General features: G+C 64.3%; 50 protein-coding genes, 1 tRNA gene and 1 pseudogene (1 of these 52 cut by a window edge). 30 read left to right on the forward strand and 22 right to left on the reverse strand.

Annotated elements, in window-relative coordinates; all coding sequences use genetic code 11:
• Positions 1-569 precede the first annotated feature (569 nt).
• Positions 570-2210, reverse strand: coding sequence for a recombinase family protein (locus I6F09_RS14855; RefSeq protein ID WP_225188389.1), 1641 nt, complete (start codon positions 2208-2210; stop codon positions 570-572).
• A 1206-nt stretch (positions 2211-3416) separates the two neighbouring features.
• On the opposite strand from I6F09_RS14855, the gene I6F09_RS14860 reads away from it, so the two are divergent.
• Positions 3417-4667: a site-specific integrase gene (locus I6F09_RS14860; RefSeq protein WP_225142382.1), complete on the forward strand. Its 1251-nt coding sequence runs from the start codon at positions 3417-3419 to the stop codon at positions 4665-4667.
• Positions 4668-4684: 17 nt separating this feature from the next.
• Here I6F09_RS14860 and I6F09_RS14865 read toward each other — a convergent pair.
• Positions 4685-4760, reverse strand: a tRNA-Ile gene (locus I6F09_RS14865).
• A 337-nt stretch (positions 4761-5097) separates the two neighbouring features.
• A complete protein-coding gene (locus I6F09_RS14870; protein ID WP_225188390.1) occupies positions 5098-6072 on the reverse strand; it encodes a tripartite tricarboxylate transporter substrate binding protein in 975 nt (324 codons plus the stop codon).
• A 107-nt stretch (positions 6073-6179) separates the two neighbouring features.
• Between I6F09_RS14870 and I6F09_RS14875 the strand changes: the two genes are divergently transcribed.
• Entirely contained in the window at positions 6180-7142 is a 963-nt protein-coding gene (locus I6F09_RS14875; RefSeq protein WP_225188391.1) for a TAXI family TRAP transporter solute-binding subunit, read from the forward strand.
• A 188-nt stretch (positions 7143-7330) separates the two neighbouring features.
• Here I6F09_RS14875 and I6F09_RS14880 read toward each other — a convergent pair whose 3' ends face one another.
• Positions 7331-8545, reverse strand: coding sequence for an ABC transporter substrate-binding protein (locus tag I6F09_RS14880; protein ID WP_036011443.1), 1215 nt, complete (start codon positions 8543-8545; stop codon positions 7331-7333).
• A 101-nt stretch (positions 8546-8646) separates the two neighbouring features.
• A complete protein-coding gene (locus I6F09_RS14885) occupies positions 8647-9540 on the reverse strand; it encodes a helix-turn-helix transcriptional regulator (RefSeq protein ID WP_036011436.1) in 894 nt (297 codons plus the stop codon).
• A 282-nt stretch (positions 9541-9822) separates the two neighbouring features.
• Here I6F09_RS14885 and I6F09_RS14890 point away from each other — a divergent pair, with 282 nt between their 5' ends.
• The 3 genes from I6F09_RS14890 to I6F09_RS14900 are packed head-to-tail and all read left to right on the forward strand — an operon-like array spanning position 9823 to position 13780.
• Positions 9823-10650, forward strand: coding sequence for a substrate-binding domain-containing protein (locus tag I6F09_RS14890; RefSeq protein ID WP_036026620.1), 828 nt, complete (start codon positions 9823-9825; stop codon positions 10648-10650).
• Positions 10651-10710: 60 nt separating this feature from the next.
• Positions 10711-11817, forward strand: coding sequence for a molybdopterin-binding protein (locus I6F09_RS14895; RefSeq protein ID WP_036026618.1), 1107 nt, complete (start codon positions 10711-10713; stop codon positions 11815-11817).
• A 13-nt stretch (positions 11818-11830) separates the two neighbouring features.
• Positions 11831-13780, forward strand: a complete 1950-nt coding sequence (locus I6F09_RS14900; RefSeq protein ID WP_225188392.1) for a molybdopterin biosynthesis protein — start codon at positions 11831-11833, stop codon at positions 13778-13780.
• A 41-nt stretch (positions 13781-13821) separates the two neighbouring features.
• On the opposite strand, the gene I6F09_RS14905 is transcribed toward I6F09_RS14900, so the two are convergent.
• On the reverse strand, positions 13822-14052 hold the full coding sequence (locus tag I6F09_RS14905; RefSeq protein WP_225188393.1) for a hypothetical protein: 231 nt from the start codon (positions 14050-14052) through the stop codon (positions 13822-13824).
• Between the two features lie 110 nt (positions 14053-14162).
• On the opposite strand from I6F09_RS14905, the gene I6F09_RS14910 reads away from it, so the two are divergent.
• Positions 14163-14462, forward strand: a complete 300-nt coding sequence (locus tag I6F09_RS14910) for a hypothetical protein (RefSeq protein ID WP_109145958.1) — start codon at positions 14163-14165, stop codon at positions 14460-14462.
• 5 nt (positions 14463-14467) lie between these two features.
• On the opposite strand, the gene mobA is transcribed toward I6F09_RS14910, so the two are convergent.
• Complete coding sequence (mobA, locus tag I6F09_RS14915) at positions 14468-15124, reverse strand: molybdenum cofactor guanylyltransferase MobA (protein ID WP_225188394.1); 657 nt, start codon at positions 15122-15124, stop codon at positions 14468-14470.
• On the reverse strand, positions 15105-15995 hold the full coding sequence (gene fdhD, locus I6F09_RS14920) for a formate dehydrogenase accessory sulfurtransferase FdhD (RefSeq protein ID WP_036011418.1): 891 nt from the start codon (positions 15993-15995) through the stop codon (positions 15105-15107). Before fdhD ends, mobA begins: the two co-directional genes overlap by 20 nt.
• Positions 15996-16201: 206 nt before the next feature.
• On the opposite strand from fdhD, the gene mobB reads away from it, so the two are divergent.
• The 14 genes from mobB (at position 16202) to tcuB (ending at position 31678) form a co-directional block, all read left to right on the forward strand.
• On the forward strand, positions 16202-16729 hold the full coding sequence (mobB, locus tag I6F09_RS14925; protein WP_225139053.1) for a molybdopterin-guanine dinucleotide biosynthesis protein B: 528 nt from the start codon (positions 16202-16204) through the stop codon (positions 16727-16729).
• A 9-nt stretch (positions 16730-16738) separates the two neighbouring features.
• Complete coding sequence (gene glp / locus I6F09_RS14930; protein ID WP_225139052.1) at positions 16739-17995, forward strand: gephyrin-like molybdotransferase Glp; 1257 nt, start codon at positions 16739-16741, stop codon at positions 17993-17995.
• Positions 17996-18042: 47 nt separating this feature from the next.
• A complete protein-coding gene (locus I6F09_RS14935) occupies positions 18043-18276 on the forward strand; it encodes a sulfurtransferase TusA family protein (RefSeq protein WP_036011410.1) in 234 nt (77 codons plus the stop codon).
• A 269-nt stretch (positions 18277-18545) separates the two neighbouring features.
• Positions 18546-20252, forward strand: a complete 1707-nt coding sequence (locus I6F09_RS14940) for an NADH-ubiquinone oxidoreductase-F iron-sulfur binding region domain-containing protein (protein WP_225188395.1) — start codon at positions 18546-18548, stop codon at positions 20250-20252.
• Positions 20249-23017, forward strand: coding sequence for a formate dehydrogenase subunit alpha (gene fdhF / locus I6F09_RS14945; protein ID WP_225188396.1), 2769 nt, complete (start codon positions 20249-20251; stop codon positions 23015-23017). Before I6F09_RS14940 ends, fdhF begins: the two co-directional genes overlap by 4 nt.
• A 136-nt stretch (positions 23018-23153) precedes the next feature.
• Positions 23154-23627 (forward strand): Cys-tRNA(Pro) deacylase, encoded by a 474-nt coding sequence (ybaK, locus tag I6F09_RS14950; protein WP_036011401.1) that lies wholly within the window; start codon positions 23154-23156, stop codon positions 23625-23627.
• Between the two features lie 18 nt (positions 23628-23645).
• Complete coding sequence (locus I6F09_RS14955; protein ID WP_225112326.1) at positions 23646-24731, forward strand: HupE/UreJ family protein; 1086 nt, start codon at positions 23646-23648, stop codon at positions 24729-24731.
• 161 nt (positions 24732-24892) lie between these two features.
• The gene (locus I6F09_RS14960) at positions 24893-25336 is read left to right on the forward strand and encodes a hypothetical protein (RefSeq protein WP_036011397.1); all 444 of its coding nucleotides are present in this window, start codon (positions 24893-24895) and stop codon (positions 25334-25336) included.
• Positions 25333-26190 (forward strand): alpha/beta hydrolase, encoded by an 858-nt coding sequence (locus I6F09_RS14965; protein WP_109145110.1) that lies wholly within the window; start codon positions 25333-25335, stop codon positions 26188-26190. Before I6F09_RS14960 ends, I6F09_RS14965 begins: the two co-directional genes overlap by 4 nt.
• A 16-nt stretch (positions 26191-26206) precedes the next feature.
• A complete protein-coding gene (locus I6F09_RS14970) occupies positions 26207-27403 on the forward strand; it encodes an ABC transporter substrate-binding protein (RefSeq protein WP_225188397.1) in 1197 nt (398 codons plus the stop codon).
• A 62-nt stretch (positions 27404-27465) separates the two neighbouring features.
• Entirely contained in the window at positions 27466-28347 is an 882-nt protein-coding gene (locus tag I6F09_RS14975; RefSeq protein WP_225142406.1) for an NAD(P)-dependent oxidoreductase, read from the forward strand.
• Positions 28348-28355: 8 nt separating this feature from the next.
• Positions 28356-29111, forward strand: coding sequence for an IclR family transcriptional regulator (locus tag I6F09_RS14980; protein ID WP_036011383.1), 756 nt, complete (start codon positions 28356-28358; stop codon positions 29109-29111).
• Positions 29112-29199: 88 nt separating this feature from the next.
• The gene (gene tcuA, locus I6F09_RS14985) at positions 29200-30591 is read left to right on the forward strand and encodes an FAD-dependent tricarballylate dehydrogenase TcuA (protein ID WP_225142408.1); all 1392 of its coding nucleotides are present in this window, start codon (positions 29200-29202) and stop codon (positions 30589-30591) included.
• Positions 30578-31678, forward strand: coding sequence for a tricarballylate utilization 4Fe-4S protein TcuB (gene tcuB / locus I6F09_RS14990; RefSeq protein ID WP_225142411.1), 1101 nt, complete (start codon positions 30578-30580; stop codon positions 31676-31678). Before tcuA ends, tcuB begins: the two co-directional genes overlap by 14 nt.
• 26 nt (positions 31679-31704) lie before the next feature.
• On the opposite strand, the gene I6F09_RS14995 is transcribed toward tcuB, so the two are convergent.
• Both I6F09_RS14995 and I6F09_RS37705 read right to left on the reverse strand, forming a co-directional pair.
• Positions 31705-35109: an acyl-[ACP]--phospholipid O-acyltransferase gene (locus I6F09_RS14995; RefSeq protein ID WP_225142413.1), complete on the reverse strand. Its 3405-nt coding sequence runs from the start codon at positions 35107-35109 to the stop codon at positions 31705-31707.
• A 342-nt stretch (positions 35110-35451) separates the two neighbouring features.
• Positions 35452-35718 carry a hypothetical protein gene (locus I6F09_RS37705; RefSeq protein WP_074448103.1) on the reverse strand — a complete coding sequence of 89 codons (267 nt, stop codon included), beginning with the start codon at positions 35716-35718 and terminating at the stop codon, positions 35452-35454.
• A gap of 51 nt (positions 35719-35769) precedes the next feature.
• Here I6F09_RS37705 and I6F09_RS15000 point away from each other — a divergent pair, with 51 nt between their 5' ends.
• Positions 35770-36390, forward strand: a complete 621-nt coding sequence (locus I6F09_RS15000; protein ID WP_193375193.1) for a TetR/AcrR family transcriptional regulator — start codon at positions 35770-35772, stop codon at positions 36388-36390.
• 8 nt (positions 36391-36398) lie between these two features.
• Here the strand turns inward: I6F09_RS15000 and I6F09_RS15005 are convergent, their stop codons facing one another.
• The 3 genes from I6F09_RS15005 to I6F09_RS15015 all read right to left on the reverse strand — a co-directional run bounded on the left by I6F09_RS15005 (position 36399) and on the right by I6F09_RS15015 (position 40374).
• The gene (locus tag I6F09_RS15005; RefSeq protein ID WP_225139044.1) at positions 36399-37712 is read right to left on the reverse strand and encodes a GGDEF domain-containing protein; all 1314 of its coding nucleotides are present in this window, start codon (positions 37710-37712) and stop codon (positions 36399-36401) included.
• A 328-nt stretch (positions 37713-38040) separates the two neighbouring features.
• The gene (gene pncB / locus I6F09_RS15010; RefSeq protein ID WP_036011351.1) at positions 38041-39345 is read right to left on the reverse strand and encodes a nicotinate phosphoribosyltransferase; all 1305 of its coding nucleotides are present in this window, start codon (positions 39343-39345) and stop codon (positions 38041-38043) included.
• 99 nt (positions 39346-39444) lie between these two features.
• Positions 39445-40374: a LysR family transcriptional regulator gene (locus I6F09_RS15015; protein WP_036026598.1), complete on the reverse strand. Its 930-nt coding sequence runs from the start codon at positions 40372-40374 to the stop codon at positions 39445-39447.
• A 90-nt stretch (positions 40375-40464) separates the two neighbouring features.
• On the opposite strand from I6F09_RS15015, the gene pcaH reads away from it, so the two are divergent.
• Entirely contained in the window at positions 40465-41253 is a 789-nt protein-coding gene (gene pcaH / locus I6F09_RS15020; RefSeq protein ID WP_225142416.1) for a protocatechuate 3,4-dioxygenase subunit beta, read from the forward strand.
• A gap of 5 nt (positions 41254-41258) precedes the next feature.
• On the forward strand, positions 41259-41885 hold the full coding sequence (gene pcaG / locus I6F09_RS15025) for a protocatechuate 3,4-dioxygenase subunit alpha (protein ID WP_225188398.1): 627 nt from the start codon (positions 41259-41261) through the stop codon (positions 41883-41885).
• A 23-nt stretch (positions 41886-41908) separates the two neighbouring features.
• On the opposite strand, the gene I6F09_RS15030 is transcribed toward pcaG, so the two are convergent.
• Entirely contained in the window at positions 41909-42520 is a 612-nt protein-coding gene (locus I6F09_RS15030; protein WP_085969121.1) for an NYN domain-containing protein, read from the reverse strand.
• Between the two features lie 345 nt (positions 42521-42865).
• A complete protein-coding gene (locus I6F09_RS15035; RefSeq protein ID WP_109145101.1) occupies positions 42866-43771 on the reverse strand; it encodes a helix-turn-helix domain-containing protein in 906 nt (301 codons plus the stop codon).
• A gap of 50 nt (positions 43772-43821) precedes the next feature.
• On the opposite strand from I6F09_RS15035, the gene pobA reads away from it, so the two are divergent.
• Complete coding sequence (gene pobA / locus I6F09_RS15040; RefSeq protein ID WP_225188399.1) at positions 43822-44994, forward strand: 4-hydroxybenzoate 3-monooxygenase; 1173 nt, start codon at positions 43822-43824, stop codon at positions 44992-44994.
• A 49-nt stretch (positions 44995-45043) separates the two neighbouring features.
• On the opposite strand, the gene I6F09_RS15045 is transcribed toward pobA, so the two are convergent.
• The 3 genes and pseudogenes from I6F09_RS15045 to I6F09_RS15055 form a co-directional block, all read right to left on the reverse strand.
• On the reverse strand, positions 45044-47194 hold the full coding sequence (locus I6F09_RS15045; protein WP_225188400.1) for an adenylate/guanylate cyclase domain-containing protein: 2151 nt from the start codon (positions 47192-47194) through the stop codon (positions 45044-45046).
• Between the two features lie 20 nt (positions 47195-47214).
• Positions 47215-47886: a hypothetical protein gene (locus I6F09_RS15050; RefSeq protein ID WP_036035538.1), complete on the reverse strand. Its 672-nt coding sequence runs from the start codon at positions 47884-47886 to the stop codon at positions 47215-47217.
• A gap of 184 nt (positions 47887-48070) precedes the next feature.
• A pseudogene (locus I6F09_RS15055) lies at positions 48071-48325 on the reverse strand (two-component system response regulator); the annotation flags it as partial.
• A 193-nt stretch (positions 48326-48518) separates the two neighbouring features.
• Here I6F09_RS15055 and I6F09_RS15060 point away from each other — a divergent pair.
• From I6F09_RS15060 to I6F09_RS15070, 3 genes are all read left to right on the forward strand, one after another.
• On the forward strand, positions 48519-48962 hold the full coding sequence (locus tag I6F09_RS15060) for a hypothetical protein (protein ID WP_036011297.1): 444 nt from the start codon (positions 48519-48521) through the stop codon (positions 48960-48962).
• A 158-nt stretch (positions 48963-49120) separates the two neighbouring features.
• Positions 49121-49405 (forward strand): hypothetical protein, encoded by a 285-nt coding sequence (locus tag I6F09_RS15065; RefSeq protein WP_036011293.1) that lies wholly within the window; start codon positions 49121-49123, stop codon positions 49403-49405.
• A gap of 134 nt (positions 49406-49539) precedes the next feature.
• On the forward strand, positions 49540-49986 hold the full coding sequence (locus I6F09_RS15070) for a CHRD domain-containing protein (RefSeq protein WP_036026578.1): 447 nt from the start codon (positions 49540-49542) through the stop codon (positions 49984-49986).
• A gap of 44 nt (positions 49987-50030) precedes the next feature.
• Here I6F09_RS15070 and I6F09_RS15075 read toward each other — a convergent pair whose 3' ends face one another.
• From I6F09_RS15075 to I6F09_RS15085, 3 genes are all read right to left on the reverse strand, one after another.
• Positions 50031-50396, reverse strand: coding sequence for an antibiotic resistance protein VanZ (locus tag I6F09_RS15075; protein ID WP_036011287.1), 366 nt, complete (start codon positions 50394-50396; stop codon positions 50031-50033).
• A gap of 90 nt (positions 50397-50486) precedes the next feature.
• The gene (locus I6F09_RS15080; protein ID WP_225188401.1) at positions 50487-52025 is read right to left on the reverse strand and encodes an EAL domain-containing protein; all 1539 of its coding nucleotides are present in this window, start codon (positions 52023-52025) and stop codon (positions 50487-50489) included.
• A gap of 632 nt (positions 52026-52657) precedes the next feature.
• Complete coding sequence (locus tag I6F09_RS15085) at positions 52658-52831, reverse strand: hypothetical protein (protein WP_167361675.1); 174 nt, start codon at positions 52829-52831, stop codon at positions 52658-52660.
• Positions 52832-53866: 1035 nt separating this feature from the next.
• Here I6F09_RS15085 and I6F09_RS15090 point away from each other — a divergent pair.
• The 3 genes from I6F09_RS15090 to I6F09_RS15100 all read left to right on the forward strand — a co-directional run bounded on the left by I6F09_RS15090 (position 53867) and on the right by I6F09_RS15100 (position 55057).
• Positions 53867-54157: a hypothetical protein gene (locus I6F09_RS15090; protein ID WP_036011277.1), complete on the forward strand. Its 291-nt coding sequence runs from the start codon at positions 53867-53869 to the stop codon at positions 54155-54157.
• A gap of 41 nt (positions 54158-54198) precedes the next feature.
• Entirely contained in the window at positions 54199-54615 is a 417-nt protein-coding gene (locus I6F09_RS15095) for a hypothetical protein (protein WP_036011274.1), read from the forward strand.
• A gap of 163 nt (positions 54616-54778) precedes the next feature.
• Positions 54779-55057: a hypothetical protein gene (locus I6F09_RS15100; protein ID WP_225112340.1), complete on the forward strand. Its 279-nt coding sequence runs from the start codon at positions 54779-54781 to the stop codon at positions 55055-55057.
• Positions 55058-55072: 15 nt separating this feature from the next.
• Here I6F09_RS15100 and I6F09_RS15105 read toward each other — a convergent pair whose 3' ends face one another.
• Positions 55073-56169 carry the 3' portion of a hypothetical protein gene (locus I6F09_RS15105; RefSeq protein WP_225188402.1) on the reverse strand. Its footprint extends 115 nt past the window's final position, so only the last 1097 of its 1212 coding nucleotides appear in the window; its start codon lies off the right edge, out of view — the gene reads right to left on this strand; it ends in the stop codon at positions 55073-55075.

Here is a 56169-nt window from a genome sequence, read left to right on the forward strand (position 1 = left end):
GCGCGGGCCTCCTTTCCAAGCGTACCAGTAGGTCTTCGATGTACCGTCAGCGAGCTTTTTATGGACCAGTTGATCCCTTTCAGCCGCACTCGCATTCTGGGAAGCCTTCCATGCGTCGTATGGAGTTAGTTGAGCTTCAATCTTAGGCTGTAAACCAGATAGCCGGTCAAGGGCCGCGTCAATAGCTTTTCTATCCCATTTGCGTGGTTCCGGGAATCGGTCTAGGCATGATTCCGCGTCGAACCCATTCGGTGAACGCCGAAAGCGACTCGCAGCCAGCGTAAGCCGCAGCTTGTTTTTTTAGAGATGCCACGCGGCTCGGTCACCCTGTGCTCCACTGCTGTGAATGGCGCCGGATTGCGAGCAAACCCGAAAATACGGCTGAACAAAGAGCGTCGGATCGGCTGTCGTATGTTCAGCCAGCCTGGCGTGGAAATCGGTCAGGGCATGATCACGGACTTGGAGTGGAACATGATGCGGCACGCGGCAAGAGCGAAGGCGCTCGAAATCTGGACAAGCTTCTAAAGATTAAGAAGCACTGCTTTGCGGAGTTTTGTGCCTGCGTCTGATCAGCGCCGCGTGCGGGCGTTCTTGGTGTTGAGCTGCTTTGGTCTCGATCGCTTGTCCTGTGGTGCTGGCGCACAACGGTCTTTAAGTGTTACTAGCTTGGCGATCGCTCGAGCCAAAGCGTCAGGGGTATCGAAGCGAGCGATTCCACGGCGAACGCGAGCCCTCTCAGAAAAGTTTATGGTTTGTTTCGCTTTCCCGTCGGCCGACAGCAGCACGTAATCGAGCACTGACTCGTTATGCTCAGACAGCCTGATGGCGGCGATCCAGCCCTGAGGCAGGCGTGCCCTGCGCTTGATCGACCAATACGGCGCTCGATTTTGCCTTCCGCAGCAGAGGGCTGATCGAATTGAGATGTTGACCGATCCACGCACGCGCAAGTAATCGGTCCGGTTGCTAGAGATGATGCGACCACCAGCTTTCCTGATGGCCATGGCGATGTGAGAGCCGAGCTTGGCCTCTTGCTCTGCCCAGCGCGGGCGCGACTCGAGAAATGCATAGTTTCGCTTGGGAGTGTAGCCGATTAAGCGATACACGTTCATCATGCTGCCGAAGTGAGTTTGATAGGTGGAAGCGCAGGGAAGGCCGACCGTGCTGGCTATGATAGCAGAGCTCAGGCGCCCTTCCTTGAGCAGCGTTTTGCGTAGACGGGCAAGCATCTCCTCTTCAGTGATATCGACACGCCGTTCCTCAATGATCTTGTTTACTTTCAGGAAGACTTCGCGTTCGATGATCGGCTCGATACATCTCTCGCTGGTGATCCAAAGCTCGGGAGGATTGCAGGTGCAGGTCCGCCGCAGCTTGCGTGATCGGCGGTTGAAGGTCAGGTTTCCAATGTAGTTCTCGTTTCTAAGCACCATGTTAACCGCTGCGCGCGTCCACCGAACTCCCGTGCTCGTGAGTATGGCCCTCCGGTTTAGCTCCCGGGCGATAATCGCTTCCGACTTTATCTGCAGAAAGCGCTCGAAGATCCACTTCACCACGGCTACTTCCTCGGGAATGCCGGGGCGCACTCGGACGTGATCAGTCATGAGGTATTTTTGGTCACCGTTCTTCAGCACGCCTCGCGACCGCTGACTCTGATCGACAAGTTCTCGCAAGAGAGCATAACCAGGGCGACCTCCAAGCTTGAAGCCAAGTCGGGCGAACCGGCACTGCGCAGCGTGAACCTTCGCCGAAAGCTCACGACTGTACTCGGCCGCCATTACGCGCTTGATGTTTTTGATGATGCTGGAGAGCACGCTGCCGTCATTATCAAACTGCTCAGCACAATACACGATGTTGATGCCTGCCTGTTTGCACACGAATTCGTAATACGCGCTCTCATCGACGTCCTGAAAGCGGCCCCACCGGCTTACGTCATAGACCAGAATATGACCGAAATCGGCTGCTCCTGTTTGGACATCCTTGATGAGCTGTATAAGACCGGCCCTGTTCTTGATGAGCAGGCCGCTCTCTCCCTCATCGCGATAGGTTCGTACAATGGTCAGGCTATGGGCGTGCGCGTATGCTGCAATCACAGCAGCCTGATTCTGAATCGAGTATTGCTGCCGTTGTGTCGACATGCGGACATATTGTGCCGCTCTCATGCCGAGCTGCGATCGTACCGGATGAGCCTTATAGATCTCGAGCGCGTTGGCCATCATTCTCGCTCCCGAAAGTTACACCGGAGCAAATCAAACATCTATGCGACGCTTGCAGCAATAATTACATCAATTGAAGAAAATAGTCCCGCCATCGCCGCCGGTATCGACGCAGTTGGGCGACCACCTCTCTTCGCAGCTCGCGTGCTAAGGAGCTCGTTCAAGGAGCATCTACAACGCCCAGCGGCGGAGGGCGCGATCCGGGAAAAGTATGTCTTCGGTGCGCCGTATAGTTAGCGCATTGGCGGTCTTATACTATGGCTGTATCAATCCTTCTCTGTAATCCGGAATAGATGGGAAGTGCATGTCTCGATCACTGCTCGGATAGGGTTTGAAAAAGCTGGTGCCAATGCCTGCTTTCTTCCAGCTCTGCTAGCAGATCACCGGCGGCTCCTCTGATCAGCCTCGTCTATTCTGGATGGCGCTTACGAGATAGACGCCTCACACCGCGCGTTGCAGGTGCGAGTGTTGGTATTATTCGGTCGCGCTAGCTCGGGTCCAAGCGTGGATCATCGAGGGCGCGACCAAGTAAGGCAAGCATTTCGACTCACGCCTCACTACATTGAGACTGAGATTGAGGGCGCGCCTGGACGACAAACCATGGCATTGGTTTCTTAGCGGTGAGAAGGCCGAAACCAGACATTCCGTCGCGTCATCGCGATAGAGGCGGGCCGTCTGCTCAACCAAATGCCGATGGTGTCGTCAGGCAAACGACTCTTCTTTTCGGCAGAGCCTCCCATGTTTTAACGCGCTGAATTCGAGTGCGGAACCTGGCCTTTCGAGCAGCCTGCAGCCTCCTACCATGAGTGGCCGAATGGGAAAGACCCATTCCCACCGGAGCAGGTAATCGATGCTTGGAGCGCTTACCATCCAACGCGACTCTCGCTGATCCCGTCCAGGTACTTGCGCGATTGCACGATTAGCATGCCCGATCGTTCGATGAGCGAAGTGATGGCTTCATTTCGAGGCAGTCGTTTGCAAGGCTCGCCACACCGCACACGGTTACAGGTCCGAAAGGATCGAGCGCAACCTGAAATTACACCTGGTACTTCTGTTCGCCTTGCTGATGCCGTGAAGATCGCATTTCATTTAGGGGAATGACGGTCGCGGGTTTGCGTCGCGAGCGCGATCGGAGTCAATTGATTATTGAGAAGATTGCCGGCAAAGATTTACAACGCTGGCTCATATAGAACGGATGAGAGAGCTATGCCGCGAAGAAGCAAGGGCGCCCGACTTCAGCTCAAGGCTGCCCGCCGAAACAAGAGCGGAAAGATCACTCACCAGGCAACCTGGATCATCAGAGACAACGGCCGGGATGTCAGCACAGGCTGCGCTGCAGATGAGATTGCGGCCGCGGAGGAAAAGCTAAGAGACTACATAAGCTCTAAACATACCCCGAAGCGACGAATTCGCCACATAGACGATATCCCTATCGCGGATGTCCTCTCGATTTATATGGACGCGCAGCTGGACAAGCTTCGCGGTCGTTTCAAGGTCGATAGCGAGAGCGAAGATACGATTCCCGATATCCGCAAGTTGAAGAAGCGGATCGAACGGTTGAACGAGTGGTGGGGAGCAAAAATGCTGGGCGAGGTAAATGGGGAGGCATGTCGCTCGTACGCCAAGAAGCGCGGCAAGAGGGGAGGCGCGCGCCGAGACCTTGAAGACCTCCGCGCTGCCATTGGTCACCATACAGCAGAAGGATATCATCGGGAAATCGTGAAGGTGTCCCTGCCGGAGAAGGGCCAACCGCGAGACAAGTGGCTGACGCGCAGCGATGCGGCCAAATTGGTTTGGACCTGCTGGCGCTATAACGAAATGCAAAAAGGCTCGCGCCGTCCGATGGACGACGTGAAGGTCCCGACAAGCAAGCGTCCCCTTCGCCATCTTGCTCGGTTCATTTTGTTGGGCATCTACAGCGGAACCCGTGCGGGAGCCATTGCAGCCGCGTCTCCCATTCCGGCGATCGGTCGCTCCTATGTCGACCTGGAGCGCGGCCGCTACTACCGTCTGAAACAGGGCAGCTCCAAAACCAACAAGCGGCAACCGACAGTACCGATCCCCGTCCGCTTGCTTGCTCATCTACGGCGCTGGCACCGGATTGATCCAGAAGCGAAGCATTTCGTCGAGTACAACGGAAGGCCCATCACCTCGGTCAAAACGGCGTTCAAGAGTGCTGTGAGGCTTGCAGGGCTTGGTCCGGGCATCTCGCCTCACACTCTGCGACACACCGCGGCTACTTGGCTGATGCAGAGAGGGGCAGATCCTTGGCAGGCGGCAGGCTATCTCGGAATGTCGCTTGAGGTTCTGCTCAACACGTATGGCCATCACCATCCCGACTATTTGTCCGACGCCGTCGAGAAAATCGCCAAGCGCGATCCCGCCGGCGAACCAAAAGCGGTCGTATCTGGTGCGGTTTCTGGTGCGGTGATTCCGATCAGACGAAACGGGGCCTGATAAGTGGCTGATTCTATTGGTGGGCCCGGCAGGACTCGAACCTGCAACCAGACCGTTATGAGCGGCCGGCTCTAACCATTGAGCTACAGGCCCCGCCGCGAGGCGGCCGCAGGTAGCGCGGCCGGCAACGGTGCGCGGTCCGTTTACAGGGCCTGAGGCGGGGGTGCAATGCTGGCGCTGGTGGATGGGGAACGCCGGCACGGCATCATTGATAAATTTCGAATAACCGAAATTGGCGATGATGCCTGTATAACCCTGTTTTGCCCGACGAAGCAAACCGCGTTTTCGCAGGTTTTTTCGACGTGGGGCGGTAACCCATTGAAATCACTGGCCTCGTCTACTGTGCATGGGGTTGTTTTCGCAATTTGTTTGAGGGGGCCTGTTGGCCCCCTCGAACATGTGCGGCTGCGCTCGGCGGCACGGCCGCTGCCTAGTCCACCGAGACCCCGGCGAACTCGACCACCTTGCGCCACTTCGCGGTCTCGTCCGCGACCAGCTTGCCGAACTCGGCCGGCGTCATCGGCTTGGGGATGCCGCCAGTCTCGGCGAGCTTTGCCACCAGCTTCGGGTCCTTCAGCGCTTCGCCGACGGCTTTGTTGAGGATCTCGATCACCTCAGGCGGAGTGCCCTTCGGCGCGGAGATGCCGTAGAAGCCAACCGATTCGAAGCCCGGCACGGTCTCGGCGATCGCGGGCACGTCGGGCACGCTCGGCCAGCGCTGCGGCGAGGTCACGCCGAGCGCGCGGACGTTGCCGCCCTTCACCTGCTCCATCGCCGAGGGCAGATTGTCGAAGATCAGCTGCACCTTGTTGGAGATGATGTCGGGGAAGGCGACGGCCGAGCCGCGATAGGGCACGTGCAACATGTCGCACTTCGTCATCACCTTGAACAGCTCGGCCGACATGTGCACCGAGGTGCCGTTGCCGGAGGAGGCATAGGAGATCTTGCCGGGATTGGCCTTGCAATAATCGATGAACTCCTGAACCGATTTCGGCGGAAACGAGTTGGAGACGACCAGCATGTTGGTGAGCTGCATGATGCTCGCAACCGGGGTGGTGTCGCGCAAAAAGTCGAACGGCAGCTTCTTGTAGAGCGAGGTCGAGATCGCGTTGTTGGGCGCGACGAACAGCAGCGTGTAGCCGTCCGGCGGGGCGTTGATCGCAGCGGCAGCTGCGATGTTGCCGCCGGAGCCGGTGCGGTTCTCGACGATGAATTGCTGGCCGAGCCGCTCCGACAGCCACTGCGCCATGATCCGCGCTACGATGTCGACCGGGCCGCCGGGGGAAAAGCCGATCAGCCAGTGTACGGGACGATCGGGATAGGCTGCGGCGGCGGGAGGGGTGGCGCTGAAAAGACCCAACAGGACTGCGAGCCCGAAAACACCGTGACGCAAAATTCGCAACATGACACCTCCCATTGTTCTATTGTCGTTGCGCGGCATGCTTTCATAAAAACCGGCGGCTGCCTACATCGCCGCAAGTCGGTGTTGACGCAGGCCCGTCAGGGGCGACCATGAGATTCGCGATGATCCTTCTCGGTGCGGCGCTGCTCGCCAGCCCCGCCGCCGCCCAGACCGGAGGCACGGCCATTCCGACCGCGACGATCAGCTTGGGAACAGCGACGCCCGGCGGCGGCTTCCCGCTCTATGGCAACGCCTTCGCGGAGGTGATGAACGCGGCCGATCCGCATCTCACCATCGCCCCGCGCAACACCAAGGGCAGCAACGAGAATATCCCGCTCTTGGAGAAGGGTGAGCTCGATCTCGCACTGGTTGCGGGCGAGCCGGCCTACGAGGCTTTCGCCGGCATCGGCCGTGCGAAGGTAGCGCTGAAGATCCTCACCGCGATCTATTCCAACCCCGGCATGTTCGTGGTGCGCGCCGACAGCCCGTACACGACCATCCGCGATCTCGTCGGCCAGCCCGTCGCGTTCGGTGCCAGGGGCTCCGGCCTGCCGATCCTGGCGCGCTATGTGCTCGATGGTCTCGGCCTCAAGCAGGACGAGGACTTCAAGGCTGTTTATCTCGACCGCGCCGGCGACGGCCCCGCGATGGTCGAGGACGGCCGCGTCGCCGCGCTCTGGGGCGCCGGCATCGGCTGGCCCGGCTTTGCTGCCGTCGCTTCGAGCGCATCGGGCGCGCGCTTCATCGCGCCGAGTGCGGACGAGATCGCGCGCATCCGCGCCAAGCATGCGTTCCTGAAGCCGCTGTCCGTGCCGGCCGGCTCCTACCCGAAGCAGACCGAGCCGATCGCCTCGCTCGGTTCCTGGAGCTTCATCCTCACGCGCGACGATCTGCCCGACGACGTCGCCTACCGCCTCGCCAAGACGCTGCACGGCAATGAGGCGACGTTCTGCAATAAGCTCGCCCAGGCCTGCGAGACCACCGCCGCGAACACGGTCGCGGCCGCGCCGAGGCCGGAGCTGATTCATCCGGGCGTGATGAAGTATTTTCGCGAGATAGGGGTGGTGAAGTAGCTCTCTTACTTGCCTTCTCCCCTTGTGGGAGAAGGTGGCGCGAAGCGCCGGATGAGGGGTTGTCTCCGCGCATTCAAATGAGACTTGGGCTCGCGGTGAGAACCCCTCACCTGGCTTCGCTTCGCGAATCCACCCTCTCCCACAAGGGGAGAGGGTACACCGTCATCGCGGCCTCATATTCGCCAATCTCACTTCTTCACCAGCGGGCAGGCCGGGTCCGGCGGGCCGAACGCCTTGTCGCCGGAAATGGTCGTGAGGATCTTGTAATAGTCCCACGGATATTTGCTCTCCTCCGGCGTCTTCACCTGCACCAGCCAGAGGTCGTGCACCATCAGATTGTCCTCGCGAAGCTTGCCGTTGCGGGCGAAGAAATCCTCGATCGGCTTCTCGCGCATCTTGGCCGCCACTTTCAGCGGATCGTCGCTGCCGGTCTCCTTGATGGCGTTGAGATAGTGCATCACGCTGGAATAGACGCCGGCCTGCCACATCGACGGCATCCGGTTCATCTTGGCGAAATAGCGCTTCGACCATTCGCGCGTCTTGTCGTCCATGTCCCAGTAGAACGAGGTGGTCAGCAGCAGGCCTTGCGCCGCCTGTAGGCCGATGCCGTGGATGTCGGTGATCAGCGCCAGCAGCGCCGCCATCTGCTGGCCGCCCTTGAACACGCCGAACTCGGCGCCGGTCTTGATCTCATTCATGTTGTTGGGGGGACCGGCGGCAATGCCGATGATCTTGGCCTTGGAGGCCTGCGCCTGCAGCACGAAGGAGGAGAGATCGGGCGTCGCCAGCGGCGGCCGCACCGAGCCCAGCACCTTGCCGCCATTGGCGGTGACGACGGCGGAAGCGTCGCGCTCCAGCGAATGGCCGAAGGCGTAATCGTCGGTGATGAAGAACCAGCTGTCGCCGCCGCGCTTGACCACCGCATCCGCAGTGCCGACCGCGAGCGCGCGGGTGTCGAACACCCATTGGATGGCATAAGCCGAGCAGAACTTGCCGTGGAAGTCCGCGGTGCCGGTGGAGTGGGTGATGAACAGCCGCTTCTTCTCGTTGGCGATGGTCTGCACCGCGAGCCCGACCGCCGAGACGGGCACGTCCACGATCAGATCGACCTGCTCGACGTCGAACCAGCGCCGCGCCAGCGAAGCGCCGATGTCGGCCTTGAGTTGGTGGTCGCCGATCACGACGCTGATCGGCTTGCCGAGCACCTTGCCGCCGAAATCGTCGATCGCCATTTGCGCCGCGGTCACCGAGCCCTGGCCGGTCGGCGCCGAGGCCGGGCCGTTCATGTCGGTGAGCACGCCGATCTTGACGACGTCGTCGGAAACCTGCGCCGACGCCGCGCCGGACAGCAGGGTCGCCAGCAAGGCGGCCGCGACCGGCACTCCAAATCTGATTGGGTTCACGCTCGTCCTCCCTGATCCGGCTCATTGGCCGGTGTTGCTTGTCCGGGTATGGCCCGGTCGAATTGGTTTCTTTTGCAACTATTGGGGGGCTGGCGTCAATGTCAGGCTGCGAAGCGGATCTGTCCTGCGGGGGAGGGATCGTAGCCGGTCAGCTCCTCCGCGCGCTGGCGCAGCCGCCGCTCGTTCAGGAAGCGAAGCAAGGCCTGCATCGCGGGGCGGAAATAGCTGCGCTGCCGCATCGCGAGGTCGAAATTCTCCCAGACCAGCGGCACGAAATCGAGACCGGCCGAGCGCGCCGCGGCGCGCGTCGCGATGCCGCAATCGGCCTGGCCGGCGCGAACCAGCTCGGCCAGATCCGGGCCGGTCAGCGCCGGCGTCTCGATCCGGCGCAAGTCCCGCATCGAGGCGCCGGCGCGCTTGAGCAGCACGTCGAGCAGCATCTGCGCGCCCGTGCCCTGTTGCCGCATCGCCATCCGGGCCCCGGCTGCGAGCACGTCGGTCAGGCTGTGCAGGTGCTTGGGATTGCCGTGCGGCAGCAGGAGACCCTCTTCGCGGCGCACGAACGCGATCAGCACCGCATCATGCAGGTCCGGCGTGGTCCGCAGCGCTTCGATGCTGGCATCGCTAGAGAAATTGTCGCCGGCGTCGAGCGCGTGGAAGTGCACCGCCGCAGCCATCACCTCATTGCGCTGCAAGCGCTCGAGCCCGCGCGCGCTGCCCTCGCTCATCGATCCGAGCCCGGAGCCGGACTCGCGCAGGCTCCAATCGAGCAGTTCGTCGTGGCTGCCGCCCACGACCGGCGGCGGCTCGGCGATCAACATGCCGGCCGGGCGCGCGAGGCCCGACAGGACCCAGAGGTCGAGCTCGTGCCGTGGGAACAGCCATTTCCCCGTCACCTTGCTGCAGGGGATCGCACCGGTGGTGACGAGCTCGTAAAGCTTGCGTTCGCCGAGCCGAAGGTAATCGGCGGCTTCGCTGGTGGTCAGGAATTCCATCCTGCATTCCTATGCAAATTCTTGCTTCTTTTTGACGTCCGACGCAGGTGGAATTCTGCATTTCAGATATTTGTCGCAGGGAACCATGCCCGATCATCTCGCTGCTTTGCAACACATCCGCACGCGCGATCTCTGCTTTGGTGAACGATCCTAAAGAGATCGCGCGCCCGGTGCGCCGCGATGAAGTTGCCGAAATTTCCCGGCCGGCAGCGCGAAAACGCGTCACGAGTGCGGCGCAATCGATCATCATCATGACGGCGTCAAACCTGAGGGAACCCGATCATGGGCCGCCTGTCCGTTGCACTTGCGCTTCTCTGCGGCCTTGCCGCAGGCGTTGCGGCTTCGGCCGCGGAGGACCGCAGCATTGTCCTCGCTTCGACGACGGCGACGCAGGAATCCGGGCTGCTCGACTATCTGCTGCCGATCTTCCGCGACAAGACCGGCATCGACGTCACCGTGATCGCGCGGCGCGCCGACGAAGTGCTCGATGGGGCGCGGCGGGGTGAGGTCGACGTCGTGCTGATGCACGCGCGGCCTCAGGAGGAGAAGTTCGTCGCCGACGGCTTTGGCGTGAAGCGATACGACGTGATGTACAGCGACTATGTGCTGATCGGGCCGAAGAGCGATCCCGCGGGCGTAAAGGGCAAGGACATCGCGACGGCGCTGAAGGCGATCGAAGCCAAAGGCGCGCCGTTCGTGACGCGTGGCGATCGGTCGGGCACTCATGCCGCGGAGCTCGCGCTTTGGATCGTTGCCGGCATCGACATCGCGAGCGCCAAGGGCGCCTGGTATCGCGAGGCCGGGCCCGGCATGGCCGCATCGCTCGGGGCCGCGCGCGCGGCCAATGCCTATGTGCTTGCGGATCGCGGCAGCTGGATCGCGTTCAGCGATCGCGGCGATCTCGACATCGTCGTCGAAGGCGACCGGCGGCTGCTCAACCAATATGGTGTGATGCTGGTGAACCCTGCGAAGTTCCCGAACGTGAAGAAGGACCTCGCGCAGACCTTCGTCGATTGGCTGACATCGCCGGAGGGGCAGACGGCGATTGCCGGCTACAAGGTGGACGGGCAGCAATTGTTCTTCCCCAATTCGGACAGGTCGGGCGGCTGAGGGGTGAGGCCGGCACCGCCGGCGGTTGCCAAACCGGACGATGCATGGTCCTCATGGCGCATGACCCAGCGCCTGCCGCCTTCGCTCACGCCGCTCGACACCGCGCTCGCCGCGCTGCTGCGGGGCGTTGATCCCGTCGCGCCGATGGAGGTGCCGCTGGCGGACGCAATCGGCTGCATCGCGGCGGGTGCGCCGCTGCTTGCCGCCTATCCTTCCCGGGATGTTGCGGCCGTAGATGGTTGGGCGCTATCTGCCAACGATCTCGTCGGGGCGTCCGCTTACTCGCCCGTGCCGCTGGCAATGGCTCCTGCATGGGTCGAGGCGGGCGAGGCGATGCCGGCGGGATGCGACTGCGTGCTCGATGCCGACGCCGTGGAGACGTCGGGGCCGCTTGCCCAGGTGCTCGCAGAGGGCGCGCCGGGGCAGGGTGTCAGGCGCGCAGGCAGCGACATCACCGCGCGTAGGGCCGTGGGGGACGCCGGCCATCCCATCCGTGCGGCGGACCTGTTGCTGGCGCGTGCGGCGGGCGGGGACAAACTCGCCGTGAGGCGGCCGCGGCTGCGCATAGTCAATGTGCCGGGTGGGACGGTCGCGGCGCAGACGATTGCCGGGATCGCGCACACAGCGGGACTGGATGTGGAAACGCGTCCAGCGCGTGCGCGCGATGCAGCGTCGATTGCCGATGCGCTCGATGCGTCCTCCTGCGATGTCCTGCTGACCATCGGCGGCAGCGGCGTCGGCCGCCAGGACGCCGCCATCGCCGCCCTCGCCCGGCGCGGCGAGGTGATGGCGCACGGCCTTGCGCTGCAGCCGGGACGCACCGCTGCGGTCGGACGGCTGGGACGGGTTCCCGTCGTCGCCTTGCCCGGCTCGCCCGATTCCGCGCTTGCAGCTTGGCTTGCACTCGCGCTGCCGCTCGCGGACCGTTTGTCGGCGCGTCGGCCGCGTCGAAAAGTGTCGCTGCCGCTTGCGCGAAAGATCGCCTCCAGCGTCGGCATCACGGAGATCGCTTTGCTGGCTGAGGAACATCGTGCCTGGATGCCGCTTGCCGTGGGCGAATGGCCGCTTCAGGCCATCGCCCGTGCGGACGCATGGCTGCTCATTTCCGCCAGCGACGAGGGATTTGCGGCAGGTACGCCGATCGATGCGTATCTGATGCGGGCGTGATAAGGGTTCTGGCATGACGATGATCCCGAAATCACCGGACCGCAGCGCGCTCGAGCAGGAGCAGTTCCTCAAGATCCTGTCGCGCGAAGAGGCCTTGGCGCGCTTCGAGGCGGCCTTGTTCCCGCGCGCGCTTCGAACTGAAACGCGCAAGCTCGCAGCCGCGCTGGGCGCTGCCCTCGCCGAAGATATCACGGCAACGATCGACGTGCCGCCGTTCGACCGCTCCAATGTCGACGGCTTTGCCGTGCGCTCCGCCGACCTTGCGGCGGCCGGCGAGGGCGCGCCCGTGCGCCTCGCGCTGAATGGCGAGACCGTTCATTGCGGGACCGCGCCGACGCTGCAGGTGGCGGCCGGAACCGCAACGGCGATCGCCACCGGCGGTCCGTTGCCGCGCGGCGCCGATGCCGTGGTCATGGTCGAGCACACCCAGCCGGCCGGCCAGGATGCGATCGATGTCCGTCGCGCCGTGTCGCCGGGGCAATTCGTCTCGTATGCCGGGTCCGACATTGCGCGCGGCGAGGCGCTGCTGCGCGCCAGCACCATCATCGGCTCGCGCGAGATCGGCATGCTGGCAGCTTGCGGCATCGCCGAGGTGGGTGTCGCGCGCAGGCCGCGGGTTGCCGTGATCTCCACCGGCGATGAGCTGGTTCAGCCCGGCGAGGTGCTCGGGCCCGCCGAGATCTACGATACCAATGGCGCCATCGTCGCCGCCGCGGTCGACGAAAACGGTGGCGAGGCCGTCTTCCTCGGCGCTGTTCCGGACGACGAAGCCAGGCTCGAAGCCGCCATGCGCAACGCGCTTGCGGAAGCCGACATGCTGGTGCTCTCGGGCGGCACGTCGAAAGGCGCGGGCGATCTCTCTCATCGCATCATCAGCCGGCTCGGCGCACCCGGCATCATCGCGCATGGCGTCGCGCTCAAGCCCGGCAAGCCGTTGTGTCTTGCGGTGTGCGACGGCAAGCCTGTCGTGATCCTGCCGGGTTTTCCGACTTCGGCGATGTTCACCTTCCACGACATGATCGTGCCGGTGCTGCGCAGGATGGCCGGATTGCCGCCGCGCTCCGATGCCAAGGTGAACGCGACCGTGCCGGTACGCATCGCTTCCGAGCTCGGCCGCACCGAATTCGTCATGGTCTCGCTGGTTGAGGGCAGGGAGGGCCTCATCGCCTATCCCTCCGGCAAGGGGTCTGGTGCGATCACGTCCTTTGCTCAGGCAGACGGCTTTCTGCGCATCGATGCACTTGCCGACCAGATGCCGGCTGGCACCGAAACCGAGGTGACGCTGTTCACGCCGCATGTGCGCGTGCCGGATCTCGTCATCGTCGGCAGCCATTGCACCGGCCTTGATCTCGTCACCGCACAGCTGGCGCATGCTGGTCTCACCGTGCGCTCGATCGCGGTCGGCAGCCTCGGCGGGCTTGCAGCAGCCAAACGTGGCGAATGCGATCTCGCGCCGATCCACCTGTTCGACGATAGAAGCGAGACCTACAACACGCCCTATCTCGTCGAAGGTCTCGAGCTCGTGCCAGGCTGGCGGCGGATGCAGGGCATCGTCTTCCGCAAGGACGACAAACGTTTCGAAGGTCTTGGTGCAAAGGACGCCGTTGCGGCGGCGCTCGCTGATCCCGCCTGCATCATGGTCAACCGCAACCAGGGCGCCGGCACGCGCATCCTGATCGACCGGCTGCTCGGCGGCGCGCGTCCGGAAGGCTACTGGAACCAGCCGCGTTCGCACAATGCGGTAGCGGCGGCCGTGGCGCAGCACCGCGCCGACTGGGGCATGACCATCGCGCCGGTCGCCCACGCCGTCGGCCTCGGTTTCATTCCGCTCGCGGAAGAGCATTATGACTTCGCGCTGGTGAGTGCGCGAAAGCAACGGCCGGCAGTGCAGGCGTTTCTCGACGCACTCGGCTCGAACGAGGTACGCGCGTCGCTCGCGCGAGCGGGCTTCCGGCCCGCATAGACGAGGGACCACGACGCGTTCGAGCCATGAGAGGTCTACGGCTACGATGCCTGGTCGGTACGGCTGGCGGCCTGAGCGGCCTGCTCTCGCTTGCGCTCACGATCCTCGGCCTCGGCAAGCGCGCGCCGCGCGGCGGGTGGCAGCGGCTTTGGATCCGGCGGCACCTCGACGATGTCAGGCTTGCTCAGCTGCCTCGTGCGATCGATCGTCTCGGAGAGATCGAAGACGAAGTCGACGAATTCGAAGATCGTATTCAAGAGAGCGGCGGCCATGGCTTCGTCCGGGGAATGTCCAGACCTGTGGTCGCTCCCGCTCCAGGTCCGGTTCAAGACGTCATGAACTTGGCGGGGCGCCGCAGCGACCAAGGAACATGAGCCAGGTCATGACTGCATCGACGCCCCTCAATTTCCGCAAGATCGCTGCTCTCGTCGCGGCGGCCGGAACGCTGTTCTGGCTCTACACCTTCCATTACATCGCGAATGTCCCGCCCGGAGACGGCAGCGGCTTTCAATGGCTCGCGGTGTTTCCGCTGGGCATGGTCTTCGGGGCGTTCTTCCTGCCGGCCTGGGTGCTGGTTGCGATCGGCCGTTTGCCGCGCTTCACCACTGCCGTCGGCATTTGCGGCCTGATCGCCTTCGCGATCATCTGGGCGCAGCTCCTCAACGAGTTTCCGAAATCATAGAGTCGCTAAGACGCGTCATCCAGCGCCGCCAGCCGCTCGGCCTCGGCGATGTCCTCGACCGTGTTGGCATTGAAGAACGGATCGAGCGGCTCGATCGGCCACGTCACCGTCGCAAGCGGATAGCGCGCGGTCCAGCGGTCGATCTTGCGGAGGTCTTCGACCACGAGCGCGTGGCGCAGCTCCTCGCGCAAGGCGACGCGCCACAGGCCGATCACCGGATGCGACTGCTCGCCTGAGGCTGCGACCGCAAGCTGCGCATTCTCACGCGCGCGCGCCTCATGCAGCTGCGCGACGAGGTCGCGCGGCAGGAACGGGCAATCGCCGGCGGCGCTGAGCACCCATTCGATTTCCGGCCGGTTCGCCGCGGTCCAGTCGAGCGCCGCGAGGATGCCGGCGAGGGGACCCGGGAAGCCGGGCACGTCGTCGGCGACGACCTGCAAGCCGTACGCGGCAAAGCGGCCGGGATCGCCGTTGGCATTGAGAATCAGTCCGCTGCACTGGGACGCAAGGCGCGCGATCACGCGTTCCAGAATGGTGCGGCCGCCGATGGTGCGCATCGGCTTGTCGCCGCCGCCCATGCGCCGCGCGAGCCCACCGGCGAGCAGCACGCCGAGAGTCGGCGGAACACGCGCCGCGGAAATGTCAGTCGTCACCGCCTTCACCCTTGCGCTTGTGCTTGGCCGATTCCTCTTCGACATAAGCGAGGTTCTGGTCGTAGACGATGCGCTCTTCGCCTGCGAGCGCGATGAAGCGTTTGCCGCGGGTGCGCCCGACCAGCGTCAGGCCGACCTGCCTTGCCAGATCGACACCCCAGGCGGTGAAGCCGGAGCGCGACACCAGGATCGGAATGCCCATTCGGACGGTCTTGATCACCATCTCCGAGGTGAGGCGCCCCGTGGTGTAGAGGATCTTGTCGGACGCGTCGACGCCGTGGCGGTACATCCAGCCCGCGATCTTGTCGACGGCGTTGTGGCGGCCGACATCCTCGGTGTAGCAGAGCGGGGTCCCTTCCTTGCACAGCACACAGCCGTGGATCGCGCCGGCCTCCAGATAAAGCGAGGGCATGGTGTTGATGGTCTGCGTCATCTGGTAGAGCCAGGAGGTGCGCAGCTCTGCCTTAGGCAGCGCGACGCTCTCGACCGCCTCCAAGAGGTCGCCGAAGGCGGTGCCCTGCGCGCAGCCGGAGGTCTGCGTGCGCTTCTTCAGCTTGGCTTCGAAATTGGTGTGGTGTGAGGTGCGCACGACGACCACCTGGAGGTCATCGTCGTACTCGACCTCGGTGACCACGTCGTTATATTTCAGCATGTTCTGGTTCAGCAGATAGCCGAGCGCCAGATATTCCGGGTAGTCGCCGATCGTCATCATGGTGACGATCTCCTGCGCGTTCAAATAGAGCGTCAGCGGCCGCTCCATCGGCACCTTGATTTCGACCCTGGCGCCGGTCTGGTCCGTACCGGTCACGCTCTGGGTCAGGCGCGGGTCATCCGGATTGGGGACGATCAGGGGCACCGGGGCTTTGTCGATCTTCATCATGGCGGCGAGGTTAGCATGACATTCGGATCAAGCCGATATAAGCATGGCGGGGAGAGAGCGAAATGCCTCGGCTCGTCATTGCGAGCGCAGCGAAGCAATCCAGAGTCTTTCCGCGGCGGCAGTCTGGATTGCTTCGCTGCGCTCGCAATGACGCGGAGGGGCCGCGGTTCCACAAGGGACCTGATCGTCACGGACACGGAGCTGGAATGAAAGTCATCGGCCTTGCAGGCTGGAGCGGTGCGGGCAAGACAACGCTATTGACGCGGCTGATCCCGCATTTCGACGCGCAGGGCCTGCGCGTCTCCGTGATCAAGCATGCGCATCACCAGTTCGACGTCGACGTGCCCGGCAAGGATTCCTGGCGCCATCGCGAGGCCGGCGCGGCGGAGGTTCTGGTGGCCTCGTCGAAACGCTGGGCGCTGATGCATGAGCTGCGCGGGGCGGCGGAGCCGCGGCTGCCGGAGCTGCTCGACAAGCTCTCCGCGGTCGATCTCGTCGTGGTCGAGGGATTCAAGCGCGAGCCGCACCGCAAGATCGAGGTGCATCGTGCCGCCAACGGCAAGCCGCTGCTGTTTCCGGACGATCCCGGAATTGCCGGGATTGCGACCGACGTCGCGATTGACACGAGGCTGCCGACTGTCCATCTCGACGATATCGAAGGCGCGGCGGCATTGATGATACGGGCGGCGATGCCGGTCGAGGAAGCGGTAGCAAGAAGCGCAGCGACACGCTGACGAGGCACCATGGCGCAACTGTCGGACGATTGCTTTGCCTTCGGCGGCCCGATGATGTCGGTCGACGAAGCCGTCGGCCTCATCACGACGCGCGTCAACGCCATCGTCGATCTCGAGACGGTGGCGCTGGTCGATGCCGACGGGCGCGTGCTCGCGCGCGATCTGGCCGCGCCTTTGCCGCTGCCGCCGTTCACCAACTCCGCCGTCGACGGTTACGCCGTGCGCAACGCCGACCTTCCGGCAAGCGCAGAGCAGGCCTTCCCGCTTGACGGCCGCATCCAGGCCGGCGGCCTTGCGCAAGCGCCGATCAAGCCCGGCCACACCGCGCGCATCTTCACCGGCGCCCCGATGCCGCCGGATGCGGAGACGGTCTTCATGCAGGAGGACGTCCGCATCGATGCTTCAGGCAGGATCGTGCTGCCGCCGGGGCTGAAGCCCGGCGCAAATGTGCGGCCCGCAGGCGAGGACATTCCCCAAGGTCAGGTCGCGCTGCGCGCCGGCCAGCGCCTGCGGCCGCAGCACGTCGCCCTTGCCGCCGCGTTCGGCCTGACAAGGCTCGACGTCGTCAGGCGCATCCGTGTCGCCGTGTTCTCGACCGGCGACGAGCTCGCCTCGCCCGGCGAGCCGCGCGCCGCCTCGCAATTGTTCGATTCCAACCGCTTCATGCTGATGGCGATGCTGCGGCGGCTCGGCTGCGAGGTCAGCGATCTCGGCATTCTGCGCGATGAGCGAGCGTCGCTGGCGCGCGGCCTGAAGCAGGTCGCAGGCGGCCATGACCTGATCCTCACCACCGGCGGCGTCTCGACCGGCGAGGAGGATCACGTCAAGGCGGCGGTGGAGAGCATCGGCTCGCTGGTGCTGTGGCGGATGGCGATCAAGCCCGGCCGTCCCGTGGCGATGGGCATCATCGGCGGCACACCGTTGATCGGACTGCCCGGCAATCCCGTCGCGAGCTTCGTGACATTCGTCCATGTGGTGCGACCGACGGCGTTGGCGCTGTCGGGCGCCTTGCCGGAGCCGCTCTTGGCGATCCCGCTGCGCGCGGCGTTCACCTACAAGAAGAAGGCCGGCCGGCGTGAATATGTGCGCGCCTCGCTGCGGCGCGCGCAGGACGGCGGGCTCGAGGCGATCAAGTTCCCGCGCGAAGGCGCCGGGCTCCTATCCTCGCTGGTCGAGACCGATGGCCTCGTCGAGCTCGGCGAGGACATTACGAATGTCGAGCCGGGGCAGGACGTGGGCTTCCTGCCCTACGCCAGCCTGATCTGATGCCTCCTAACGTTGACGCAGCCGCTCCGCCTCGCCATGGTGCGGCCATGACCAGGACGACACTCGATCTCACCGGGTTGAAATGCCCGTTGCCGGCCCTCAAGACGCGGAAGGCGCTCAAGCCGCTCAAGGCAGGGGACCAGCTCGAAGTTCACTGCACCGATCCGCTCTCTGTGATCGATATTCCCAATCTGATCCGCGAGACCGGCGACAAGGTCGAGATCACCGAGCGCAACGAGGCGCGCATCGTGTTCCTGGTCGAAAAGAGCGACGCCCCGTAGAAAGGGAAATGTTCACTGCGGCGGCCCTTGCGCTCCCGCCGCGCCTCAAGCGACGTCGATAGGACTTCGCTATCGCAGCATGAGACGCCTTTATTGATCTCCCGGCCAATTCGGGCTTGGCTCGGCCTTGCTCAAGAACGCAGGGCCGGTGCTGGGCTCTGTTGAGCCGTGCAGCGTAACCACTTCCGCGAGCGTGATAATTTTCTTGGCATCTGGCATGCCAGAGGATAGAAGTGGAGTTCTGATAAGGACGAGATCGAGACGAAGCGATGAGCCACGAGGACGTGCACAAGATCCGCTCCTTCGAGCATCCCGGTGAGGGACGCCGACGCGCCAAGGCGACCCCCAAGGGGCGGCAGGTCGATCCCACGGCCGCGCACGAGATCGAGCTGTTGCTCGGCGACAGGCCGCGGCGGCGCGATCTGTTGATCGAATATCTGCACCTGATCCAGGACAAGTATCACCAGATCTCGGCGGCGCATCTGGCCGCACTCGCCGACGAGATGAAGCTCGCCTTCGCCGAGGTGTTCGAGACGGCGACCTTCTACGCGCATTTCGACGTGGTGAAGGAAGGCGAGCCCGACATTCCCCCGCTGACGATCCGCGTCTGCGATTCGCTCACCTGCGCGATGCTTGGCGGCGAGAACCTGCTCGAAGATCTGCAGAGCGCGTCAGGTCCCGGCATCCGCGTCGTGCGCGCGCCGTGCGTCGGCCGCTGCGACACGGCGCCGGCCGCCGAGGTCGGGCACAATTTCGTCGACCACGCGACCGTCGCCGATGTGATGGCGGCGGCAAAGGCCGGCGATACTCATACGCATCTGCCCAAATATACCGAGTACGATGCCTACGTCGCGGGTGGCGGCTACAAGCTGCTCAATCGTCTGCGCTCCGGCGAATTGTCGAAGGACGATCTCCTGAAAGCGCTCGACGACGCTTCGCTGCGCGGCCTTGGCGGCGCCGGCTTCCCCACCGGGCGCAAATGGCGCGCCGTGCTCGGCGAGCCCGGACCGCGGCTGATGGCGATCAACGGCGACGAGGGCGAGCCCGGCACGTTCAAGGACCGCTATTATCTCGAAACAGATCCGCATCGCTTCATCGAGGGCATGTTGATCGGCGCCCACGTGGTGCAGGCGAGCGACGTCTACATCTATCTGCGCGACGAATATCCGGCCTCGCGCGAGATCCTCCAGCGCGAGATCGCCAAGCTTCCGCCGGGCGGCCCGACGCTGCATCTGCGGCGCGGCGCCGGCGCTTACATCTGCGGCGAGGAATCCTCGCTGCTGGAGAGCATCGAGGGCAAGCGCGGCCTGCCCCGGCACAAGCCGCCTTACCCGTTCCAGGTCGGCCTGTTCGGCCTGCCGACGTTGATCAACAATATCGAGACGCTGTGGTGGGTGCGCGACATCGTCGAGAAGGGCGCCGATTGGTGGAAGGGCCATGGCCGCCACGAGCGTCACGGCCTGCGCAGCTTCTCGGTCTCGGGCCGCGTCAAGAATCCCGGCATGAAGCTCGCGCCCGCGGGCATCACCGTGCGCGAGCTGATCGAGGAATATTGCGGCGGCATGGCCGACGGCCACCAGTTCTACGCCTATCTGCCGGGCGGTGCGTCCGGCGGCATTTTGCCTGCAGCGATGGACGACATCCCGCTCGATTTCGGCACGCTGGAGAAATACGGCTGCTTCATCGGCTCGGCTGCGATCGTGATCCTGTCGCACAAGGACAGCGTGCGGTCGGCCGCACTGAACCTGATGAAGTTCTTCGAGGACGAGAGCTGCGGCCAGTGCACGCCGTGCCGCGTCGGTACTCAAAAGGCGGCGCTGCTGATGCAAAGGCCGGTCTGGAATCGTGCCTTGCTGGAAGAATTGAGCCAGGCGATGCGCGATGCCTCGATCTGCGGGCTCGGACAGGCGGCATCGAATCCGCTGTCTTCCGTGATCAAATATTTCCCTGACGAGTTCAAGGAAGCCGCCGAATGACCAAGATCACGTTCGAACTCGACGGCAAGCAGGTCGAGGCCAAGCCCGGCGAGACCATCTGGCAGGTCGCAAAGCGCCAGGGCCGCGACATTCCGCACCTCTGCTATTCGCCGGCGCCGGACTATCGCCCCGACGGCAATTGCCGCGCCTGCATGGTCGAGATCGAGGGCGAGCGCGTGCTCGCCGCGTCCTGCAAGCGCACGCCGTCGGTCGGCATGAAGGTGAAGACCGAGAGCGCCCGCGCGACTGCTGCGCAGAAGATGGTGATGGAGCTGCTGGTCGCAGACCAGCCGGCGCGCGAAACCAGCCACGACCCGGAGTCGAAGTTCTGGCACTGGGCCGAGACGACAGGCGTCACCGAGAGCCGCTTTCCCGCCGCCGAGCGCTGGGCGACCGATGCCAGCCATCCGGCGATGCGCGTCAATCTCGATGCCTGCATCCAGTGCGGCCTGTGCGTGCGCGCCTGCCGTGAGGTCCAGGTCAACGACGTCATCGGCATGGCCTATCGCAATGCCGGCGCCAAGATCGTGTTCGACTTCGACGACCCCATGGGCGAGTCCACCTGCGTTGCCTGCGGCGAATGCGTGCAGGCCTGCCCGACCGGCGCCTTGATGCCGGCCGTGATGCTCGACGACAAGCAGACGCGCGTCACCTATGCCGACAAGAAGGTCGATTCGCTCTGCCCGTTCTGCGGCGTCGGCTGCCAGGTCACCTATGAGGTCAAGGACGAGAAGGTGATCTATGCGGAAGGCCGCGACGGCCCCGCCAATCACAATCGTCTCTGCGTGAAGGGCCGCTTCGGCTTCGACTACATCCACCATCCGCATCGCCTGACGAAGCCGCTGGTGCGGTTGCCGAACGCGAAGAAGGATGCGAACGATCAGGTCGATCCGGCCAATCCGTTCACGCATTTCCGCGAGGCGAGCTGGGAGGAAGCGCTCGACATCGCCGCCAAGGGCCTCGTCAAGATCCGCGACGAGAAGGGCGTGAAGGCGCTGGCCGGCTTCGGCTCGGCCAAGGGCTCGAACGAAGAGGCCTATCTGTTCCAGAAGCTGGTGCGCACCGGCTTCGGCTCCAACAACGTCGATCACTGCACGCGCCTCTGCCACGCTTCGTCGGTCGCGGCGCTGTTCGAAGGCCTCAGCTCGGGCGCGGTGTCGGCACCGTTCTCTGCCGCCATGGACGCCGAGGTCATCATCGTGATCGGCGCCAATCCGACTGTGAACCATCCGGTTGCGGCGACCTTCATCAAGAACGCGGTCAAGCAGAACGGCGCAAAACTGTTCGTTATGGATCCGCGCCGGCAGTCGCTGTCGCGGCATGCGACCAAGCATCTGCAGTTCAAGCCCGGCTCCGACGTCGCCATGCTGAACGCGATGATCAACACGATCATCACTGAGGGCCTGACCGACGACCAGTACATTGCCGGCTACACCGAGGGTTTCGAGGACCTCAAGGAGAAGATCAAGGAGTTCACGCCGGAGAAGATGGAGCCGATCTGCGGCGTCCCGGCGCAGACCTTGCGCGAGGTGGCGCGCACCTATGCGCGCGCGAAATCGTCGATCATCTTCTGGGGTATGGGCATCAGCCAGCACGTCCATGGCACCGACAATGCGCGCTGCCTGATTGCGCTCGCGCTGATCACCGGCCAGGTCGGCCGTCCCGGCACCGGCCTGCATCCGCTGCGTGGCCAGAACAACGTGCAGGGCGCCTCCGATGCCGGCCTGATCCCGATGTTCCTGCCGGACTACCAGCCGGTGGGGCGCGATGATCTGCGCGGCAGCTTCGAAAAGCTCTGGCAGCAGGATCTCGACCCCGTCCGCGGCCTGACCGTGGTCGAGATCATGAACGCGATCCATGCCGGCGAGATCACGGGCATGTATATCGAGGGCGAGAATCCCGCGATGTCCGATCCCGATCTGCAGCACGCGCGCCATGCGCTCGCGATGCTCGATCATCTCGTGGTGCAGGATCTCTTTGTTACCGAGACCGCGTTCCATGCCGACGTGATCCTGCCGGCCTCGGCCTTCGCCGAGAAGGACGGCTCCTTCACCAACACCGATCGCCGCGTGCAGCTGGCGCGTCAGGTGATCAAGCCGCCCGGCGATGCGCGGCAGGATCTCTGGATCATTCAGGAGATCGGCAAGCGCATGGGCCTGCCGTGGAATTATGCCGGTCCCGGCGAGGTCTTCACCGAGATGGCGGAGCTGATGCCGTCGCTGAAGAACATCACCTGGGAGCGGCTGGTGCGCGAGGGCGCAGTCACTTATCCTGTCGACGATCCGAACAAGCCCGGCAACGAGATCATCTTCACCACGGGCTTCCCGACCGCGAGCGGCCGCGGCAAGATCATGCCGGCCAAGGTCATCCCGCCGGACGAGATTCCCGACGACGAATATCCGATGGTGCTCTCGACCGGCCGCGTGCTGGAGCACTGGCACACCGGCTCGATGACGCGCCGCGCCCAGGTGCTCGACCAGATCGAGCCCGAGGCGGTCGCGTTCATGTCGCCAAAGGACATGCGCAAGAAGAAGCTGGTGCCCGGCGATTTCATTCGCCTGGAGACCCGCCGTGGCGCCGTCGAGGTCAAGGTCCGCTCCGACCGCGACGTGCCGGAGAACATGGTGTTCATGCCGTTCTGCTACGCCGAGGCGGCGGCGAACCTGCTCACCAACCCGGCGCTGGACCCGTTCGGCAAGATCCCGGAGTTCAAGTTCTGCGCAGCCCGGGCCGAGCGCGCCGAGATGCGTGACGCGGCGGAGTAGGGGACGTCATGGGTGGGGCGCATGGTGCCCACACCGTCATTGCGAGCGAAGCGAAGCAATCTAGACTGCCTCCGCGGCAAGATTCTGGATTGCTTCGTCGCTTCGCTCCTCGCAATGACGGTGCTACATGTGACGCATGTCCAAAGTCACCCCCGCGACACGCGCACTCACGGCCGCCGGTGTTGCCTTCACCGTGCACACCTACGACTATGATCCCGACGCCGAGAGCATCGGGCTGCAGGCGGCGGCCGCGCTCGGCGAGGAGCCGGCGCGCGTCCTGAAGACGCTGATGGCGCTGGTCGACGGCAAGCCGGTGTGCGTGGTCGTGCCGTCCGACCAGGAGGTCTCGATGAAGAAGCTGGCGGCGGCGGCGAGCGGCAAGTCGGCGCAGATGATGAAGCCGCCCGAGGCCGAGCGCGTCACCGGCTACAAGGTCGGCGGCATCAGCCCGTTCGGGCAGCGCAAGCCTGTGCGCACCGTGATCGAGCAGAGCGCGCTTGCGCATGATCTCGTCTATCTCAATGGAGGCCAGCGCGGCTTGCAGGTCCGGCTGAAGCCGGCCGATGCGCGGGACGTCCTGAAGGCCGTGGTGGCGGATGTGCTGGCGTGAGCGCGATGGAGCGGGATCATGAGGCGGCTGCTTCTGGCGGGGTTCTGGGTGCTGCTCGGCATCGCTTTTCCGGCAGAGGCACATGAGGTCAATCTCGTCACCGCGCGCGTGGGGCTGAGCCCTGATCGCTCGGTGAGCGTCGAGCTCGGGTTGAAGGGCAGCGATGTCGATCGCCTGATCGGTACGAAGATCTATGATCCGAGACGGGACGCGGTCGATCCTGTCGCGGTCGAAGCGGCCAAGCCCGCGATCCTTGCCTATATGGGCACGCATCTGGCTGTCACAGGTGGTGCCAAGGCCTGTGTTGCCGGAGATGCCGCGATCTTGGCCGACGGCGACGGCATCGTCTATCGCAACAGCTTTGCCTGCGCCGACGCCGCCGGCGATCTCATCTATCGTTCCACCGTGCTGACCGAGAAGGACAAGGCTGCTCGACAAGTCGTGCTGATTGCGCAGGGGCGGTCGGAAACGCAGGCCTTGCTCGACGCCGGCAACACGACGGTCACGCTTTCAACCGCGCCGCCGTCGCTGTGGTCGACGATGCAGCGCTATGTCATCACCGGCATCGAGCACATCTTCCTCGGTTACGATCACATCGCATTCCTGATCGCGGTGGTGCTGTGGGCGCGACGGCTCATGCCCGTCGTCAAAATCGTGACGGCCTTCACCATTGCCCATTCAATCACCTTGTCGCTGGCCGCGCTCGATGTTCTCGTGATTCCGAGCAGCATCGTGGAGCCTGCAATTGCGGCCTCGATCGTCTTCGTGGCTGTGGAGAACTTCTTCTCGCGCGACGTCGACAGGCGCTGGCGCGTGGCTTTTCTGTTCGGCTTGATCCACGGCTTCGGCTTCGCGGGGGTGCTGCGTGACATCGGGTTACCGCCAAACACAGCCGTGCCGGCGCTTGCCGCTTTCAACATCGGCGTCGAGATCGGGCAGGTCGCGATCGTTGCGGTCGCGTTGCCGACCCTCCGTCTCGCCGATCGATGGAGCGGAGGGGACCGGTCCGAACCGGTGAGGGCGGCGGGGCTGGTTTACACGTTCTCTGCCATGATCGGCCTGCTCGGCGGCTATTGGCTGGTCGCGCGCGTCTTCGAAGCTTGAAATCAAGCGGTCTCTCTCGCGCGGTCGGCCTGCTTCCGCCACGGCGCGCGGCCCCACGGCTCCTGCGCACTTGAGTTCGCTCACAAGCCCTGTATAGAAACTGGAATAGAAATAGAATATCGTTCTGTACGATAGAACGAACGCAATTGAGGGACGAGACAATGGAATTCGAACGCGTCCGGCAGGACGACGGCTCACCGGTGCCATTCACGCCCGATGCCGTCATCGAAGCCTTCAAGGCGATTCCCGATTTGCTGATCCGCGACGAGGCCCTCACTGCCCGTGGTCGCTGGCTCGATGTGGATTGCCTGCTCGGGCCGAGCACGCAGCCATTCCACCTCGCCATTCGGGCCGGTCGGATCGTCGACATGGCGCCGGCGCCAGTGCTGATGCGTTCCTGGCGCTTCTCCTATCGCGCGACGCCCGCCGCGTTCGCCGCATATTGGCAACGAATGCCGCCGGCGGGATGGCACGATCTGCTGGCGCTGACCAAGCGCGGGCAGGCGACGCTCGAAGGCGATCTGCATCCGTTCATGGCGTACCTTCAGTATTTCAAGGATCTTCTGGCGCTACCGCGGCGCAGCGGGTTCGGAGGCGCGTCATGAACGGCTTCATCGAGCCGATTGTCGGGCGCTACGTGCACGTCGAGATCGATGGCGAGGTCAACAGGATCTATTTCGAGGAGAACGGCAGCGGCATTCCCCTGGTTTGCCTCCACACCGCCGGCTCCGACGCGCGGCAGTGGCGTCATCTGCTCGTGGACGACGAGTTCACGAGGCATTTCCGAGTCATCACCTTCGACATGCCCTGGCATGGTAAGTCCAATCCCCCGGACAGCCGATATGGCAGCGAATACCGGCTGACCACCGCGAGCTACACGGCGACGATCCGCGCCTTCTGCAGCGCGCTTGGGCTGGAGCGGCCGGTGGTGATGGGTTGCTCGATCGGTGGCCGCATCGTGCTCAATCTCGCCATTGCGCATGCTCACGAGTTTCGCGCTCTGATCGGCCTTGAGGCCGCCGACTTCCAGCAGCCCTGGTACGAAACGACCTGGCTGAACCGGCCCGATGTTCATGGCGGCGAGGTCTGCGCCGCGCTGGTATCGGGATTGATCGCGCCTGGCGGTCCTGAGGGTGCGCGCAACGAGACACTGTGGGGCTACAAGCAGGGCGGACCCGGCATCTTCAAGGGCGATCTTTATTTCTATCGCGTCGATGGCGATCTGCGTGGTCGCACCGGCAACATCGACGTCAACCAGTGCCCGCTCTATCTGCTGACCGGCGAGTACGATTTCTCCTGCACGCCGGAGGACACGCTGCGGACCGCCGCCGGGATTCCCGGTGCGAAGGCCACCGTCATGGAGCGGCTTGGCCATTTTCCGATGAGTGAAAACCCAGGCCAGTTCCGCCGCTACATCGCGCCGGTGCTGCAAAACATCCTCGATAAGCAAAAGTCGTAAACGGGAGGCGTATGTTATGAAGTTGCGTTGGATGATTGCGGTCGCTCTGGCCGCGCAGACGAGTGCCGCGGTCGCGGCCGACGATGTCATCAGGATCGGCGTTCTCAACGACCAGTCCGGTGTGTTCGCCGACAATGGAGGGCGGGGCTCGGTCGCCGCCGCAAGGCTCGCCGCGGAGGATTTCGGCAACGAACTCCTCGGCAAGAAGATCGAGATCATTTCGGCCGACCATCAGAACAAGCCGGACATCGCATCGGCAACTGCGCGCAAATGGTTCGACAATGAGGGCGTCGACATGATCGCGGACGGCGCAGCCTCCTCGGCCGGCTTTGCCATCCTGGAAGTCGCCAAGCAGAAGAACAAGATCTTCGTCATCTCGGGTCCGGGCTCGTCCGATTTCACGGGAAAGTCCTGCTCGCCGATCAGCTTCCACTTCAACTACGACACCTACGCGCTGTCGAAGCTGACCAGCGACGCGATCACGCGGGCTGGCGGCAAGACCTGGTACTTCGTGACAGCCGACTACGCCTTCGGTCACGCGCTTCAGCGCGATGCCACGAAGTTCATCGACGTCGCCGGCGGCAAAGTGATCGGCTCGGCCGCGCATCCGCTCGGCACTGCGGATTTTGCGTCCTTTCTGCTGCAGGCGCAGGGATCCAAGGCCGACGTCGTTGGCCTCGCGACGTCGGGCGCGGACGTGCAGACCGCGATCAAGCAGGCTGGTGAGTTCGGCATCGTCGAGGGCGGCCAGAAGCTCGCCGGCCTCCTGGTCTTCATCACGGATGTGAACTCGCTTGGCCTGAAGGTCACGCAGGGTTTGCAGGTGACGACCTCGTTCTACTGGGACCTCAACGAGCAGACCCGGGCCTGGTCGAAGCGCTACTCGACGCTGATGGACGGCAAGGTCGCGAGCATGGTGCAGGCAGGCGTCTACAGCGGCGTCCGACATTACCTCGCCGCCGTCAAGGCAGCGGGCACCACCGATGCAACGGGCGTTGCCGCCAAGATGCACGAGCTGAAGGTCAACGACATGTACAACAAGGACGTTGCGGTCCGCCCCGACGGGCGCGTGCTGCACACGATGTATCTCGTGCAAGTGAAGAAGCCGGAGGAGTCCAAGTACAAGTTCGACTATTACCGGATCGTCGGCTCCAAGCCGGGCGACGAGGTATTCCGGCCGTTGAGCGAAGGCGGCTGCCCGCTGGTAAAGTAACTGCGCCGGCCGGGCGGGACCGGCGTCCGCCCGGCCACACGACTTCGAGGGAGAGTTAAGGAATGTCTGGTTCGATTGGGTTCATCGGTCTCGGCGTCATGGGCGAGCCGATCTGCCGCAACCTGTTGCGCAAGAGCGGCCGGCCGGTGCTTGCGTTCGACCTTTCCGTGGAGCCGTTGGCGCGTATCGTGGCTGACGGAGCGACGGCGACGACGTCGATCGGGGATGTTGTCGCCGGCGCACAGACGGTCTTCCTGTGCCTGCCCAGCGCCAAGCACGTCATGTCGGTCTTCGAGAGCATCCTGCCGGCGGTCAAGCGCGACCAGACTGTGATCGATCTCGGCACGTCCGACGTCGGCCTGACCCGTTCATTCGCGAAGCAGCTCGCGGAGAAGGGCGCGCTCTGGATCGATGCGCCGATCGCGCGCACCCGCCAGGCAGCCCAGGACGGCACGCTCAGCGTTATGGTCGGCGCGACAGCCGAGCAGTTCGCCGTGGTCGAGCCGCTGATCCGGCATTTTGCGACCGACGTCACTCTCTGTGGCGGAACCGGCGCAGGCCAAGTGACGAAGATCCTCAACAACATGGTGCTGTTCGAGACGGTGAATGCGCTGGCGGAGGCCGTCGCGCTTGCCAAGCACAGCGGCGTCGAGCCGAAGCTGCTGCTGGAGACGTTGTCCAAGGGGTCGGCGGACAGTTTTGCCCTGCGCAATCACGGCATGAAGGCGATCGTCGCCGGGGAGTTTCCGCTGCGGGCGTTCTCCACTGAATATGCAATGAAGGACCTCTCCTATGCGCTGGAGCTCGGCGCGCAGGCTGGGCTCAACCTGCGCGGTGCCGCGCTTATGCGCACCATCTTCCAGGAGACGATCGACAAGGGGATGGGGGATGCTTACTTTCCCGTCATCGCTAAGCTCATCGATCCCTCCGGATTCCCCCAATAGGAAACGCCATGCCTTCGCCCGGTGTCGCCGCCGTCGACCGCGCTCTGACGATCCTTGCCGCGTTCGAGGATGCCCCGGAGCCGATGACGCTGGCGGAGCTTGCCAAGCGCACCAAGATGTACAAAAGCACGCTGTTGCGGCTGATGGCCTCGCTTCAGGAATTCGGCTACCTCGTGCAACTCGCCGACGGCCGCTACCATCTCGGGCCGACGCCGTTCCGGCTGGGTGCGGTGTACCAGCGCAACAACAATCTGCATGATCGGGTGATGCCGCTGCTGCGCCAGCTCGTGGCCGACGGCACCGAAAGTCCGTCGTACCACGTGCGGCATGATGCCAAGCGCCGGCTCTGCGTGTTCCGCGTCGATTCCCAACACTCGACGCTCGACCGCGTCGAGGCCGGCATGCTGCTGCCGCTGGAGCGCGGGGCGGCGGGCCGGGTTATTCTCGCCTTTGACGGTGAGAAAGGCGCGACCTATGACGCGATTCGCGAGGGCTGCATCGCAGTGTCGTTCGGGGAGCGCGATCCGGATTGTGCCGGGCTGGCCTGCCCCGTGTTCGGGTCCGGCGGCAAGTGCGTCGGCGCCTTGTCGCTCTCGGGGCCGAAGCCGCGCTTCACGAGAGACAATATCAAGACGATGGCGTCGCTGTTGCTGAAGGCAGCCATCCGCCTGACGCGCACGCTGGGCGGTCCGACCGAGATCCTCGACAATGCCTTATCGGCTTTGGCTGAAGACGCGCGTCCAGCGCGCAGGGCGAGGCGCTAGTTGTCGACAAAATGCGCAACGCTGGAAGGTCGAGCATGCCACTGACGGACAGAATTTCTCCAATCTCGCGTGCCGTCGGGCGGACGGTATGAGCAGCAAATACGACGTGCTGGTGATCGGCGGCGGCAACGCCGCCCTGTGCGCTGCGATCAGCGCGCGGCGCGGCGGCGCCTCGGTGCTCGTGCTCGAAGGCGCGCCGAAATTCTATCGCGGCGGCAACACCCGCCACACCCGCAACATGCGCTGCGCCCATGACGCGGCGACCGAAATCCTGACCGGCCCCTACACCGAGGAGGAATTCTGGGAGGATCTGCTGCGCGTCACCGGCGGGCAGACCGACGAGGTGCTCGCCCGACATATGATCCGCGAATCCAAGGACATCCTGAACTGGATCGTGGAGCAGGGCGTGCGCTGGCAGCCCTCGCTCGGCGGCACGCTGAGCCTCGGCCGCACCAACTCCTTTTTCCTCGGCGGCGGGCGGGCGATGCTGAACGCGCTTTATCTCACCGCGGAGCGGCTCGGCGTCGCCGTCGAATACGACGCCGAGGTGATCGATCTCGTGATCGAGGACGGCATGTTCCTCGCCGCGCGCCTCAAGCGGCCGGTCAAGGGCGAGAGCGAGATCCGCGCGACTTCATTGGTCGCCGCTGCGGGCGGGTTCGAGGCCAACATCGAATGGCTGAAGCAATACTGGGGCGAGGCGGCCGACAACTTCCTGATCCGCGGCACGCCCTATAACCGCGGCTCGATCCTGAAGATGCTGCTCGACAAGGGCGTGCAGGAGGTCGGCGATCCCACGCAGTGTCATGCGGTCGCGATCGATGCCCGCGCGCCGAAATTCGACGGCGGCATCATCACGCGACACGACTCGGTCGTGTTCGGCATCGTCGTCAACAAGCACGCGCAGCGATTCTACGACGAGGGCGAGGACATCTGGCCGAAGCGCTACGCGATCTGGGGCCGGCTGGTCGCGGCGCAGCCCGACCAGATCGCCTACATCATCTTCGATTCCACCGTCGTGACCAGCTTCATGCCGACGTTGTTTCCGCCGATCGCCGGGCAGACGATCGCGGAGCTCGCCGGCAAGCTCGCGCTCGATCCGGCCGCGCTGGAACAGACCATCACCGAGTTCAACGCCGCGGTGCGGCCCGGGACCTTCGACCACACCATTCTGGATGATTGCGTGACGGAGGGCATCACGCCGCCCAAGACGCATTGGGCGCGCCGGATCGAGACGCCGCCTTTTCTCGCTTATCCGGTGCGGCCCGGCATCACCTTCACCTACCTCGGCACGCGCGTGAACAAGGAGGCGCGAATGCTGATGAAGGACGGCAAGCCGTCCGCCAACATGTTCGCGGCCGGCGAGATCATGGCCGGCAATGTGCTCGGCAAGGGCTATGCGGCCGGCATGGGCATGACGATCGGCAGCGTGTTCGGGCGGATCGCAGGACGGGAAGCGGCGAAACATGCACGGAACTAGGACTCTCGACGAAGCCGACCGTCTGATGACGGTCTGCAATTCCTGCCGCTATTGCGAGGGCCTGTGCGCGGTGTTTCCGGCCATGGAGATGCGGCGCGCCTTCTCCGACGGCGATCTCAACTATCTCGCCAATCTCTGCCATTCCTGCGGCGCCTGCTACGTCGACTGCCAGTTCTCGCCGCCGCACGAATTCAACGTCAACGTCCCGAAGACGTTGGCGGTTGCGCGCGCGGAGTCCTATGCGGCCTATGCCTGGCCGCGGCCGCTATCCGGCGCCTTCGCGCGCAACGGCCTCGTCATCAGCATCACCGCCGCGCTCAGCATGGCGATCTTCATTCTCGGCTTTGCCGCCTTGAATGACCGCGGCGTGTTGTTCGGCGTGCACACCGGGCCCGGCGCCTTCTACAAGCTGATGCCGCACAACGCGATGGTCGCGCTGTTTGGCGCCGCATTCCTCTACGCGATCCTCGCACTCGTCATGAGCGTGCGTGCCTTCTGGCGCGACATCGGCACACCGATCGGCGGCCGCGCCAATGGCGGCTCGATCTTTCAGGCGATCCGCGACGCCGGCGAGCTGCGCTATCTCCATGGCGGTGGCGTCGGCTGCTACAACGAGGACGACAAGCCGACCGACCGGCGCAAGCTCTATCATCACCTGACCTTCTACGGCTTCATCCTGTGCTTCGCAGCGACGTCGGTCGCGACGCTCTATCACTATCTGCTCGGCCGCGAGGCGCCGTATCCGTGGTGGGACCTGCCCGTGGTGCTCGGCACGCTCGGCGGCATCGGCCTGATCGTCGGGCCCATCGGCCTGTTCGCCGCCAAGATGCGGCGCGATCCCGCGCTGCTCGACGAATACAGCTACGGCATGGACGTCGGCTTCATCGCCATGCTGTTCCTGACCGGCCTCACCGGAATGCTGCTGCTGGTGCTGCGCGAGACCGCCGCGATGGGACCGCTGCTCGCGCTGCATCTCGGCGCCGTGTTCGCGTTGTTCATCACCATGCCCTACGGCAAGTTCATGCACGGCATCTATCGCTTCGCCGCGCTGGTGCGCTATGCGCAGGAGCGGCGGACGGCGGCGTGACCCCGCGCCGCCCGTCTCGCAACCTCTTACGCCACCTCGCGCTCGGGCGGGGATCCCTGCTCGCGGGCCATCGTCGTGGCCGTGACATAGTCGGTCTTGCCGGTGCCGAGCAGCGGCACCTTGTCGACCACCATGATCGCAGCGGGCACGGTCAGCTCGGAGGCGCCGATCGCCTTGGCCTGGGCCTGCATCGCGCTGCGCTCGGCATTCTTCTCGGTCGTCAGCAGCACGATGCGCTCGCCCTTGCGCTGGTCGGGGATCGACACGGCGACGGATGCCGCCTGCGGCCATAGCGCCGCCGCGATGGCTTCGACCGCCGACAGCGAGACCATTTCGCCCGCGATCTTGGCAAAGCGCTTGGCGCGGCCCTTGATGGTGATGAAGCCGGCCGGGTCGATCGAAACGATGTCGCCGGTGTCGTGCCAGCCGTCGGGGAGCTTTTCGAGCACGCCGGGATTTTCGGCCCTGAGGTAGCCGAGCATCACGTTCGGGCCGCGCACCGAGAGGCGTCCGCCTTCCTCAATGCCGGGGACCGGATCGAGGCGGCTTTCCATCAGCGGCGAGAGACGGCCGACGGTGCCGGGGCGGTTGGCCATCGGCGTGTTCATCGCCAGCACCGGCGCCGTCTCGGTGACGCCATAGCCTTCGAGGATGCGAATGCCGTAGCGCTCCATGAAGACCTGCCGCGTGCGGTCCTTGACCGCCTCGGCGCCGGCGATGACGAGGCGCAGGGTGCGGAAGTCGTAAGCGTGCGCCGAGCGCGCATAGCCGGTCAGGAACGTATCCGTGCCGAACAGGATCGTAGCGCCGGTCTGGTAGATCAGCTCGGGCACGATCCGGTAGTGCAGCGGCGAGGGATACATGTAGATCGGAATGCCCGCCAGCATCGGCATCATCATTCCGCCCGTGAGTCCAAACGAGTGGAACACCGGCAACACGTTGAACACCTTGTCGTTGGCATTGGCATCGACCCGCGCCAGCGCCTGCGCCGCGTTGGCGAGGATGTTGCGGTGGGACAGCACCACGCCCTTGGGCGTACCTTCCGAGCCCGACGTGAACAGCACGACGGCGGGATCGTTGGCCTGGCGGGGCACGCGCGGCGTCGTGCCCGCGAGCAGGCCCTTGATCTTGTCGGCGATGCCGATCGAGGCGCGGACGTCCTCGAGATAGACGACGCGTGCCTCCGCGGAGATCGCAGTCATCAGCTTGTCGAGCTTGCCTTTCTCGATGAAGGCCTTCGACGTCAGCACGGTCTTGACCTGCGCGGCCTTCATGGCGGCGAGCACGTTGACCGGACCGGCCGAGAAATTGAGCATCGCCGGCACCCGGCCGCTGTTCTGCAGCGCCATGAAGACGACGGCGACGCCCGCGGAGTTCGGCAGCAGCACGCCGACATTCTCGCCGGTTGCGGTGCCGTTCTCGAGCTTGCGGCTCAGGACCTGCGCGCCGAGGATCAGCTTGCGATAAGTCAGCTTGGTGCCGAGCGCGTCCTCGATGATGACCTTGCCGGTGTCGCGGTCGCGATAGGCGTGTCCGAGGGCTTCGAACAGCGTGTGATCGAGCATGGCGTTCTTGACGAGGGCGTCGATCATGACGTCCTGCAGCGCGGCGCCGGCGGCGTTGCGGCGGGCCTTGCCCTTCAGCGTTTCGTCGACCGGAAGCTTGACCGGCGGTAGGATCGTCACCGTCACGCGCGGAAACCAGGACCGCTTGATCTGGCTGGAGTTGAGATAGCTGAGATAGGAGCGCTGCGCACCTTCGATCCGGACCGGCACGACCACGGCGTCGGCCTTGTCCGCGATCATCGCGGTGCCGTCATACACCTTCATCAGCGAGCCGGAGACGGTGATGCGTCCCTCAGGGAAGATCACGACAGGCTCGCCCGCCGCCACCAGCTTGATCAGGTCGCGCGCAGCCAGCGGCTTGGTCGGGTCCATAGTGTAGTGCTTGATCGCGCGCAGGAACGGCTTGGCCCACCAGGCCTTGGCGATGCCGGTGTCGACCGCAAAGCTCGCGTCGATCGGCAGCACGGCGTGCAGCAGCGGGCCGTCGATCAGGCTGACATGGTTCGGCGCGATCAGCATGCGCGTGCCGGGAGGCGGCAGGTTTTCCAGCCCGCGCACCTCGGTACGGAACAGGGCGCGGAACAGAAGCCCGCCAGCATCGCGCACGCCTTCCTTGCCCCACTTGGTCAGCACGAACCACACCGCGCCGAAGCTGGCGACGCCGAGGCCGAAGAAGATCCAGCCGATATGCAGACCTGCCGCCTGCAACAGCGCGACGAACAGCGAGCCGACCACCATGAAGGCGGCCTGCAGCACGTTGCCGGCGGCGATGATGCGGGCGCGCTCGGAAGGTTGCGACCAGGCCTGGACCGCGGCAAAGGACGGAACGACGAACAGGCCGCCGCCGAAGGCGAAGGCGACGAAGTCGGCCAGCATGCGCAGGCCACCGAACGAAGTCGCGAAGCCGAGCGCGGTGATCTCGTGCCCCTTTGCGGTGACGCCGATGGCCCAGGCGAGATCGAGGCCGGCAAAGCCCATGATGATGGCGCCGATCGGCACCAGCGCGAGGTTCGGGCGAACGTGGCTGAGGCTGGCGGCAAACAGCGAGCCGATCGCGATGCCGATCGCGAAGATGGCAAGGCACAGCGTCACGACGCCCTCGGTGCCGCCGACGACGTCCTTGATCAGCGCCGGCAGCAGCGACAGCACGATGGCGCCGACCAGCCAGAACCAGGAGACGATCACGGTGCCGTCCCAGAGGCGATGGTCGGCACGAAGCGTCCTGAGCAGGCTCACCGTCGAGGTCCAGGGATTGGCGTCGATGGGCAGCTCAGGCGCGGAGGGCGTCGTCTGCGGAATGCGGGACGCGAACGCCCAGGACAACACGGCCAGCACGACCACGGCGGATGCGACCCAGCCCATATGCGCGGAGCCGGCGACGAACTGGCCGCCGGCGACGGTGCCGAGCAGGATCGCCATGAAGGTCGCGCCTTCGACCAGCGCGTTGCCGGTCGCGAGTTCGCCGAGCTCGAGCTGGTCCGGCAGCATCGCGTATTTCACCGGGCCGAACAGCGCGGCGATGGTGCCGAACAGCGCGAGCGCTGCGAACAAGAGCGGCACCGAATGCAGGAAGAAGCCGGCAGCGGCGAAGCAAGCTGCAAAGATCTCGACGAATTTGAGCCGCCTTGCGACGACGGATTTGACGTATTTGTCGGCGAGCTGGCCGCCGAGCCCGGACAGGATGAAGTAGGGGAAGATGAAGACGGCGCCTGCCACCGTCACCAGCGCATCGCCGTGGCTCGTTGCCGCGCTGTAGAGCAGGATGATGACGAGCGCATTCTTGAGCACGTTGTCATTGAGCGCCGAGAAGAATTGCGCCCAGAACAGCGGCGCAAAGCGGCGTGACGACATCAATTCCCTGATCATGACTGGTCCTGTTTTGGCAAGGCAGACTGAGGTTGTTACGTTGTCTGTGAAACGTCACGACCGGAAGCATAGGGCGAACGATTGCGCGGCAACGAAGTTGCTGGCCTGCTCTGTCCCCTCGGTTCCTCCGATCCTGTTGGTCTCCAATCGGCATCGTTAGGTTCGCAAATATCCGGTCGAGGCCGGGCGGAGCGGCCTCGCTCGCCCGGATATGGCGCCGGGCGATGAAGGAAAGACTGAACCGCATCGTCGAAATCCGCCGGATCGGCCACGCCCGTCCGGACATGGTTAAGTCCATCCTTGCAGCCGGCGCTTGCATTCGAGCCGACCCGCGTGCGCGCCTCAGGTGAGATGGGCGAGGTGGCGAAACGGCGAGAAGCGGCCGAGCAGGCTGAACCGGCGGCCCTCGTGACGGGCACGGGCACGGCTCGCCCGCCACATCCGAAGAGTCGCCCGGCGTTCGGCGAGCACACCGGCAACGTCGCAGGCGTTGGCGATGCGATTGACCGGGGCCATGGCCAGCCGCAGCAGGGCCCGGCCAAAGCCGGCGACGAGGGCGGCGGCGTCATCGACGAAGGTGGTGGCGATATCGACAGCAAGGGTTTGCATTTTCCAGGTCTCCGGGTTAGATTGAACAATGTTCACATGAGTAGCTTGAAAATGAACAATGTTCAAGAAGAATCGCCGCGCGACCAGAAAAAATTTCGGCGCCGGCTCCAGATCGTCGAAATTGCCCGCGGCATCATCTCAGCTAAGGGGCTGAGATCATTGAAGGTTCGGGATGTTGCCGAGGCGGCCGGCTGCTCGGTCGGCAGCGTCTATAACGAGTTTGGCGACTTCGACGGGGTCATTCTGACGGTGAACCGGGAAACGGTTCAGGCGCTCACGGCCCGGCTCCGTGCTGTTCCCGCCGAGGATCCGGTCCGCCAGCTTTATGGGCTCGCCGAGACTTATCTCGACTTCTTCGCCGCGCACGCCAATTTGCTGCGTTCCCTGTTCGAGCATCGGATGGAGGACGATCGCCCCTATCCGGACGACATCCTCCAGATGGTGATGGATGCGTTCGCGCTGATGCATCCGCCCCTGGTGCGGCTATTGCCGGATGCGGACGACGTGAAGATTGCGCTGCTGTCGCGCACGCTGTTTTCCGCCGTGCATGGCATCATCTCGCTCGGCCTCGAGGAGCGCATGGTGGCCGTGCCGTCGCAGATGCTGCGCCAGCAGATCGAACAATTCGTCGACACCCATCTCGCAGGACTTGGAATTCTGCCCCTGCGGTGACGATGCCATTACCCTCGTGCAGCGACCGCTTCGCGCGGGCGTGGCGCAACGACGACAACGTCCGATCGCCCGTTCTCGACCTGAACGCGGTTGCGGCCCTTTTCCTTGGCGCGGTAGCAGGCCGCATCCGCGCGTCGCATCGCATCCTCGAGCGTGATGTTGCCGTCGGCGATGCAGGCGACGCCGATGCTGGCGGTCACGGCAAAGCAACGGTCGTCCCAGGCGAAATTGAACAGCTCCAGCGACCGGCGCAGACGCTCGGCGATGTCGACGGCATCGAAGGGCGAGCATCGCGGCAGGATCAGGCCGAATTCGTCGCCGCCGAGCCGGGCCACCAGATCATGCGCATGCCGGTCCTGCTGCAGCAGGCGCGAGACCTGGCAGAGCAGGCGGTCGCCGGCGAGGTGGCCGCAACTGTCGTTGACGCTCTTGAACTGGTCGAGGTCGAGCAGGATGAGGGCGAGCGCACCCGCCGCGGCATTGTCCAGTTCGGCTTGCAGGCGCGCCTCGAAGGCGCGGCGGTTGGAGAGGCCGGTCAACCAATCATGCGATGCCTGCCAGGCCAGGCGCTCCTTCTCGGCATGCAAGGCGTCTTCGAAGGTCTGCCGTTGCCGCACCAGGCGCCGCGTATGCCAGATCAGGAGCAGGATCAGCGCCGCAGCCGTGATGATGTTGATGCCCGTCAGCGTCAGCTTGATCGCCCGGGATCCTTCGCCGAGGACGGTGGAGAATTGCTTGGCGTGCACCGTGAACTGGGCATTGAGCTCCGATAGCCGCGACGACAGGAATTGCAGGCGGTCGTCGTCCTGAATGGGACCTTTCTTCAGCTCGGATCGGATGACCTCGCCGAACACGCTGAGCTCCAGCAGCATGGGATCGGTGGCGGCCCATTCCCTGATCGCGTCCTGGAGGAAGCTGACGCGATTGAAATAGCGAAACAGCCAGATCAGTCCCGGGACGTCATCGGGATGGTTGCCGCCTTGCAGAAAGCCGACGCGGGCGGCCTCGACGTCGACCGGATCGCGTTCCAGCGCCCAGCGTGCGAACTCGTCGCCGATGGGGACGGCGAGTGAAGCCTGATATTGCGCGAACTGGCTCGGTTCGCCCGAATGCAGATAGAGATTGAGGAAGTAGACCGCGTTCTTCTGCGAGCGCGACCAGAGTGCTTCGCCGGCGACATAGGCGCGGACCGACGACATCACCTCGAGACTGAATCCGGCGATCGCCGCCTGCAGCACGACGACCATCACGAAAGGCGAGACGAGCTTGATGACGTGAAGGAGGTTGCCGCCCTCCGCCGACGCCGCTGTTCTGCGAAACACACCAGTCCCCAAGTCGATCGACGCGCCCGGCAGGGGCGTTGCGCCTGCAACGCAAAGTAGACGAGATGGTTGCTTAACTGGACCTGAAAAGTGCGAGGGATTGTGACGGAGGGTGAAGGTAATGTGACGTGGATGCGCGCAGATCGTTTCAAATGCCGCGAAATCGGAGCTGATGTGATATCGCGAACCAATGCCTTGTCATTGCGAGCGCAGCGAAGCAATCCAGCCTGCCTCCGCGGCATCATTCTGGATTGCTTCGTCGCAAGAGCTCTTCGCAATGACGACGTAGCGGCGGACGGGCGCTACACGCTCTCCGTGGACGTGTGTCCTACACCAGCACCGGCTTGCGTACGCGACCGGCGTCGCCGAACACGCGCAGATAACGCTCGATTTCCGAGGGCAGGCCGGTCGCCTTCTCCGGATTGTCGGAGAGCTTGACGGCCGGACGGCCGTCGACTGATGAGACCTTGCAGACCAGCGAGATCGGATCGAGGCTGATCGAGCCGTCCGGCGTGCAGCCGACGAAATCGTTGGTGAGGTTGGTGCCCCAGCCAAAGGAGAGCCGCACGCGCCCTGCGAAGTGGCGATAGGTGTCCTCGATCGAGCCGACGTCCATCGCGTCGGAGAAGACGAGCAGCTTGTCCTTGGGGTTGCGACCCTGCTTCTGCCACCAGGCGATGATTTCCTCCCCAGCCTGGATCGGCGGCGCGCTGTCGGGGCGGAAGCCGGTCCAATCGGCGACCCATTCCGGTGCATCGCGGAGGAAGGTCCTGGTACCGAAGGCGTCGGGCAGCGCGATCAGGAGGTTGCCGCCGTAAGTCTGACGCCACTGGTCGAGAATGCGGTAGGGCGCCCAGCGCAATTCCTCGTCGTCTCTGGCGAGCGCGGCGGCCACCATCGGCAGCTCGTGCGCGTTGGTGCCGATGGCTTCGAGATCGTTGTCCATCGCGAGAAGCACGTTGGAGGTGCCGATGAAGGAGGGGCCGAGGCCTTCCTTCACCGCCTCGACGCACCAGCGCTGCCAGAGGAAGCCGTGGCGGCGACGCGTGCCGAAGTCGGAGAGCCGCAGGTTCTCGAGCTGGCGCAGCCGTTCGACCTTGGTCCACAACTTGGCCTTGGCGCGGGCGTAGAGCACGTCGAGCTCGAAGCGGCCGCGGCCCTTCATGGCCGCACGCGAACGCAGCTCGTTGAGGATCGCAAGCGCCGGAATCTCCCACATCGTGGTGTGGGTCCAGGGCCCGTGAAAATGCAGCTCGTACTGGCCCTCGACCTTGCGCAGCTCGTATTCGGGAAGGCGGAATTCCGCCAGCCAGCGGATGAAATCCGCCGAGAACATATGGGTCTTGCCGTAGAAGGTGTTGCCGGCCAGCCAGATCAGCTCCTTCTTGGTGAAGCGGATGGTGCGGGCATGGTCGAGCTGGGCGCGCAGCTCGCCCTCGTCGATGATCTCGGCAAGGCGCACATGGCGCGAGCGGTTGATGACCGAGAAGGTCACATTCTGACTCGGGTAATCCTCCCGAATCATCTGCAACATCAATAGTTTGTAGAAGTCGGTATCGAGCAGGCTGCGGATAATGGGATCCAGCCGCCAGCTGTGATTGTAGGTCCGGTTCGCAATGTCAGTCACTGTCATGGGAGGATTTTAGCGCGGCTCCCCCTGCGCAACCAGTGGGTTTGGGAAGGGCAGTCTTGCGGAGCGCGGCGCCTGCTATCAGGGCATGAGAACGGCAGGTCAGAACGTGGCGGCCGTCGCCGCGACGGCCTCGAGTTGGCTCCTGACCCAGCGGTGGGCCGGGTCCTTCTGGTAGCGCTGGTGCCAGACCATGAACATCGGCAGCTCGGCCAGGGTCTTCGTGCGCGACGCCAGCGGGATCGGTGTTTGCGTAAAGCCACGCATTACGCCGGACGCGAGCAGGCTCGGCATGCTCGCCAGCATCTGTGAGCCGCGCAGGAACGACGGCACGCCGGAGAAGCTCGGCACGGAGATCGCGATGTCGCGGTGGAGCCCGTTCGCTGCCAGCCGGCGGTCGAAGTCGAGCCGCTCATTGTCGGTATAGACCACGGTGATGTGACGCGCCGCGAGATAAGCGCTGCGGCTGGCCGGCGCGGCGCGCGCTTTGGGATCGTAGTAGCAGACGTAGTGATCCCTCAGCAGCCGCTTCTGCACGATGTCGACGCCGGACGGCGGCAGCGGCGTGATCAGGAGGTCGCAGCGGTTTTCGCGCAGCATCGCGGGCGAGGGCGATTGCGAGGGGATCACGCGCAAATTCAGGCCCTTCACTTGTGCGGCGACGTGATCGAAGAACCGCGGCAGCAGCAGGTCGCGCTGGAAATCGTTGGCCGCGATCGTCAACGACAGCTGTGCGCGGGGTGGCTCAAAGCTGACGCCCCCGGCGAAGCTGCGCATCTCGTCGATCAGCGCGCGTGCCTTGCCGGCCAGTGCCTGCGCATGGGCCGTCGCAACGATGCCACGGCCGGACTTGGCGAACAGCGGATCGCCGGCGATCCGCCGCAGCTTGTTCAACCCGTGGCTGACGGCAGACTGGGTGAGGCCGAGCCGCGTCGCTGCCGCCGTCACCGAGCCTTCCTCCAGCACCGCCAGGAACAGCTCGAGGGCGTGGCCGTCGAGGGCCAAATGATCGATTTCCTTCATGCAATTCATTATAATTCATCTATTTATCTTGAGAATAGGCTGGCTCATGCTCTCCCGATAAGCCGCCCGACCCCGGGCTCCCAGGGAGAGACAACGCCGATGAATGCCCAGGCGCCAGCCTTGCGGGATCCCCGCCTCAACCGTCCCGAGCCCTTCACGCCGCCGCTCGGCGACGGCGGCTTCTTCCAGCGCGACCGCGCGATGCATCCGCCGGCGCATGCGCCAGGCTACAAGTCCTCGGTGCTGCGCTCGCCGCGCCAGTCGCTGCTGTCCTTGGAGAACTCGATCTCGGAGATCACGGGGCCGGTGTTCGGCCACAACGATCTCGGCCCGCTCGACAATGATTTGATCCGCAACTACGCCAAGGACGGCGATCCCGTCGGCGAGCGCATCATCGTCCACGGCCGCGTGCTGGACGAGACCGGCCGGGGCGTTCCGAACACGCTGGTCGAGTTCTGGCAGGCCAATGCCGGCGGCCGCTACCGGCACAAGAAGGACACCTATCTGGCGCCGATCGATCCGAATTTCGGCGGTTGCGGCCGCGCGCTCACCGACGACACCGGCTACTATTACTTCCGCACCGTGAAGCCGGGCCCCTATCCCTGGCGCAACTACGTCAACAGCTGGCGCCCCGCCCATATCCACTTCTCGGTGTTCGGCTCGGGCTTTGCGCAGCGGCTGATCACGCAGATGTATTTCGAAGGCGATCCGCTGATCCCGGTCTGCCCGATCCTGACGACGATCCCGGACAAGGACGCGCTCGACCGCCTCGTGGCGCCGCTCGACCTCAACGCCTCGACGCCGTTCGACTCGCTCGCCTACCGCTTCGACATCGTGCTGCGCGGCCAGCGCTCCACCTATTTCGAAAATCGCACCGCGGGGAACTAACGCCCATGCCGCAACCGCTCAATTATCTCAAGGAAACCGCCTCGCAGACCGCCGGGCCCTACGTACATATCGGCCTGATCCCGGCCATGGCCGGCTTCGACATCTTCGAGAAGAACTTCTCCAACGTGCTGGTGAGCCCGAACACCAAAGGCGAGCGCATCACGCTGGAGGGCAAGGTGCTCGACGGCACCGGCACGCCGCTGCGCGACGTGCTGCTGGAGATCTGGCAGGCGAATGCGGCCGGCCGCTACAACCACCCCGCCGATCGCTCCGCCGGCGCGCCGGATGACGAGTTTCGCGGCTGGGGCCGCGCCGGCTCCGACTTCGACAGCGGCCTCGTCACTTTCGAGACCATCAAGCCGGGTGCGATCACCGACAGGACGGGGCGCAAATGCGCGCCGCACGTCAACGTCTGGATCGTCGCGCGCGGCATCAATATCGGCCTCAACACGCGGCTCTATTTCTCGGACGAAGAGGCGGCCAACGCCGCCGATCCCGTGCTCAACCTGATCGAGCAGCCGGTGCGCCGCAAGACATTGATCGCATCCCGCAGCGAGCGCGCCGGCAAGGTCGTGTATTCCTTCACGATCAATCTGCAGGGGCCGGAGGAGACGGTGTTCTTCGACGTGTGAGGTGTCGGGCCGGCGTCCTTCGATCATTCCACCCGGTCGTCGCGCCTGATCGTTCCGCGCGCGAGGAATTGCGGTGGCTGCCGCATTTCGCGCGATACCGGTCGATCGGGTGGATCGCGCCCCACTTTTGGTTTCAACTCCACCAGATCGATGAATATGTCTGCCTGCCGGCGCAGGTCGTCGGCGATCATGGGCGGCTGAGTGGAGAGCGTGGAGACGACAGTCACGCGGACGCCGCGGCGTTGCAAGGCTTCGACCAGCGAACGGAAATCCCCATCGCCCGAGCACAACACGATCTGATCGACGTGCCGGGCAAGCTCCATCGCGCTTACGGCGAGGTCCACATCCATGCTGCCCTTCACCTTGCGGCGGCCGGTAGCGGGGTCGACGAACTCCTTGGCGAGTTTGGTGACGACGGTGAAGCCGTTGTAGTCGAGCCAATCGATCAAGGGGCGGATCGACGAATATTCCTGATCCTCGATGATGGTCGTGTAGTAGAAGGCCCGTAACAGCGTAGCTCGGCTTTGAAATTCACTGAGCAGGCGTCTGTAGTCGATCTCGAAGCCGAGCGCCTTGGCGGTGGCATGGAAATTGGAGCCGTCGATAAAGAGCGCGCTCTTCCCAAGCGAAGACATTATGCACAACTCCCCAGGTTCGGCACGAAAGCCGACCGTCCAGCCGAAATGGCGCGGCGTATCGGCGGGAATAACTGAAGGCGCCGATGGCTTTGCTGAAAAGGCGGCGCAGACGACCGGACAGGGGTGGCCGCCTTGCGCCGAGGTTAGGGAGGTTCCATGCCACCAGCGCCAGGGCGCCGAATGCTGTGACGCTAGGGCGAGGGCGTGTCCCGCTCAATTGTACGGAGGTAAAGCGCCTCTATCCAAAGGATGGGGCGCTATATACGAAGGTAAGTGGCAACGAGAGACATCGCGGATCCGGGGCGCGTCGATCAGACGTGCCCTGATCCTTTGTCCGGTGGTTCAGCCTTCGCCGCCATGGAGCCGGGCGCGAAAGGCGCGCGGTGAGACCCCCGTGGCGGCGGCGTAGACCCGGCTGAAATAGGCGGGGTCCTCGAAGCCGAGGGCGTAGGCGATGGTCGAGACCGGCAGGTTGGTGTAGACGAGGTTGCGCCGCGCCTCCCGGATCAGGCGGTTGAGGATCAGATGCGAGGCGGTGTCGCCGGTCGCCGCCCGCGTGATCCGGTTGAGATGCGTCGGTGTCACCGACAGCGCCTCGGCATAGTCGGCGACGCTCCAGCGCTCCAGATGATGCTGCTCCAGCAGCGCCTCGAAGCGGCGGAACAACCCGCTTTCCGCGGTGCCGTTGCCGCCGCTCTCGCCCGTGAGCGCGCGGGCCACGAGCCCGATCATGGCCGACGACAAGGCGCGGAGCACATGCGCACGGCCGAAGTCGCGCGCGGCGTGCTCGGCGAAAATCTGCTTCATCGTGGCGCGGATCTGCGGCGTGCCGCGCACCACCGCCGACCGCGACAGCGCACCGCGCAGGCCCTCGGCGGCGAGCAGCGCTTCGTCGAGGATCTCCGCGGCGATGGTCAACACCCAGCCTTGCGTGTCGGGCTCGAAGCGGAAGCCGTGGACGTGGCCGACCGGCACGTTGACGATCTGCATCGGCCTCAGCGGCACCACGCGCCCATCGAGCGTCGCCTCGCCGCCTCCGCGCTCAATCAGCAGCACCTGGTGCAGCCGGGCATGGCGGTGCACGGCCAGCGTCCAGTCGTGCAGCACCGAACGCGAGGCGATCGTCTCGCAATGCACGACATCGGGCAGATCGCCGGACTCGCCGAACAGATTGTAGACCCGGATGGCCGGGGCGGGGGCCGCGCTTCTCATGTTCGAATAGTACAAGACAAAGGCGAAACCCTCCATCGGCTTGCGCCTTAACGTATGCAAAAAAATGCCGACGGGAGGACGCAAAAATGAAAGTTCAGGTCTGTATCATCGGCGGCGGGCCGTCCGGGCTACTGCTATCCCAGCTCCTGCACCTCAAGGGCATCGACACCATCGTGCTGGAGAAATACAGCCGCGGCCACGTGCTGGCACGGATCCGCGCCGGCGTGCTCGAGCACGGCTTTGCGAAGCTGATGCGCGAAGCGCAATGCGGCGAGCGGATGGACCGCGAGGGCGAGATCCACAACGGGTTCGAGATCGCCCATGACGGCGTGCTCTCCCACATCGACCTGCACAAGCATTCCGGCGGCAATTCGGTCCTGGTCTACGGCCAGACCGAGCTGACGCGCGACCTCTACGAGGCACGCGACCGGATCGGCGGCAAGGTCGTGCACAATGCCGAGGACGTCACGCCGCACGATCTGACGTCGGATCGGCCCTATGTGACGTATCGCTCGAACGGGCAGACGCTCCGCGTCGATTGCGACTACATCGTCGGCGCCGACGGCTTCCATGGCGTCAGCCGCAAGTCGATCCCGAAGGACGTGCTGCGCGAATATGAGAAGGTCTATCCGTTCGGCTGGCTCGGCGTGCTGTCGCGCACGAAACCGGTATCGCCCGAGCTGATCTACGTGAAGCACGAGCGCGGCTTTGCGCTGTGCTCGCTGCGCTCGCAGGTGCTGAGCCGCTACTATATCCAGGTGCCTTTGACCGACAAGGTGGAGGATTGGAGCGACGACGCGTTCTGGGCCGAGCTGAAGCGCCGCCTGCCGGACGAGGTCGCCGGCCGTCTGATCACGGGTCCGTCGATCGAGAAGAGCATCGCGCCCTTGCGCAGCTTCGTCGCCGAGCCGATGAGCTATGGCCGCCTGTTCCTCGCCGGCGATGCCGCGCACATCGTGCCGCCGACCGGCGCGCGCGGATTGAACAGCGCGGCGTCCGACATCTACTATCTCTATCACGCGCTGCTCGCGCATTATCAGAGCGGCGACGATGCCGGTCTCAAGGGCTATTCCGCCAAGGCGCTTGCGCGAATCTGGAAGGCACAACGCTTCTCCTGGTGGATGACGATGATGCTGCACCGCTTCCCCGACCGGATCGAATATGAGGATCGTCTGCAGCAGACGGAGCTCGACTACCTGCTCTCGTCCGAGACGGCGCAGCGTCTGCTTGCGGAGAATTATACGGGGCTGCCGTTTTAGGCGATCTAACCCTCCCCTGGAGGGCCCTCCAGGGGAGGGTAAGAAGCCACTACTTTCCTTCCAGCGTATTGACCGGTGTCCAGTCCGGCGGCGGCGGAGTCTGCGTCAGTACGTTCGCACGTTTGGCGAACCGGGCTGACGCAGGATCGATCTTCGCGACGCCCACGAACGCGTCGGCCGCCTTGGCAAACTCCCGTGCCCGCCAGCACGCCAGCCCTTCCGCATAGGCTGCGGCGACCTTCGCCTGCTCGGCGCTTTCCGCACCTGCTTCCGCGAGCGGCTCGAACACCCTGATCGCCTCGCCGCGGCCCTGCACCCTGATCGCATCGAGCTCGCGCCAGGCGAAGCTATCGCCGGTCTGCGCCATCGTGGTTTCCGAGGCCATGATCGCGGTGCCGTAATATTTGTTGGCGCCTTCGAGCCGCGAGGCGACGTTCACGGTGTCGCTCATCACGGTGTAGTTGAAGCGGCGGCGCGAGCCGATATTGCCGACCACGGCTTCGCCGCTGTTGAGCCCGATACGGTGCGACAGGCCGTGACCGGCGAAGGCGGGATGGCCTTTATTGAGCTCGGCCAGCGTCTCGTGGCACTTCAGCGCAGCACGCACCGCACTGCGCGCGTGGGCGGGATCGTCGGCCGGGGCGCCGAACATGGCGACGATGGAATCGCCGATATATTTGTCGACGTAACCGCCATGGCCTTCGATGATGTCGGTCATGGCGGACAGATATTCGTTCATCAGCGTCACCAGCTCGACCGGCGTCATCGTCTCGGCGATCGACGAGAATCCGCTTAGGTCGGAGAAGAACATGGTGACGTTGCGCATCTCGCCGCCGAGCGCCGGCATCTTGCCGGAGGCCACCATGGTCTCGATCACCTCGGGCGCGAGGTAAAAGGCAAAGCTCTTGCGCAGGAAGCGCTCGTCGCGGTCGGCCAGCACGAAGCGATAGCCGATCATGATCGCGAGCGCGGCAAGGCTGGCGAGCGCCGGCTCGGTCAGCGGCAGCGCCAAGGCATGGACGAATGCCCCGACGGCAACGACCGCGTAGGCGATGGTGAGGCCGAGCCAGGCGATCAGGGCGCCACTCGGCGCAAACACGCCGGCCGCGCAGGCGATGACGGCCGCGAACGCGATCGTGAGAAGGGTGCGCGAGGGAAAGCCGAGCTCGGTCACGGCATCGCGCTCGATCAGGTTTCGGACCGCAGCGGCGTGCACGAACACACCGGCGACGTCGCTGCGGGGCTTTTGCGCGGTGCCGGCGGCCGCGGGCAGGGCACATCGCGCCGACGGCGTTCCGTCATAGCCGCCGGACAGGCGCATCGAGGTGAGCTTGCGGTCCTCGAAGTTGAGGACGGTCCCGAGCAGCACGACCTTGCCCTCGAAGGCGCGCCGGAAGAAATCGCGGTCGTCTTTTTCGACGCAGGCGCGCAGATCGGCAAAGGAGAAGGTCGGAACGTCGCGACTGAGGTCGCGGAAGTTGAGCGTCAGCGTGTTCGGTACAGTGCTCGGGATTGCGTAGCCGGACAGCCCAGCCGCGCCGGATGGCGCCATCTCGACCTTCGCGCCGAGCGCGCGGGCGGCGAGCTCGGCCGCCATTGTGGGCACCGGCTTGCCCTCGATCGAGAAGCTGAGCGGCATCCGCCGGATGACATCGTCGGCGTCGGTGTGGACATTGAGCGCGCGGACGTTGTTTCGCACCGCCAGCCGCTGCGCACGGTAGGGCATTTCCGGATGGTCGTTGCTCAGGATCTCGCCGAGCACGAGCTTGCCGTTGTCGGAGATCTGCCGCAGCGCGATCAGATAGTCCCGGTCAAATCCGCGCATCCGGGCGCCGAGCGGCGCGTCGCCAAAGGGAATCTCGGATTGCTCGATCGAGTTCTTGAAGATGACGTCGAAGCCGATCACCTTGGCGCCGCCGTCGCTGATACTGCCGAGCACCCGGCCGATCTCGCGCGTCCAGGTCTGCGTCGGCGATCCCTTGAAGGGCGGGGTCTCGTAGGTTTCGCCGTCGATCGCCACGACGACGACCGGCGACGTCGCGGGATCGCGGCGCTCGCCGACAACCTTCCCACGCAGTGCGGTGAGGATGTCGAGCGAGAGGCCTTGCAGTGTCTGCAGCGGCGGGGACGTGAAGATCGCGCCCGCAAGGAGCGCGATCAGGATTGCCGCAACGATGTCCCGTCCCCCGATCCGCCGCATCGCCCCGTCGCCAGGTCCGTCTATTCGAGCCGCAGCAGGCGGCCGATGATCGGGGTCGGCGAGGAGGTGGCGCTGGCGTCGATCTGGAAGGTGTAGCGTTTGGCACCGAGAATGGCGAGGTAGCTGCCGCCCGGGGTGAGTGTCTTTCCGGCCTTGGCGAAATCATAGAACTTGCCGCCGCCGGTCATGGCGTCGCGCTTGAGCGGCACGCTGATCGTGGGCTCCTTGCCGTCGGTGCGCTCGATCACCAGCGTGCCGCCGGCTTTGGCCTGCACCAGTGGCGAGACGCCGTAGAGCGTCGGCAGCTTGGCCGGTCCGCCCTTGGCGTCCGAGCGCACGGTGCGGAAGGTCGTTGCGGCGCTCTGGTTCGCCTCGCGCTCGGACAGTTTTGCCGCATTGGTATCGCAGGGCACCTTTTCCCGCTTGACCTCGCCCAGCTGCACCGTGCTCTGCTCGGCGCCGACCAGGACGACACCTTCGCTGATGGTCTCGCGCTGGCAGGATTTCAGGTAGCTGAGCGTGATGCTGGCCTTGGGCCCGAGCTTGATGATCTTGCCTGGCGCCACGTAATCCATGAACGCGATGCCGTCGACCTTGCCCTGGACGTCCTCGACGATCGCGGCGGGAGTCTCCGCCCAAGCGGGGGCCGCAAGGCAGAATGCGCCGACACAGGCGCCGATCAGGCTTTTCATGGGAATTCTCATCCAATTCGACGATGCTCTGGTGCCCGTCCTGGTTCGATGCCTAGCAGCAGGGCGCCGGGGCAAGTGTGACCAGAATCACTCTCAGGGCTTGGTGCCACTTTAGCAGGAACCGGTTCAAACCGGCGACCGGAGAAAAATGGTACCGCGGCAAGATGTTGGCGGATCGATCGGGTCAGGCGGTCGGGACGGCCTCGGCGGGATGGCGCGCGTCTGACGAGCTCGCTGCTGCACGCTCTATATCGGGAGCGGGAGGGGCCGCGGCGACCGGCAAGGGACTTGTCCGCTGACCGCCGGCGATCTCGACCACCTCGTCCCAGCGCAACAGGAAAGCCTCGACGCAGCCAGGATCGAACTGTCGCCCGGCGTTCTCGACCAGGTAGCCGCGCGCGAGCTCGCGCGGCATTGGCTCCTTGTACGGCCGTCGCGTCGCGTCGAAGTCGTGGAAACGGCTGACGACGGCATCGAATTGTTTTGACGTCGCCGCCGCCGCGTGCGGCCGCAGAAATTTAACGGATTGATTTTGCAGGGCGTTAACCGTGGCGGAATGCTCGTCGTGTCGGTCATTGTCGCGCCTCAAGCTTCGTTGCAAATACACGTGGAAATTACGGGTGGATGTTTCCATGCTGAAAGAGGGCAAATACGCGGCGTGGTTCAGAACAGCGCACGCGCAAGGCACCGGCATCGTGCATCTGGCCCAGGGACGGATCTCAGGCAGCGACAGCTTCTTCAATTATGGCGGCTCCTATCAGTTCGACAACGACCGGCATTTCACGGCCGTCCTGACCACACGGCGACATGCCGACGGGCCGCCGACCGTGTTCGGGCTGGACGAGGTCGAGGTCGAGCTCTCCGGCGTTTATAGCGGGGCGATGGCGACCTGTTCGGGAACGGCCCGCCAAGCGCCCGACGTGAGATTCGAAGCGACGCTGATCTACAGCCAGGAAGAGGCGCCGGCTCCTGACCCCCGGGGCGCGGTCGTGAAGCTCAAGGCCGACAAGCTGCCCAAGAGGCTCGACAGCCGTTCACGGCCGCGGCATCCGTTCACGACGGGCGCGCCCAAGTGACAGTGGATCGGCAACAAGCTGCGCCAGTCCACCCGGCTCACGTCTGCGCCGCGCTTAGCATTGCGTTGACGTTGTTGGCTCGAATTCGCGCTGCAGAAACTCCGCCTTCAGAAGCGAGAGCTATCTAGTCTGCGATAGATCAAGCGTGGTGGAAGAACATGCCTCAAATCTGGATGACATATGACGAGCTCGGCGCGCTTTGCGGCTGCGATGCTGTGGAGGCGAGGGACCGCGCGATCCATTTGTCGCTCGATCGTCGCAGGAGTCGCGACGGTGCCACGCGCGTCAAGCTCGATCTGGCGCTGACGGCCAAGTTCTTTGCATCCGTCCGCGAGGCGGATTTCGATCTCGACTGCGCCATTGAAGCGCTGCACGACACCCACCGGAAGATGGCCGAGCTCCTGGTTCCCTCCGAGCGTCACACGAGGCGCGGGGCGGCCTGAGCCGGCGCGTGATGCGCTTGCGATGGCTAATTCCCGCGAGCGTTGTCCCGAATCAGCATAAGCTCTGCGGTGGAATGTCCGGCAGTCCTCGGTGTTTTCATCGCGGGACCAACGAAATCCGCAGGAGGAAGTGCATGAGCAAAGCCGTGTGTCGACGGTCCGTGGCACTGTTGGGGGCATTGGCGCTGGTCGGAGGCGTCAGCGCGACGAGCGGAACGGCAGGTGCGGAGGTCGTGAAGCTGCGAGCGGAGCTCAAGGGAAGCAATGAAGTGCCGCCGAATAGCTCGACCGGGTCGGGCAAGGCGGAGGCGAGCTACAACACCGAAACGAAGGTCCTGACCTACCTCGTCACCTTTACCGGGTTGACGGGACCGGCGATAGGGGCGCATTTTCACGGCCCCGGCGAGGCCGGGAAGAATGCCGGCATCGCCCTGCCGTTCAAGACGGCGCAAAGCCCGATCGAAGGCAGTGCAACCCTCACCGAGGCGCAGGCGGCGGATCTGTTGGGCGGAAAATGGTACGCGAACATTCACACGGCCGCCAACCCAGGCGGTGAGTTACGCGGCCAGATGATGAAGTAAGGACCGGGTCGCCCGGTCGCTCCGCCGAGGCCATGCTCGCCGTTTCAGGCAGGTGGTCTGGGCAGGAACGCCAGGATCATCTGGGCGAGCATGACGCCCACGGTGCCGCCCGCCGCCTTCTGCAGCACGTCGAGAAAGCCTGGATCGCGATCGGGTATCAACGCTTGCATCAGCTCCAACCCCATGGCGACTGCGATGACGAGCGAGCAAGCCAGGCTAAACCGTCCCGGCAGCAGGAACGACAGCAGGAAGCCGAGCAGGCCATAGGCGCTGAAGCGCTCGATCACGACGATCCAATAGGCCTCGTGGTGACCCATGAGCGCAGGCCGGCCCGACAGCTTCGCCAGCGTGGCATAGGCGATCAGCGCCAGACAGATGCTTGCGGCTGCTATGAGGTGGTTCCTGCGCATGGCGCCAACATACAAGGTTGGTCGCCGCTCCGGTTCGAAAGCCGAAAACATCGTTAGAAAGTATCGTTAAAGCCTCTGGGGGCCGACCAGTCAGGCCACCAAAGCCTTAGCACCGGATGTCGCCGCATCCGGCTGCGCAGCCCGACGCGATTTGATGAGCTCATTGAATTTTGCGGCGGGCAGGGGCGGCGCAACCAGATAGCCTTGGCCTTCCTCGACGCCGGAGGCGAGCAACGCGCGGAGCTGCTCCTCCGTCTCGATGCCTTCGGCGACCACGCTCATATTGAGGTCTTTCGCGAGCGCCACCAGCATCTCCACGATCGTGGTCGTCGATGCGTCCACCGTGATCGTGTCCACGAAGAACTTGTCGATCTTGATCGTATCGGCGCCGAGGCCCTTCAGCCGCGACAGTCCGCTATGGCCGACGCCGACATCGTCGATGGCGACGCGGAAGCCGCGGTCCCGCAGCTCGGCCACGACCGAAGCGGCGCGCGCGAGATCATCCAATTCGTCGCGCTCGGTGATCTCGACCACGATCTGGCGCGCGGAGACGCGTGCCGTCAGAACCGTGCGCCGCAGTGTTTCGACGAAGCCGGCGCTCAGGAGGTGCTTGGGGACGACGTTCAGCGACAGCTTGAAATTCTTGTCGGCCCTGAGCAATGGCCTGAGCTCGGTGAGCGCCGATCCCAGGATCTGCCAGGTCATCGCCTGGATGCGTCCGCTGGATTCGGCGAGCGGAATGAAATTCATCGGCGGGACCACCGAGCCATCGCGGCGCAGCCAGCGCGCCAGAATCTCGCAGCCCTTGATCCGACCTGTCCGGAGGTCGAAGATCGGTTGGTAATATGGCTTGAATTCGCCGGCTGTCAGCGCCCGGTCGAGATCGGCCACTGGCCCTTCCATGCGGCGGTTGCGTGCCAGCAGGATGCCGAAGATCGCGCCAAGTCCGAGCGCCACTGCAAGCGTTGGCCAATAGGCCTCGGTGTTCCAGCTCGACAGCACCGCGTCCTCGAGCCGGATCGTGGCATGAAGCGGGAGCCGAGCGGACGCTCGCTCGAAGCCGATCGGCGCCGGCAGAGACTTGCCGGCCTCGGTCTGGAATTCGCCGAGCTTCTCGCCATTGCTCAAGGCGAGGATCACCTGGCTGTGCGCGCGCAGCTCGGCCGGCATGATGTCGAACAGGCTGGCATTGACACCGACAATGGCGACCAGGGCGGAGTTGCCATTGACGTCCCTGAGCACGCCCAGGGCGTCGCCGCCGAACTGCTCCACGCGGAACAGGGAAAGCGTCTTGTCGCGCGAAGGCAGCATGTCGCGGCGATCCACCCATCCCTTGTCGAATTCGAGCGTCTCGGAATAGGCCGAGCAGATCACCGAGCCGTCCGGCTTGACGAGGCGGACGTCCTTGATCGCCGAGCGCTGGTAGACGTGCAGGCGGATGGCTTGCAGCGCCGCCGGCTCGCAGCTGGCGAAATTGCGCCGCGCGAGCTCGTCCAGGCTGCCCGCAGCGAAATCGACCGCAAGCTCCGATCGGCGCAGAACCACCTCGGTGAGCTCATTGAGCTGATGCGCCTGGTGCTGGCGAATAACGGCGCCAGCGGCGAAATGACCCGCCAAGGCGAACGCCATCGTGCTCGCAAGCACGAGTGCCACAAACGGGAGGTCTGGTCGCAGCACTCTCATCCGGCTCAGGCGAAAACAGGGCGGGGCGGAAATTCAAGCAAGGCGTGGAGATTGATCCTAGCCAGCGGGGGCTAAGATAGGGTTTAACGGAAAGACCGGCCCGAAGGGCCCCACCTGAGCAGTGCCCGGCCAATGGTCTGGCGGCTCGGGGTCAGAAACAAGCATGGAAAGTTGAGCAGTATGATCAGGACGTTAAGTCTCGTGATGGCGTTGACAATCGGGAGCTCTCTGGCCTCGGCGCAGGGGACCAAAGACACGCCATCGGGCACGCAATCCACCTCCGCGACGCGCAGTGGCACGGGCACGAATTCCGGATCCGACACGATGGGCGGCGCCTTCAAGGGAACGGGGACGCCCAGCTACGGAACCAGCCCAGGGATGGGGTCCCAGAAGAGGACGCAGAATTAAGTGTGGCGGCTGGCGGGGCACCGCCGGCAACCCGCTCAATCCACCTCACCGTCCAAGACGATGGCGGACCGGAACGACCCCGGGATAAGGGCGGCTGGCCCTATCGATGCGGGGCCGTTGGACTGCAGCGGCCGTACATGAAGCCGAGGCGAGCGCCGGCACTTCCAAGATCAGCTCTTCTTTGCCGGCTTCGACTTCAAGGAAAGACCAAGCCGCAACGCCATGCGCTTGATCGCATCGGGCGAGCGCCCGAGAGCTTTCGCTGCCTGCTCCAGCGAGGTTGAAGACTTGGCCAGCTCGATGAGCCGGCGATCTTCCTTGAACGACCAGGGCCTGCGCGCCATAACCGAAATGATCCTCTCGTCGACACAACGACAAAGCCGCCAAGCGGACCCATGTTCGCTCGACGGCTTTGCTTGGGTGGGGCCGGGCTTGGGGGAGCCCGGTGCGAGATGGATAAGCAATCGCCGAAAGTTCGCAACAAACAACGCGGGTTAAGCTAACCTCTCAACCTTACCGCGATGAAGTTGGTGCATGGCGCTCCGTAGAAGCACGGATGCTTCGTCAGAATTGTTGTCTGCGACGGCCGCCCGAAACGTTCGAGAAACATATCGGCCTCTCGTGCATATCGCAGCTGTGCCCGAAGGCAGCGCATCCGGCCGCTTCGTCCGAGGCGGCTGCCGCAGTGAACACGGGTTAACATCGCGGGCTGGATATCGCCCTCGAACGATGAGAGATTTCGTCATCCTCTGGGCTCGTGGTTCTCGCGACGGCCAAAATTCAAGCATCACGTTGCACAAACTTCATCTTCCTCTGACAAAACTTTCAGCGCCGATGATCTTGAAGTCGTCAGAACATCACGTTGAAATGTACCGGGAGGAGCGTTCCGATCATTGGGAACATTCCAAATGTTTGCAATTCTGGTTCTGATTTCGATTTTTGCAGCTGGCTTTTGCTGCGGCTACGGCGTGCGGGCATGGCGCTCGCGCAGGCGATCGGCACGATATCGTCTCTATGCGCCCTACACGCCGGCGGCGATGGGGTCAAAGCAGAGCGAGCATCCATCGTAGTGGCACAGCCATGGCCGCGATGAGAGTGCACGCTGATCCTGCCGTGCGGCCGCGTCGGATAACCATGCGCAGTTAGGTTAACGCGGTGCGGCGCTTGAGAGCTTTGGAAAGGCAACCTAGAACGTAGCAATTCATGGTGAGAGTTTAGCCGCCTGTATTTTCGCGGCTCGCATAGGTGGGCGTGAATGGCGTATTTGATTGCTTTGCTGGGCGCGACTTGCGTCCTCGTTTTGATCGCGTTTGTTCGTGGCTTTGAGCGGCGGCTGAAGGATCGTCCGGGGCCTTGGATCATGAACGAGGGCCCTGCGAATGACTGATCAAAGGCACAACGCGCCGCGCAGATACTTCGTCGATGCCCAAGGGCATCGCGTTCTGATCGGCCTGTCTCCGGAAGAGACGGCGGAGTTCGAAGCTCTGGATCTTGCATCGAACGAGACAGGGCAATTTACATCCGAGGTCCGCGTGCGAAAAGGAGCCGCTGCCGACGGCGAGATCCGCTGGCACGAGCTGTATTCCAAGCACGCGGGAGCTTGGCGGGCATGGATTGCACAAAGCCAGACCGCACGGGCGCCGGATTCAGGATTTGTTAACTACGTCTGACCGATGGTACCCGCCTGGATCTCGTATGTGGGATGGCCCGGATGTTTCAGCTGTTCCTGAGAGCGCGCGCACACAATCTTCTCGGCTCCCGCCGCGAGGACAAAACCTTCAAGGCCCGCTCGGCCGAGCGTGACGCGGAGACCGACCGCGGGCGGATCGGTGCCGTTTTGGCCGCGATCGAAACCGCCTTGCAGGAGGCGGAGAGGGAGCAGGCCGGGCTCAACCGGCGTGTCGACGATGCGCTTGCCCGTGCCTCCGTCACCTTCGGAAACGGCACCGACGAATATCTCGAGCGGGAGCCGCTCGACAATCATCATCAGGATCTCTTCGCGGCCGACATCTCGAACGGCCAGCGCCGGCTCAAGGAATTGGCGAGCAGCATCGCCCACTTGAAGTTCGTCAAGACGGCAATGCTCACGCGCTTTCCGGATTTCAAGCCGCCGCAGCTGAACAGCTAGGAGCGGTGATATTTCTGCGCGCTCTGCGGCCGTGCTTCGAGACGCGGCTCTGGAGCATGGTCCGAACAAGTGCGCAGTCACAATTCAGCGCGCTTTGCCGTTTGGCGCCTCGTTCCTTTTTGGTATGGTCCGGCAAGCATTCACCGAGTGAAGGAGCAACGACGTGCCGGTCAAGAATTTGCGGACATTGGTTGGGCTGGCATTCGCTTTGACATTGGCCGTGCCGGCGACGGCGTCGGCCATCACTGCCGAAGTGGCGCGGGCATGTGACGCCGCGGTGGCCAAGGCCTTTCCGCCCAGGCAGATCGGCAACCCCGCAGCGGGGAGTGCCAAGGGAACGGGCAAAGACCAGCGCGAGTACTTCCAGAAATGCGTCGCCAACAACGGCAAGGTCGACGACATGCCGGCGGATGCGCCAAAGGACAGCAAGCCGGCCAAATAGGAAACAAAGGCTGCGTTATCGCCGCGGCGGCGGGCAGGGCGAGTAGAACGCGCCGTTCGCCGCATTGATGCGCTCGACGCATTGGTTGGGATCGGTGATCGTCCCAGCGATGGTGAAGTCATAGCCCATGCCCCTGACCACCACGACGTAGCGGCCGGGCGCGAGCGTGAAGCCGTCTTGCTCCGGTTGCAGCAACAGCATTCTCGACTGGTCGTCAATCGGACCTACCTTGTAGGGGTAGGACATGCTGCGGATGACCCAGGAATCGCCGGCGCTGACCATGGCGGCCTTGCCCGTGGCATCGATGCCCATCGACCGGGAGACTTTCGCGATCACCCGAACTTCGGTCCCGGTCGCATCGACACCCCCGTCGGGCCTGAACACGATGAATTTGACGTCGCCGTCCATCAAAGTGGTCGCGCTCGGCGTGTTGATGGCGGCCGAGATCGCGACCCGCCGGTCCGGAATCTTTCCCGGCACTGGCTTGAGCTCATGGAGCTGGCCCTCGCTCAAGGCGTAGACGCCGAACGTCGTTGGCAAAGGCATCGAGGGGTGCGCCGCCGGCGCCGGCTCCTTTGCGCTCTCCGGGATTCGTTCAGCGGTCTCGCTGGCCGAGGGAGTCGGAATCGCGGTCAGCTGAGGCTCCGGGCCCTTGGCCGAACGTTCGGGCTGCGCCATCTGCGACGATGCCGTCAGTTGTGCCTTCAGCCGCGGCCAATACACGACCGCGGTGCCGGCGCCAGCAATGAGCAGGAGGATCGCGGTCAATCGAACGAGAGACTTGAAAGCGCCGCTCCGTTTGGGTTGGTCGGGCGATCCTGGCGGTGCGGCAGGACGCCGCGGCGTCTCGGCAGCCATCGGAATGGCTGATGACGCCGAGGCAGCGAGCGTCGGAATGGGCGGGGGGACGGGAACGTTCGCCGGTGGAGAATTCGCCACGGGGACCGAGGCATCCCTGGTCGGTGAAGACTTCTCGCTTCGCTCAAAGGCGCGTTCGACCTCTCGAATGGCGCGTTCGAGGACTTGCTGGAGCTCTCGCGCTTCCCGCGCATCGGCGTGGGTGAATTGTTCCAGAAGCTTGACGCGAGCCAGCTCGTAGACGACATCCCGCA

This window comes from Bradyrhizobium sp. IC3195, assembly GCF_020193585.1.
GTDB classification, from domain to species: domain Bacteria; phylum Pseudomonadota; class Alphaproteobacteria; order Rhizobiales; family Xanthobacteraceae; genus Bradyrhizobium; species Bradyrhizobium yuanmingense.

Excerpts from the sequence above, each read along its gene's own strand:
- I6F09_RS15060 (WP_036011297.1), top strand. The coding sequence starts at position 48,519 with ATGCTGAAAGAGGGCAAATACGCGGCGTGGTTCAGAACAGCGCACGCG.
- I6F09_RS15035 (WP_109145101.1), bottom strand. The coding sequence starts at position 43,771 with ATGGAGGGTTTCGCCTTTGTCTTGTACTATTCGAACATGAGAAGCGCG.
- I6F09_RS14885 (WP_036011436.1), bottom strand. The coding sequence starts at position 9,540 with ATGGAATTCCTGACCACCAGCGAAGCCGCCGATTACCTTCGGCTCGGC.
- I6F09_RS14940 (WP_225188395.1), top strand. The coding sequence starts at position 18,546 with ATGAGCCACGAGGACGTGCACAAGATCCGCTCCTTCGAGCATCCCGGT.
- I6F09_RS15030 (WP_085969121.1), bottom strand. The coding sequence starts at position 42,520 with ATGTCTTCGCTTGGGAAGAGCGCGCTCTTTATCGACGGCTCCAATTTC.
- I6F09_RS14900 (WP_225188392.1), top strand. The coding sequence starts at position 11,831 with ATGACGATGATCCCGAAATCACCGGACCGCAGCGCGCTCGAGCAGGAG.
- I6F09_RS14910 (WP_109145958.1), top strand. The coding sequence starts at position 14,163 with ATGACTGCATCGACGCCCCTCAATTTCCGCAAGATCGCTGCTCTCGTC.
- pncB (WP_036011351.1), bottom strand. The coding sequence starts at position 39,345 with ATGACAGTGACTGACATTGCGAACCGGACCTACAATCACAGCTGGCGG.
- I6F09_RS14875 (WP_225188391.1), top strand. The coding sequence starts at position 6,180 with ATGAGATTCGCGATGATCCTTCTCGGTGCGGCGCTGCTCGCCAGCCCC.
- I6F09_RS14935 (WP_036011410.1), top strand. The coding sequence starts at position 18,043 with ATGACCAGGACGACACTCGATCTCACCGGGTTGAAATGCCCGTTGCCG.
- I6F09_RS14965 (WP_109145110.1), top strand. The coding sequence starts at position 25,333 with ATGAACGGCTTCATCGAGCCGATTGTCGGGCGCTACGTGCACGTCGAG.
- pcaH (WP_225142416.1), top strand. The coding sequence starts at position 40,465 with ATGAATGCCCAGGCGCCAGCCTTGCGGGATCCCCGCCTCAACCGTCCC.
- I6F09_RS14860 (WP_225142382.1), top strand. The coding sequence starts at position 3,417 with ATGCCGCGAAGAAGCAAGGGCGCCCGACTTCAGCTCAAGGCTGCCCGC.
- I6F09_RS15095 (WP_036011274.1), top strand. The coding sequence starts at position 54,199 with ATGTTTCAGCTGTTCCTGAGAGCGCGCGCACACAATCTTCTCGGCTCC.
- glp (WP_225139052.1), top strand. The coding sequence starts at position 16,739 with ATGGCGCAACTGTCGGACGATTGCTTTGCCTTCGGCGGCCCGATGATG.
- I6F09_RS15075 (WP_036011287.1), bottom strand. The coding sequence starts at position 50,396 with ATGCGCAGGAACCACCTCATAGCAGCCGCAAGCATCTGTCTGGCGCTG.
- fdhF (WP_225188396.1), top strand. The coding sequence starts at position 20,249 with ATGACCAAGATCACGTTCGAACTCGACGGCAAGCAGGTCGAGGCCAAG.
- I6F09_RS15080 (WP_225188401.1), bottom strand. The coding sequence starts at position 52,025 with ATGGCGTTCGCCTTGGCGGGTCATTTCGCCGCTGGCGCCGTTATTCGC.
- tcuB (WP_225142411.1), top strand. The coding sequence starts at position 30,578 with ATGCACGGAACTAGGACTCTCGACGAAGCCGACCGTCTGATGACGGTC.
- I6F09_RS14895 (WP_036026618.1), top strand. The coding sequence starts at position 10,711 with ATGACCCAGCGCCTGCCGCCTTCGCTCACGCCGCTCGACACCGCGCTC.
- I6F09_RS14955 (WP_225112326.1), top strand. The coding sequence starts at position 23,646 with ATGAGGCGGCTGCTTCTGGCGGGGTTCTGGGTGCTGCTCGGCATCGCT.
- I6F09_RS15065 (WP_036011293.1), top strand. The coding sequence starts at position 49,121 with ATGCCTCAAATCTGGATGACATATGACGAGCTCGGCGCGCTTTGCGGC.
- I6F09_RS14890 (WP_036026620.1), top strand. The coding sequence starts at position 9,823 with ATGGGCCGCCTGTCCGTTGCACTTGCGCTTCTCTGCGGCCTTGCCGCA.
- I6F09_RS14995 (WP_225142413.1), bottom strand. The coding sequence starts at position 35,109 with ATGATCAGGGAATTGATGTCGTCACGCCGCTTTGCGCCGCTGTTCTGG.
- I6F09_RS14970 (WP_225188397.1), top strand. The coding sequence starts at position 26,207 with ATGAAGTTGCGTTGGATGATTGCGGTCGCTCTGGCCGCGCAGACGAGT.
- I6F09_RS15085 (WP_167361675.1), bottom strand. The coding sequence starts at position 52,831 with ATGGCGCGCAGGCCCTGGTCGTTCAAGGAAGATCGCCGGCTCATCGAG.
- fdhD (WP_036011418.1), bottom strand. The coding sequence starts at position 15,995 with ATGATGAAGATCGACAAAGCCCCGGTGCCCCTGATCGTCCCCAATCCG.
- I6F09_RS14960 (WP_036011397.1), top strand. The coding sequence starts at position 24,893 with ATGGAATTCGAACGCGTCCGGCAGGACGACGGCTCACCGGTGCCATTC.
- I6F09_RS15045 (WP_225188400.1), bottom strand. The coding sequence starts at position 47,194 with ATGCGGCGGATCGGGGGACGGGACATCGTTGCGGCAATCCTGATCGCG.
- I6F09_RS15000 (WP_193375193.1), top strand. The coding sequence starts at position 35,770 with ATGAACAATGTTCAAGAAGAATCGCCGCGCGACCAGAAAAAATTTCGG.
- pcaG (WP_225188398.1), top strand. The coding sequence starts at position 41,259 with ATGCCGCAACCGCTCAATTATCTCAAGGAAACCGCCTCGCAGACCGCC.
- ybaK (WP_036011401.1), top strand. The coding sequence starts at position 23,154 with ATGTCCAAAGTCACCCCCGCGACACGCGCACTCACGGCCGCCGGTGTT.
- I6F09_RS37705 (WP_074448103.1), bottom strand. The coding sequence starts at position 35,718 with ATGCAAACCCTTGCTGTCGATATCGCCACCACCTTCGTCGATGACGCC.
- pobA (WP_225188399.1), top strand. The coding sequence starts at position 43,822 with ATGAAAGTTCAGGTCTGTATCATCGGCGGCGGGCCGTCCGGGCTACTG.
- I6F09_RS15015 (WP_036026598.1), bottom strand. The coding sequence starts at position 40,374 with ATGAATTGCATGAAGGAAATCGATCATTTGGCCCTCGACGGCCACGCC.
- mobB (WP_225139053.1), top strand. The coding sequence starts at position 16,202 with ATGAAAGTCATCGGCCTTGCAGGCTGGAGCGGTGCGGGCAAGACAACG.
- tcuA (WP_225142408.1), top strand. The coding sequence starts at position 29,200 with ATGAGCAGCAAATACGACGTGCTGGTGATCGGCGGCGGCAACGCCGCC.
- I6F09_RS15050 (WP_036035538.1), bottom strand. The coding sequence starts at position 47,886 with ATGAAAAGCCTGATCGGCGCCTGTGTCGGCGCATTCTGCCTTGCGGCC.
- I6F09_RS14980 (WP_036011383.1), top strand. The coding sequence starts at position 28,356 with ATGCCTTCGCCCGGTGTCGCCGCCGTCGACCGCGCTCTGACGATCCTT.
- I6F09_RS14975 (WP_225142406.1), top strand. The coding sequence starts at position 27,466 with ATGTCTGGTTCGATTGGGTTCATCGGTCTCGGCGTCATGGGCGAGCCG.
- I6F09_RS15090 (WP_036011277.1), top strand. The coding sequence starts at position 53,867 with ATGACTGATCAAAGGCACAACGCGCCGCGCAGATACTTCGTCGATGCC.
- I6F09_RS14905 (WP_225188393.1), bottom strand. The coding sequence starts at position 14,052 with ATGGCCGCCGCTCTCTTGAATACGATCTTCGAATTCGTCGACTTCGTC.
- I6F09_RS14870 (WP_225188390.1), bottom strand. The coding sequence starts at position 6,072 with ATGTTGCGAATTTTGCGTCACGGTGTTTTCGGGCTCGCAGTCCTGTTG.
- I6F09_RS15070 (WP_036026578.1), top strand. The coding sequence starts at position 49,540 with ATGAGCAAAGCCGTGTGTCGACGGTCCGTGGCACTGTTGGGGGCATTG.
- I6F09_RS14855 (WP_225188389.1), bottom strand. The coding sequence starts at position 2,210 with ATGGCCAACGCGCTCGAGATCTATAAGGCTCATCCGGTACGATCGCAG.